This window comes from Paracoccus panacisoli (assembly GCF_042435015.1).
Lineage (GTDB): Bacteria > Pseudomonadota > Alphaproteobacteria > Rhodobacterales > Rhodobacteraceae > Paracoccus > Paracoccus panacisoli.
In genome coordinates, this window is record NZ_JBHMQU010000023.1 from 1 (window position 1) to 55,344 (window position 55,344).

Consider the following 55,344-nt stretch of genomic DNA (forward strand, 5'->3'; position numbering starts at 1 on the left):
CGGGGGACCGACCCGGCGCGGGGGCGACGGGGCGGCGGGCGGGGGCGAGAGGCGGGGTCATTCGATCCGAGGGCACGCGAGGGGAAGGGGTCAGGGTCAGCCGCGCGGCCGCGCCGGGGTGCCGGCCGCAGGCGCCGCGCCCATCGCCGTGGGCGCCACGGCGCTGGCGCGCGAGGCGGCGAGGGTCTGACGCAGCTCGGCCTCCATCTTCTGGAGGTCCATCTCGGCGGCGGCGCGGCGGGCCTTGCCCTCGTCGGCGATGCGCAGGCTGTCCTCGATGGTGGCGATCAGCTCGGCGTTGGCGGTGCGGACCGATTCGATGTCGAACACCCCCCGCTCCATCTCGGTGCGGATGCGGACGTTGGCCTCGCGCAGGTTTTTGGCGTTCGCGGTCAGCAACTCGTTGGTCAGGTCGGTCGCCTGCTTGACCGCACCCGCGGCCTGCGCGCCGCGCTGGATGGTGACCGCCTGGGCGAGCTGAGTCTCCCAAAGGGGCACGGTATTCACCAGCGTCGAGGAAATCTTCGTGACCAGCGACTTGTCGTTCTCCTGCACCAGCCGGATCGAGGGCAGCGACTGCATCGTGACCTGGCGGGTCAGCTTGAGGTCGTGGACCCGCCGCTCGAGATCGTCACGCAGCGCGCGCAGGTCGCGCAGTTGCTGGGCCGCGATCACGTCGCCGTCGGTGGCGTCGGCGGCGACCTTGCGCTCGGTCGCCGGGATGGTCTCGGCGTCGAGCTCGCGCAGCTTTTCCTCGCCCGCGGCGATGTAGAGGGCGAGCTCGTCGTAGAAGTCGAGCGTGCGCTCGTAGAGCACGTCCAGCGACTTGATGTCCTTCAACAGCCGGTGCTGGTGGGTGTCGAGGTCGGCGGTGATGCGGTCGATCTGGCCCTGCACCTGCTCGTAGTTGGCCACGAACTTGGCGAAGGGCGCGGCGCGGCCGGTCAGGCGTTCCCACCACGAGCGCTCGCGCCGGACGTCGAGTTCCGAGATCGAGAAGCCGCGGATGGTCGAGACGATGTCGCGCAGGCTGTCGCCGGCCGGGCCCACGTCCTTGTTCTTGACGTCGGCCAGCATGGACTGGCTGATTTCCTGCAGGCCCGACTGGGCACGGCTGCCGAAATGCACGATCGAGGTCGTGTCGGAAAGGTCGATCTCGGCCATGCGGCGGCGGATTTCCTCGGCCACCGGGGGGGCGGCTTCGGCCAGCGGGGCCACGGGCGGGGCGGGTTCGGGCAGGACCACGGCGGTCACGGCCTCGAGTTCGGGCAGCGCAGCCTCGGCGCGGGCTTGGGTCTGGGTGCTCATCGGGGGTCCCCTTGTGGCCGGTTCGAGGGCTGGGCGGCGGGCGAAGCTGCGGGCTGCCGCGGGCCGAAGTATCGCGCGATCAACAGGATATGGCCAGTAAAGTTCCGCGCCCTCGGCCCCGGCCGGCGGGGGGCGGGGGCGATCACGCGGTTGTGCGCGGTCGGGCGGCGGTGCCACCCGGCGGCTGGCGCGCGTTGCGCGGGCGGGGCGGCCTGTGTATGGAGCGTCGTTGCACGATTGGTGGAAGGAACATCATGCGCAGGGTCGTCGTCACCGGGCTGGGGATGGTCACGCCGCTGGCGTGCGGGGTCGAGGAAACATGGTCGCGGCTGCTCGAGGGCCAGTCGGGGGCGGGGCCGATCACCCGCTTCGACGCCGCGAACGTGGTCACGACCTACGCCTGCGAGATCCCGTTCGGCGACGGCGCGGACGGCAGCTTCAACCCCGACGACTGGATGGAGCCGAAGGACCGCCGCAAGGTGGACGATTTCATCCTCTACGGCATGGCCGCGGCGACGCAGGCGGTGGCCGACAGCGGCTGGACCCCTGACACCGACGAGGCGCGCGAGCGGACCGGGGTCATGATCGGCTCGGGCATCGGCGGGCTGACCTCGATCGCCGAGACCGCCGTGTTGATCAAGGAGCGCGGCCCCAAGCGGGTGTCGCCGTTCTTCATTCCGGGCGCGCTGATCAACCTTGTGAGCGGGCAGGTCTCGATCCGCTTCGGCTTCAAGGGGCCGAACCATGCGGTGGTGACGGCGTGCTCGACCGGCGCCCATGCCATCGGCGACGCGGCGCGGCTGATCGCGCTGGGGGATGCCGACGTGATGGTGGCGGGCGGCGCCGAGGCGCCGATCAGCGAGATCGGCATCGCCGGGTTCAACGCCTGCAAGGCGCTGTCCACCAAGCGCGCGGACGACCCCAAGGCGGCGAGCCGCCCGTGGGACGCCGACCGCGACGGGTTCGTCATGGGCGAGGGGGCGGGCGTCGTCGTGCTGGAGGAATATGAGCACGCCAAGGCCCGCGGCGCGAAGATCTATGCCGAGGTTCTGGGCTACGGGCTCTCGGGCGACGCCTATCACATCACCGCGCCGAGCGAGGACGGGGATGGCGGGTTCCGGTCGATGTCGGCGGCGCTGAAGCGTGCCGGGCTCGGGCCGGAGGCGCTCGACTACATCAACGCGCATGGGACGAGCACCATGGCCGACGTGATCGAGCTGGGCGCGGTCGAGCGGCTGCTCGGCGATCATGCGCGCAACGTCACCATGTCCTCGACGAAATCCTCGATCGGGCATCTGCTCGGTGCGGCGGGCGCGGTCGAGGCGATCTTCTGCATCCTCGCCATCCGCGACCAGATCGCGCCGCCGACGATCAACCTGGACGATCCGGTGCAGGAGACGCCGATCGACCTCGCCGCCAACGCCGCCGTGCGGCGCAGGATCGACGTGACGCTGTCCAACAGCTTCGGCTTCGGCGGCACCAACGCGAGCCTCGTCATCGGCAAGGTGCGCGACTGATGTGGCGGGCCATCGCCTCGAACGCGCTGACGCTGCTGGTCGTGCTGCTGGTCGGCGTCGCCGTGGCGGTGGCGTGGGGGCGCAACGCCTATGTCGCGCCGGGGCCGAGCGCGGCCGCGCAGTGCATCGAGATCCCGCAGGGCGCCAAGCTCGACGCGGTGAGCAAGCAGCTGGGGGCGCAGGGGGCGATCAGCTCGCCCTATATCCTGCGCACCGGGGCGGATTACGCGGGCAAGGCGGGGCAGCTGAAATACGGCAGTTACCTCGTGCCGCCGCACGCCAGCATGGCGGAGATCGTGGACACGATCACCGCCGGCGGCCCCTCGACCTGCGGGACCGAGGTGATCTTTCGGGTCGGCGTGCGCGAGAACGCGGTGGTGCTGCGCGACCTGAACCCCGCGAGCGGTCGCTATGAGGACCGGGTGAAATACGACCCGGCGAAGGAGCAGGCGCCCGAGGCCATCGTGCAGGCCGAGGCCAAGCCCGGCGCCCGCCTGCGGGTCGCGGTGGCCGAGGGCACCACGGTCTGGCAGGTGGTCGAGGGGCTGAAGCTCGCCGGTTTCCTCGACGGGGCGACGGGTCCGCTGCCGCCCGAGGGGGCGCTGGCGCCGGACACCTATGAGGTCAACCGCGGCGGCAACCGGCGCGAGCTGATCGACCGGATGCGCGCGGCGCAGCAGGCGATCCTGACCCGCGCGTGGGAGGCGCGGCCGTTCGGCCTGCCCTACAAGACCCCCGAGGAGGCGCTGACCATGGCCTCGATCGTGGAGAAGGAGACCGGGGTTCCCGACGAGCGGCGCACGGTCGCCGCGGTGTTCGTCAACCGGATGCGCGAGGGGATGCGGCTGCAGACCGACCCGACGGTGATCTATGGCGTCACCGGCGGCAAGGAGGTGCTCGACCGCGGGCTGCGGCGGTCCGAGCTGAACCGCAAGACGCCCTACAACACCTATCAGATCGACGGGCTGCCGCCGACGCCGATCGCCAACCCCGGACGGGCGGCGATCGAGGCGGCGCTGGCGCCTGACGAGTCGCCCTATCTGTATTTCGTCGCCGACGGCTCGGGCGGGCACGCCTTTGCCCGGACGCTGGCCGAGCACGAGGCGAACGTGGCCCGCTGGCGCGAGATCGAGCGGGCGCAGGGGGCGGATACGGAAAGCCCGGTGCAGACGGACTGACCTGCGTTCTGCGCTGGGCGGGGTGTCTGGGGCGAATCGTCGGGTTGGGGATTGGGGCCGGAAAGAGGGCCCGAGTCGGGGCGGGTTTGGCCCGCTGCGCGGCGGAAAGCGCAGGGTGTTGCGGCCGGGACGCTGGGGCGTTGCGTGCCGCAAGTGTCTGATTTGTAATATGGAAATCAAGAAGCTCGGCGCCCGGACCGGCGTTGCGGATTGACTTTGCGCACGGTCCCGGATACACATTCGACATGCTGGGAGAGATGGGCAAGCGGCCGGGGCGATGAGCCCGCGGGCCGCTTTTTCGTTTCTCGCTCGTGCGGACAGGCACCGAGGGGCAGGGCATCACCATATGGACATGAGGCACGACACCGGGCGCGAGCCGCCCGGCGCAGGACCGTTCGTCGCCGGGGGTGAGGGCGAGGGACTGGACGCACGGTTGAGCGGCGGGCCTCTGGCCCCCGAGGTGGCGATCGACGTGGCGGGGGACATCTTCCGCGAGGTCGCCGAGGAGCTGCACAAGCTGCGCATCGGCATCCGACGCGGCGAGGTGGAGCAGGCGGACAAGACGGGCAAGGCGGTGCGCGACCTCAGGGTGGCGACCGCGCTCGTGCTGGAGGAAAGGACGCGCGTTGACAAACTTCGCAAGGACATTGCCGGAGACGTCGGGCCGGGCACGCTCGACCTCGACGCCGCACGCGACGAGATCGGGCGCCGCCTGGCTTGCCTGCGCCGAGCCGGAGGAGGTTGATGCCTTCATCGCGGGGCTCTCGGACAACGCGCTGGCGAGCCTGCCATGGCTGTTCGAATTCTGGGCGCTGCCGCATCAGCTGCCGCCCGAAGGGGACTGGAAGTCCTGGGTGATCATGGGCGGGCGGGGCGCGGGCAAGACCCGCGCCGGGTCCGAGTGGGTGCGCGCGCAGGTCGAGGGTCCTGTGCCCGAGGCGCCGGGTCGGGCGCGCCGGGTGGCGCTGGTGGCCGAGACCTTCGATCAGGGGCGCGACGTGATGGTGATGGGGGACTCGGGCATCCTCGCCTGTTCGCCCCCCGACCGGCGGCCGGTGTGGGAGGCGGGGCGGCGTCGCCTCGTCTGGCCGAACGGGGCGACCGCGACGGTCTATTCGGCGCACGAGCCCGAGGCGCTGCGCGGGCCGCAGTTCGACGCGGCCTGGGTCGACGAGCTGGCCAAGTGGAAGAAGGCCGAGGACGCCTGGGACATGCTGCAGTTCGCGCTGCGGCTGGGCGAGAACCCGCAACAGGTGGTCACGACCACGCCGCGCAACGTCGGCGTGCTCAAGACGATCCTGCGCAACCCCTCGACGGTGGTGACGCACGCGCCGACGGACGCCAACCGGGCCTATCTGGCCGAGAGTTTCCTGACCGAGGTGCAGGCGCGCTATGCCGGCACGCGGCTCGGGCGGCAGGAGCTGGAGGGCGTGCTGCTCGACGATGTCGAGGGGGCGCTGTGGACGACGGCGATGCTCGAGGGCTGCCGGGTGGACGCGGCGCCGAAGCTCGACCGGATCGTGGTGGCGGTGGACCCGGCGGTGACGGGCGGCGCGGGCAGCGACGAGTGCGGGATCGTGGTCGCAGGTGTCCAGTGCGAGGGGCCGCCGCAGGACTGGCGGGCGGTCGTGCTTGAGGATGCGAGCGTGCGGGGCGGGCCGACGGACTGGGCGCGGGCCGCCATCGCCGCGATGGAACGGCACGGGGCCGAGCGGCTGGTGGCCGAGGTCAACCAGGGCGGCGATCTGGTCGAGAGCGTGATCCGGCAGGTCGATCCGCTGGTGCCGTTCCGCGGCCTCCGGGCCGGGCGCGGCAAGGGCCTGCGGGCCGAACCGGTGGCGGCGCTCTACGAGCAGGGGCGCATCAGGCACCTGCGGGGCGGGGGCCTCGGCGCGCTCGAGGACCAGATGTGCCGGATGACCGTCAGGGGCTTCGAGGGGCGCGGCTCGCCCGACCGGCTGGATGCGCTGGTCTGGGCGATCCACGCGCTGATGATCGAGCCGGCGCAGGCGTGGCGGCGGCCTCAGGTGCGGGGGCTGTGAGAGTGCGCTGAACCTCCCTCCTCGGGCTGGACATAAATATCCCGGGGGTCCGGGGGCAGCGCCCCCGGGCGGCACGTGCCGGCGAAACAAGCGAAACAGGGCCGCGGGAGCGCGGCGGGGCCGTCCCGGCGGGGGCGGCTTTTTTCATCGACAGGAGGCACGCATGGCGATGCGGTGGTTCGGGCGGCGCGGGCCGCAGGCTGAAGCGGCGGGGCTCTCGGACAGCGGCGGCGGCGGCGGTTCCGTCCGGGCCGAGGCCGTTCCGGTGGCGCCGGTGGGGGCGCTGGCGTCGCCGGGCGAGTGGAAGTCGAGCGCCGCGCCGTTGGGCGGCGTGGTGGCGCAGGGGCCGTGGCAGGGCGCGGTCGCCCGCGCCGTGGCCGGGATGCGGGACGGGGGCACGCTGACGCGGGCCGGGTTCATCGGCAACCCGGTGGGCTTCCGCGCCGTCAAGCTGATCGCCGAGGCGGCGGCGGCGGTGCCGCTCGTCTGCCAGGACGCGCGGCTGCGCTATGAGGTGCACCCGGTCATCGACCTGCTGCGCCGGCCCAATCCCGGGCAGGGGCGGGCCGAGCTCTTCGAGGCGCTGTTCGGGCAGTTGCTGCTGAGCGGCAACGCCTTCGTCGAGGCGGTGCCGGACGAGGCCGGCGGCGGCGTCTCCGGTCTGCCGGGCGAGCTGCACGTGCTGCGCTCGGACCGGGTGAGCGTGGTGCCGGGGCCGGATGGCTGGCCCATCGGCTACGACTACGCGGTGGGCGGGCGGCGGGTGCGGTTCGACATGACCGGCAGCCCCGACCCGATCTGCCACATCCGCAGCTTCCATCCGCTTGACGATCACTACGGCCTCTCGCCCCTGCAGGCGGCGGCGACGGCGATCGAGGTGCACAGCGCGGCGAGCCAGTGGTCGCGGGCGCTTCTGGAGAACGCGGCGCGGCCCTCGGGGGCGATCGTCTATCGCGGCGGCGACGGGCAGGGGGTGCTGGCGCCTGAGCAGTACGAGCGGCTGGTCGAGGAGATGGAGGCGCATCACCAGGGGGCGCGCAACGCCGGGCGGCCGATGCTGCTGGAAGGCGGGCTCGACTGGAAGCCGATGGGGTTCAGCCCGGCAGACATGGAGTTCCACGAGACCAAGCTGGCCGCGGCCCGCGAGGTGGCGATGGCCTTCGGGGTGCCGCCGATGCTGATCGGCATCCCCGGCGAGGCGACCTATGCCAACTATGCCGAGGCCAACCGGGCCTTCTACCGGCTGACGGTGCTGCCGCTGGCGACGCGGGTGGCGGCGAGCCTCGGGTGGTTCCTCAGCGAGCATCTGGGCGAGGAGGTCGATCTGAAGCCGGACCTCGACCAGATCCCGGCGCTGGCGGCCGAGCGCGACCAGCACTGGGCGCGGGTGGGGGCGGCGAGCTTCCTGACCGATGCCGAGAAGCGGGCGGCGCTGGGCCTGCCGCCGCTGGGGCTGACGGCGCGGGGGGAGGGTTGAGATGGAGGGGTCGAAGTTCATCGACCGGCCCTCGATCTGGCACGAGCAGAAACTCGAGGCGCAGGAGCGGATCATGGCCTTGCAGTTCGGACAGGTGGACCGGCGGCTCGAACGGATCGAGGCGCTGATCGAGGGGCTGGAGCGGCGGCTGTGGATGACGGTGTACGGCGTGGTCGCCGTGATCCTGACGCAGGCCGTGCAGTCGATCTTGCAGTTTGCGCCGAAGGGGGGCTGAGGGGATGCGGATGGACGATCTGGGGCTGGAGCTGAAGTTCGCGGGCGGCGCGCCGGTGCTGACCGAGACCGAGGCGGGCGGCCATGTCATCGAGGGCTATGCGAGCCTCTTCGGGGTTGCCGACCAGGGCGGCGACGTGGTGGCGCCGGGGGCCTATGCGGCGAGCCTCAAGCGGCTGGCGGACACGGGCGACAAGGTGCGGATGCTCTGGCAGCACGACCCGGGCCAGCCGATCGGCATCTGGGACGAGGTGCGCGAGGACGGCCGGGGCCTGTGGGTCAGGGGCCGGCTGCTGCCCGAGGTGGCGCGGGCCCGCGAGGCGTCGGCGCTGGTCGCGGCGGGGGCGATCGACGGGCTGTCGATCGGCTATCGCACCGTCCGGGCCGAGCGCGACGAGACCGGGCGGCGGGTGCTGGCCGAGGTCGAGCTGTGGGAGGTGTCGCTGGTGACCTTCCCGATGCTGCGCGAGGCCAAGGTGGCGGGCAAGTCCGACGACCCCGGCGCGACCGCGGACGAGGCGGCGCTGGTCGAGGCGCTGCGGGCCGCGACCGAGGCGCTGCGCGGGGCGCGGTAGGGCGCGGCCCCTCTTCACGCATGAGGCCCGGGCGGGCCGGGCGGCGGGACGGCGGGGCGGGGGCCCGCGCCGGGCCTGCGGCTGCGGCCCGCCCCCTGGGCAGATGGGTACGGCAGCGGGCGGGGCGCACCCGCGACGCCGGACGGCAGGCGGCCCCCCGACGCAATCGGGGGCCGCCTTTTTCGCGCGGCAACGACGACGAGGAGAGACGGCAATGACCGAGAGGACGGCCCGGGCGGCCGGGGTTCCCGGCGGCACGCCGGACGGCGTGAGCGGGGCGATGGCCGAGTTCGTCAACGAACTCAAAGGCTTTCGCGCTGACATCGAAGAGAAACTGCAAGCACAGGACAAACGCATGACCATGCTGGACCGCAAGACCGCGCTGCGCGGCCGTTCGCCGCTGTCGCACTCGGCCGAGACCGAGGCGCCGCACCAGAAAGCCTTTGCCGCCTATCTGCGGCGCGGCGACGACAGCGCGCTGCGCGGGCTCGCGCTCGAGGAAAAGGCGATGGCGGTGGCGACCGACGGCGGCTATCTGGCCGCGCCCACGATCTCGGACGGGGTGCAGGCGGCGCTGCGGGCGACCGGCTCGCTCAGGGCGCTGGCCAACGTGGTGCAGGTCGAGGGCGGCAGCTACGAGGTGCTGCTCGACAAGTCGGATATCGGCGGGGCCTGGGTCAGCGAGACCACGGCCACCGAGACCGACAGCCCGCAGGTGGACAAGATCGTGGTCCCGCTGCACGAGCTGGCGGCGATGCCGAAGGCCACGCAGCGCCTGCTGGACGACGCGTCGTTCGACCTCGAGGGGTGGCTGGCCGAGCGGATCGCCGAGAAGTTCGCCCGCGCCGAGGCGACCGCGTTCATCAACGGCAACGGGTCGGACAAGCCGCGCGGCATCATGACCGCGGCGATGGCCCCGAACGCCACCGCGACCGAGATGCAGGTGGGCATGATCAACACCGGCGTGGCGGGCGATTTCCCCGCCGCGGCGCCGGCGAACGTGCTGATCGACCTCGTCTATGCGCTGGCCGCGCCCTATCGCGCCAACGCCACCTTCCTGATGAACAGCCGGGTGGCCGGGCTGATCCGCAAGATGCGCGACGGCGACGGGCGCTATCTGTGGACCGACAGCCTGGCGGCGGGTGAGCCGGCGCGGCTGCTCGGCTATCCGGTGATGATCTCGGAGGACATGCCGCCGCTGGGCGGGGGGTCGAAGTCGGTGGCCTTCGGCGACTTCCGCCGCGCCTACACCATCGCCGAGCGCGCCGACCTGCGCATCCTGCGTGACCCGTTCTCGGCCAAGCCGCACGTGCTGTTCTATGCCACCAAGCGGGTGGGCGGGAACGTCGTCGATCCGCGTGCCTACAAGGTGCTGAACTTCTCTGCCTGACGGGCGGCGAAGGGGGTCGCGGTGGCGGTCGGCCGGACCGGCCAAGCCATCTGTCCGCGCGCGCTGCGGCCGATCAGCGGCCGCCGCGACCCCGCTTTTCATCAACGGCTGCTGCGGAGGCACGGAGGTTACGGAAATGTTGCTCGTCGAGGAAACGGCGCCGGCGCCGGAGGCGCTGCCGGTGGCGGCGCTCAGGCGCCATCTGCGCCTGGGATCGGGGTTCGAGCCGATCGAGGACGAGACCGAGGAGGCGGCGCTGGCGGGGTTCCTGCGCGCCGCCATCGCCACGGTCGAGGCGCGCACCGGCAAGGTGCTGCTGACGCGGGTGTTCCGGCTGCGGCTGGAGGACTGGCGCGACCCCGCGGGCCAGCCGCTGCCGCTGGCCCCGGCGCTGGCGGTGGTCGCGGTCGAGATGACGGATGCCGCGGGCGAGACCGTCGCGGTTCCGCCCGCGCGGTTCCGGCTGATCCCCGACAGCCAGCGGCCGATCCTCGCCCCGGTCGGGGCGGGTGAGTTGCCGATGGTGCCGATCGGCGGCCATGTCACGGTGCGGTTCCAGGCCGGCTTCGGCACGAGCTGGGACCGGGTGCCGGGCGATCTGGCGCAGGCGGTGATGATGCTCGCCGCCCGCTACTACGAGGACCGCGGCTTCGACGGGGGCCAGAACCTCGCGCTGCCGCACGGGGTCGGGGCGCTGATCGAGCGCTGGCGCGCGGTCCGCACGCTCGCCGGCCGGGGCGGGCGGGCATGAGCGCGCCGCGGCTGACGGTGCCGCTGGTGCTCGAGGCGCCCAGGCGGGTGGCGGACGGGATGGGCGGCTATCGCACGGACTGGACGCGGCTCGGCATCCTCTACGGGCGGATGCGGGCCGGGGCGGGGGCCGAGCGGCAGGCCGAGGTCGGGGCCGAGAGCGTGGTGGCCTGGCGGATCACCCTGCGCGCCGCCCGGCTGGGCGATCCGCGCCGGCCCCGGCCGGGGCAGCGGTTCCGCATGGGGGCCCGGGTCTTTCCGATCGAGGCGGTGGCCGAGGCGGATGGCGCGGGGCTGTGGCTCGACTGTGTTGCACGCGAGGAGAGGTTGTCATGAGCCTAGCGGCTTCGGCGGCATTGCAGGCCGCCGTCTATCAGGCGCTGCGCGCCGACCCGGGACTGGGGGCGCTGGTCGGCGACGCGGTCTTCGACGCCATGCCGGTGACGGCGCCGACGGGCACGCACGTGGCGCTCGGCCCGGAGGACGTGGCGGATGCGGGCGACATGACCGGCGGGGGGGCGCGGCATGATTTCGTCGTCTCGGTCCTGTCGGGGTCCGAGGACGGAGGCGGCTTCGGCCCGGTCAAGGCGGCCGCCGCGGCGGTCGTGGCGGCGCTCGAGGACGGCGCCCTGACGCTCGAGCACGGCCATCTGGCCGGCTTGTGGTTCGTCGCCGCACGGGCGCGGCGGTCCGACGGCGGGGCCGGGCGGCGCGTGGACATGACGTTCCGGGCCCGCATCGACCTGGGTCTCAACGCAGCTTGAAGGAGGGTCACAGCATGGCTGTGCAGAACGGACGCGATCTGTTGATCAAGATGGACATGACCGGCACCGGCAGTTTCGAGACCATCGCGGGGCTGCGCGCCACGCGGCTGGGCTTCAACGCCGAGACGATCGACGTGACCTCGACGGCGAGCCCCGGGGGCTGGCGCGAACTGCTGGGCGGGGCGGGCATCCGCTCGGCCTCGATCTCGGGCTCGGGCGTGTTCCGGGACGCCGCGACCGACGAGCGGGCGCGGCAACTGTTCTTCGACGGCGAGGTGCCGCGCTGCCAGGTCGTCGTGCCGGGGTTCGGCACGGTCGAGGGGCCGTTCCAGATCACCGGGCTGGAATATGCCGGCAGCTACAACGGCGAGGCGACCTATGAGCTGTCGCTCGCCTCGGCCGGGGCGCTGACCTTCGTGGCGGCGGTGTGATGGGCAACCCCCATCGCGGCGAGGTGACGGTGCTGCTGGACGGCGTGCCGCACACGGCGCGGCTGACGCTGGCGGCGCTGGCGGGTCTTGAGGCGGACCTGGGCGCGGACAGCCTGATCGGGCTGATCGAGCGGTTCGAGAGCGGCCGGTTCGCCAGCCGCGACGTGCTGGCCGTGCTGGTCGCGGGGCTGAGGGGCGGCGGCTGGCAGGGCGGGCCCGAGGCGCTGATGACGGTCGAGATCGGCGGCGGCCCGGTGGGGGCGGCGCGGGCCGCGGCTGAGCTGCTGGCGCGGGCGTTTCATGGCGCCGCGTGAGGGCGATGGCGCGGCGTCGTGCGGCGGGGCAGGCCGGGAAGCTGGCTTTGAGGCGGGCCGCCCCGCGGGGGGACTCGACTGGGCCGGGCTGATGCGGGCCGGGCTGACGCGGGCGAGCCTCGGCGGGCTGGGGCTCGCGCCGCGGGAGTTCTGGGATCTGACCCCGGCCGAGCTGGCGCTGATGCTGGGGATCGAGCCGGGGCGCGGCGGCGGCATGAACCGCGCCGGGCTGGAGGCGCTGATGGCGCGGTTCCCCGATGCGCCCGCGGGCGGGGGCTGACGCGCAAACGAGGAGAGGCAGATGGCGGACAAGGACGGGTTTGCGGCCGGAGGGCGCGACGGGTTCGAGCGGCTGGGCGAGCGGCTGGACCAGTCGGGGCGGATCACGGCCGCTTTCGAGACCGAACTGGGGCGGCTGTCGCAGGTGATGGCGCAGACCGGGCGCGAGGTGACGACGTTGACCTCGGGGTTCGGGGGCGGGCTGCGGCGGGCCTTCGAGGGGGTGGTGTTCGATGGGATGAAGCTGTCGGACGCGCTCAAGGGCATTGCGCGGAACATGGCCGACACGGTGTTCGCCGTGGCCATGCGGCCGGTGCAGCAGGCGGTGGCGGGCGCGCTCGCGCAGGGGGTCAGCGGGTTCGTCTCGGGCGCAATGCCCTTCGCGCAGGGCGGGGCGTTCACCCAAGGCCGGGTGATGCCGTTCGCGCGCGGCGGGATCGTGACGCAGCCCACGCATTTCCCGATGCGCGGCGCGACCGGGCTGATGGGCGAGGCCGGGCCCGAGGCGATCATGCCGCTGCGTCGCGGCGCCGACGGGCGGCTGGGCGTCGCCGCCGCCGGCGCGGGCGGGCGGCCGGTCAACGTGACCTTTAACGTCTCGACCCCTGACGTCGCCGGGTTCCGGCGCAGCCAGGGGCAGATCGCGGCCAGCCTCGGACGGGCGCTGGCGCGGGGTGAAAGGAACGCATGATGGCATTTCACGAGGTCCGGTTTCCGCCCAAGCTGTCCTTCGGGTCGCTGGGCGGGCCCGAGCGGCGCACCGAGATCGTCACACTGAGCAACGGCTTCGAGGAGCGGAACAGCCCTTGGGCGCATTCGCGCCGCCGCTATGACGCGGGGGTGGGGCTCCAGAGCCTCGACGACATGGCGGCGCTGATCGCGTTCTTCGAGGCGCGGGCGGGGCAGCTGCACGGGTTCCGCTGGAAGGACTGGGCGGATTACAGCTCGGCGCTGCCGAGCCGGGCGGTGAGCGCGGGCGATCAGCTGATCGGGCGCGGCGACGGGCGGACGGTGCGGTTCGCGCTGTCGAAGCTCTACCGCTCGGGTGAGGCGAGCTATCGCCGGCCGATCGCCAAGCCGGTGGCGGGGACGGTGAAGCTGGCGCTCGGCGACGTGGAGCTGGTCGAGGGCACCGATTTCACCGTCGATCTGACGACCGGCGAGGTGACGCTCGCCGTCGCGCCGATGATGGATGCGCCGGTCACCGCGGGGTTCGAGTTCGACGTGCCGGTGCGGTTCGACACCGACCGGATCGCGGTGTCGGTCGCCTCGTTCGAGGCGGGCGAGGTGCCGCAGGTGCCGGTGGTCGAGGTGCGGCAATGACCGAGGTGGTGACGACGCTCGCCCGCGCCTGGGCGGTGACGCGGGCCGACGGGATGGTGCTGGGGTTCACCGACCATGACACGGGGCTGAGCTTCGAGGGCATCGCCTTTCGTCCCGACGCGGGGTTGACGGCGCAGGCGCTGGTGCAGGGGCTCGGCCTCGCGGTGGACAACACCGAGGCGCAGGGGGTGCTGTCGGATGACGCGATCACCGCCGCGGACCTAAGCGCCGGCCGCTGGGATGGCGCGGAGGTGCGGCTGTGGGAGGTGGACTGGACCGCCCCCGCCAACCGCCGGCTGGTGTTCCGCGGCAGCCTTGGCGAGGTGACGCTGGCGCAGGGCGCCTATCGCGCCGAGCTGCGGGGTCTGGCCGAGGCGCTGAACCGGCCCCAGGGGCGCGTCTATCACGCCCGCTGCGCGGCCCGGCTGGGCGACGGCGCCTGCCGGTTCGACACCACGCGCGAGGGGTATCGGGCCGAGGGGCGCATCACCTCGCTGGCCGAGGGCGGGGCGCGGCTGGTGCTGGCCGAGGTGCCGGCGCATGAGGCCGGGTGGTTCGAGCATGGGCGGGTCGAGTTCCTCGACGGGCCGGCGCAGGGCCTCGAGGGCTGGGTCAAGATCGACGCGATGCCGGCCGCGGGGGTGCGGGCGGTCGAGCTGTGGACGGCGCCCGGCGCGGTGCCGGCGGTGGGCGACCGGGTGCGGCTGATCGCAGGCTGCGACAAGCGGGCCGAGACCTGCCGGATGAAGTTCCTCAACTTCCTCAACTTCCGCGGCTTTCCGCATCTGCCGCCCGAGGATTGGCTGATCTCGCCGCAGGCGCATGGGGGCGGGCGGTGAGCGGCGCGGGTGCGCGGGCGGTGGCGGCGGCGCGGCTGTGGCTGGGGACTCCCTATGTGCACCAGGCCTCGGCGCAGGGCGCGGGCAGCGACTGCCTGGGGCTGGTGCGGGGGGTGTGGCGGGCGCTCTATGGCGCCGAGCCGGAGCGGCCGCCGGCCTACAGCGCCGACTGGGGTGAGGTGGGGGACGCGGAGCTCTTGTGGCAGGCGGCGCTGCGGCACCTGATCCCCGTGGTCGAGCGGGCGCCGGCCGAGGTGGGCGAGGTGCTGCTGTTCCGGATGCGGGGCGGGGCGATTGCCAAGCATCTGGGCATCCGCACGGCCCTCGACGGTGCGCCGGGCGGGGCGCGGTTCATCCATGCCTATGAGCGGCACGGGGTGGTGGAAAGCCCGCTTTCGGCCCCGTGGGCGGCGCGGATCGCGGCGCGGTTCCGCTGGCCCGAGGCGGGCTGAGGCGCGCCGGGCCAGCCAAACGGGGCCGCAGGACGGGACGAGTTCAAGGAGGAAGGCGATGGCGACGATACTTCTCGCGGCGGCGGGCGCCTCGGTCGGGGCGGGCTTCGGCGGCACCATGCTGGGGCTGACCGGCGCGGTGATCGGCCGGGCCGTCGGCGCGACCATCGGCCGGGTCATCGACCAGCGGCTGATGGGCGCGGGCGCGAAGCCGGTCGAGACCGGCCGCGTCGACCGGCTGCGGCTGCAGACCGCGGGCGAGGGGACGCCGATCCCGCGCATCTGGGGGCAGATGCGGGTGCCGGGGCACGTCATCTGGGCCTCGCCCGTGACCGAGATCAGCCGCACCGAGGAGGTCGGCGGCAAGGGCGGCAGCGGGCCGAGCGTGACCGAGCTGACCTATCGCGTGAGCCTTGCCATTGCGCTGTGCGAGGGGCCGATCCTGTCGGTCGGCCGCATCTGGGCGGATGGCGAGGAGATCGCCGCGGGCGAGCTGAACCTGCGCGTCTATCCGGGCAGCGAGACGCAACTGCCCGACCCGGCGATCGCCGCGCATGAGGGCGAGGCCGCGCCGGCCTATCGCGGGATTGCCTATGTCGTGCTCGAGGAGCTGGCGCTGGAGCGGTGGGGGAACCGGGTGCCGCAGCTCTCGTTCGAGGTCACGCGCGGGGTGACGGGCGCGGCGTCGCTGGCCGAGAACGTGCAGGCCGTCGCGCTGATCCCCGGGACGGGGGAGTATGCGCTGGCGACCGAGGAGGTCTCGGTCGATCTGGGGCTGGGCGAGACGCGCATCCTCAACCGCAACACGCCGATGGGGGGGACGGATTTCGAGGTCTCGCTGGCCACGCTGGGGCGCGAGTTGCCGCGGGTAGGGTCGGTGTCGGTGGTGGTGTCGTGGTTCGGTGACGATCTGCGGGTGAACCACTGCACGGTGCGGCCGAAGGTCGAGCAGACCGAGCAGGACGGCGCCGGCATGGCCTGGCGCGCGGGCGGAATCGGGCGCGCGGCGGCGGGCGTGATCGCGCGCCGGGACGGGCGGTCGATCTATGGCGGCACGCCCGCGGACGCCTCGGTCGTGCAGGCGATCCGGGCGGTGCGCGCATCGGGGAAGGCCGCGGTGTTCTATCCGTTCATCCTGATGGAGCAACTGGCCAGCAACGGCCGCCCCGATCCGTGGAGCGGCGCGGCCGACCAGCCGGTGATGCCGTGGCGGGGGCGGATCACCAACTCGGTGGCCGCCGGCCGGGACGGCTCGCCCGACGGGACGGCGGCGGCGGACGCCGAGGTGGCGGCGTTCTTCGGCACCGCCGCGCCCGGGGATTTCCGGGTCGAGGGCGGGCGGGTCGTCTATGGCGGGCCCGACGAGTGGTCCTATCGCCGCTTCATCCTGCATTACGCGCATCTCTGTGCGCTGGCGGGCGGGATCGACGCGTTCCTGATCGGGTCGGAGATGATCGGGCTGACGCAGATCCGGGGGGCGGGGCACCGCTATCCGGCCGTCGCGGCGCTGCGGCAGTTGGCGGCGGACGTTCGCGGCATCCTCGGGCCCGGGGTGAAGCTCGGCTATGCCGCGGACTGGAGCGAGTATTTCGGCCATCACCCGGGCGGGGACGAGGCGGTGTTCCACCTCGACCCGCTGTGGGGGGATGCCAACATCGACTTCGTCGGCATCGACAACTACACGCCGCTGTCGGACTGGCGCGAGGGCGAGACGCATCTCGATGCCGGCTGGGGGGATGTCCACAACGTCGATTACCTGCGCGCCAACGTTTGCGGCGGCGAGGGGTATGACTGGCATTATGCCAGCGACGCCGACCGGGCCGCGCAGCGCCGCACCCCCATCACCGACGGGCAGGGGGAGCCGTGGATCTGGCGCTACAAGGACCTGCGCGGGTGGTGGTCGAACTGGCATTATGACCGGGGGCCGGGGGGTGGCCGCTCGGACGCGCCGACCGCCTGGATGCCGGGGTCGAAGCCGATCTGGTTCACCGAATACGGCTGCGCGGCGCTCGACAAGGCCACCAACCAGCCGAACAAGTTCCTGGATGCGATGAGCAGCGAGTCGATGCTGCCGTGGTATTCGGACGGGCGGCGCGACGATGCGATCCAGGCGGCCTATGTTGAGGCGGTGACCTCGTACTGGGGCGATCCGGGCAACAATCCGCTGCGCGCCGACGGCAAGGGGCGGATGGTCGAGCTGTCGCGCGCCCATGTGTGGGCGTGGGATGCGCGGCCCTATCCGGCGTTTCCGGGGCGCGACGATTTGTGGTCGGACGGCCCGGCGTGGGAGCGGGGGCACTGGCTGAACGGCCGTGCCACGGCGCTGCCGCTGGGCGACGTGGTGTCCGACATCTGCCGCCGCTCGGGGCTCGACGGCGTGGACGTGAGCGGCCTGTGGGGCGTCGTGCGCGGCTATGCGGTCAGCGGGACCGAGACCGCGCGGGCGGCGCTGCAGCCGCTGATGCTGACGCACGGGTTCGACGCGGTCGAGCGGGAGGGCGCGCTGCGCTTTGTCATGCGCGACGGGCGGCTGGACGAGACCGTGCCGCTCGAGGACCTGGCGGTGGTCGAGGAGGCGCCGGGGCTGGAGGTCACCCGGGCGCCGGCGGCCGAGCTGGTCGGCCGGGTGCGGCTGAGCCATGTCGAGACGGGGGCCGATCACGCGATCCGCACCGCCGAGGCGGTGCTGCCCGATGCGACGGCCATCGCGGTGTCGGACAGCGACGTGCCGATGGCCCTGACGCGGGGCGAGGGGCACGCGGTGGCGGCGCGCTGGCTGGCCGAGGCGCGGGTTGCGCAGGAGGTGGCGCGGTTCGCGCTGCCGCCCTCGCGCGCGCATCTCGGGCCGGGGGACGTGGTGGCGCTGGGCGAGGACGCCACACGCTGGCGGATCGACCGGGTCGAGCGGGCGGGGGCGACCCTCGTCGATGCGGTGCGGATCGAGCCGGGGGTCTATCGCCCGGCGCCGCAGCCGCTCGAGGGGCCTCGGGTGGCCCGGCACGTCCCCGCGGGGCCGGTCTGGCCGGTGTTCCTGGACCTGCCGCTGCTGCGCGGGACCGAGGCGCCGCACGCGCCGCATCTGGCGGCGACGGCGACCCCCTGGCCGGGGGCGGTGCGGGCCTGGTGCGCGGTCGATGAGGCGGGCGGCTACGCGCCGAACGTGATCCTCAGCCGCCGCTCGGTCATGGGGGTGACGCTGGCGCCGCTGGCGGCGGCGCGGCCGGGGGTGCTGGACCGGGGCGCGCCGCTCAGGGTGCGGGTGAAGGGCGGCAACCTGCGCTCGGTCACGCCCGAGGCGCTGCTGGCGGGGGCCAACGTCATGGCGATCGGCGACGGCTCGCCCGGCAACTGGGAGGTGATGCAGTTCACCACCGCGACGCTGGTCGCGCCGGGGGAGTGGGAGATCGCCGGCCGGCTGCGGGGGCAGGCCGGGACGGACGCGGTGGCGCCGGCGGTCTGGCCGGCGGGCAGCGTGGTCGTGCTGCTCGACGGGGCGGCGCGGCAGGTCGAGCTGCCGCCCGACGCGCGCGGCCAGTTGCGGCACTGGCGCATCGGGCCGGCGAGCCGGTCGCCGGACGATCCCGCCTATCGCCAGCGCGACGAGGCCTTTGCCGGGATCGGCCTCAGGCCGCTCTCGCCCTGTCATCTGCGCGTCCGCGACGGCCGGGCCGCGTGGGTGCGGCGCACCCGGATCGGCGGCGACGGATGGGACGGGTACGACGTGCCGCTGGGCGAGAGCGTCGAGCGCTATCTCGTGACTGCCACGCAGGGCGGGCGCGAAATCGCCCGTGACGTGGTGGGCGAGCCGTTCTGGGCGCTGAGCGGCGCCGTGCAACAGGCGGCGCTCGCCCCGGGCGGGGTCGAGATCGCGGTCGCGCAACTGTCTGATGTCTTCGGGCCGGGCCCGTCTGCAAGGAGCGTTTATCATGGCTGAACAGACCACCCTGCGTTGCGGCCTGCCGCTGCTGCAACCGGCGCAGGCGCAAAAGCACGTCACGGTCAACGAGGCGCTGATGCGGCTCGACGGGCTGGTGAACCTGGTGCTGCAGAGCGTGACGACCGCCGCCCCTCCGGCGACGGTCACGGACGGGCTGTGCTTTGCGGTGCCCTTTGCCGCGAGCGGCGCATGGGCGGGGCAGGACGGGCGGATCGCCGTCGGCAGCAACGGGGGGTGGGTGTTCGTCGCCCCCTCGCGCGGGCAGCAGGCGTTCGTGGCGGACCGCGGGGTGACGGCGATCTGGACCGGCAGCGCCTGGGCGGTGGGGGCGCTGACGATGGGCGCCTTTGGCGCGGGGCTGAGCGCAGGGCTGATCGAGGCCGACGTGGCGGTGGCCGCGGGGACCGGCTTTGCCTCGGGCGTGAAGGTGCCGGCGCACTCGCTGATCGTGGGCGTCACGGCGCGGGTGACGGAGGCGATCACCGGCACGCTGACGAGCTGGAGCCTCGGGACGGCCGCGGATGCGGGGCAGTTCGGCTCGGGTCTGGGGAAGGGCTTGAACTCGTGGGCGCAGGGGCTGTTGTCGGCGCCGATGGCCGTCTATGCGCCGCTCGAGCTGCGGCTGACCGCGGCGGGCGGCGCGTTTGCCGGCGGGCGGGTGCGGGTCGCCGTGCACACGCTGGCGCTGCGGCTGCCCGATCCGGTCGCCGCGTGACGCGAGGGCGCGCCGTGCGGTGCGCGGCGCGCGACCCGGCCGGTCTTTCGATCGGGGGCGATCTGGCGTATCTCTGGGGCACGACCGATGGAGAGACGCATGGACGAGCAGCGCGATCCGAGGGGCCCCGCCGCCCAGTCCCGCAATGCGCTGTGGGCGGCGATACGGTCCGAGGCGGCCGAGGCGGTGCGCACCGAACCACTGCTCGGGGCGCTGATCCACGCCGGGCTCTTGCACCACGCGACGTTCCAGGCGGCGCTCGCCTATCGCTTTTCGCTGAAGCTCGCCTCGGGCGAGATGAGCGAGCAGATTCTGCGCGAGATTGCCGACGACGCCCACGCCCGCGCGCCCGCGCTGGCCGAGGCCGCGCAGGCGGACCTCGAGGCAGTGTATGAGCGCGATCCGGCCTCGCACCGGCTGATGCAGCCGATGCTGTTCTTCAAGGGGTTCCAGGCGCTGCAGGCTTATCGGATCGGCCATTGGCTGTGGAACAACGGCCGCATCGACATGGCCTATTTCGTCCAGATGCGCTGTTCCGAGGTGTTCGGCGTGGACATCCACCCGGCGGCCCGGATCGGGACCGGGGTGATGATCGACCACGCCCATTCCATCGTGATCGGCGAGACGGCGGTGGTCGGAAACGACGTGTCGATGCTGCACTCGGTCACGCTGGGCGGCACCGGCAAGGAGGACGGCGACCGGCATCCGAAGATCGGTGACGGGGTGATGATCGGCGCCGGCGCCAAGGTGCTGGGGAACATCCGCGTCGGGCATTCGAGCCGGATCGCGGCGGGCTCGGTGGTGCTGGCGGATGTGCCGCCGTGCAAGACCGTGGCCGGCGTGCCCGCGCGGATCGTGGGCGATGCGGGCTGCGATCAGCCCTCGGACGCGATGAACCAGATCCTCGGGCTTGAGAGCCTGTTCTAGCGGGCCCAACGTTCCGGGTCGGCGCCGGTGACCTCGGCGAGGGTCTTGCCCTCGGCCGCGAGTCGGGCGTCGAGGCCGTGCGCGATCTCGGACGCGAGCGAAAATCCGTTGTAGATCAGGGCGCTGTAGAGCTGGAGGGCGGAGGCGCCGGCCTCGAGCTTGGCCCAGGCCTGCTCGACCGAGCCGATGCCGCCGACGCCGATGATCGGCAGTTTCCCGTCGGTCAGCAGCCGCAGGCGCGCGAGGATGCGGGTCGAGCGGGTGAAGAGGGGGGCGCCGGAGAGGCCGCCCGTCTCGGCCGCGTGGGGCGAGGTGAGGCCGCTGCGGTCGAGCGTGGTGTTGGTGGCGATGATGCCGGCGGCGCCCGAGTCGGTCAGCACGGCGGCGAGTTCGGCCAGCGCGGCGTCGTCGAGGTCGGGGGCGATCTTGACCAGCACCGGGGGGCGGGCGGCAGTCTCGTCGCGGGCGGCGAGGACGCCGGCGATCAGCGCGGCGAGCGCGCGGGCGCCTTGCAGGTCGCGGAGCTTTTCGGTGTTGGGGGAACTCACGTTGATGGTCAGGAAATCGACGTGCGGGGCGGCCATCCGGGCGACCTCGGCGAAGTCGGCGGCGCGGTCGGGGCTGTCCTTGTTGGCGCCGAGGTTCAGGCCGACCGGGACCGGCGAGGGGGCGCGGGCGGCGAGGCGGCCGGTGATCGCGGCCGCGCCCTCATTGTTGAAGCCGAAGCGGTTGATGATGGCGCGGTCGGCGGTGAGGCGGAAGAGCCGTGGCTTGGGGTTGCCGGGCTGCGGGCGGGGGGTGGCGGCGCCGACTTCGATAAAGCCGAAGCCGGCGCGGGTTAGCGGGCCGAGGGCGCGGGCGTTCTTGTCGTAGCCGGCGGCGAGGCCGACGGGGTTGGGCAGGGCGAGGCCCGCGACGGTTGTGGCGAGGCGCGGCGAGGTCACGGGCGGGCCGGGAAGCGGCACGACGCCTGCGGCCAGCGCCTTGAGGGAGAGGTCGTGGGCACGCTCGGGGTCGAGGCGGTGCAGCGCGGCGAGGCCGGCGCGTTCGATCAGGCGCATGGCAGGCCCTTCAGGTCGTGGCCCGCGGGCGTTAGCGGGATGGGGCGGGTGTGCTCCACATCCGCGAGACGCAGCGGGCGGTAGAGATGGGGGAAGAGGGCGCCGCCGCGCGACGGCTCCCACCGGAGGGCGGGGCCGAGGCGGGCAGTGGGGCAGGCGAGCAGCGTCAGGTCGGGCTCGGCCGCGAAGTGCTTGGCAAGGGTGCCGGGGAGTTGTGCGGCGGTCGAAAAGTGGACGTAGCCGTCGGCGAGGTCGACGGGGGCGCCGAGGGTTTCGCCTGCCGCTTGCAGCGCCGCCCATTCGGCGGGGCGCAGGACCTTGTAGACGGTCGCGGGGGGCAGCGCGGCGAGGACGCGGGCGGCGAGGCGGCGGTCGGCGGGCGCTTCGGGGCCGCGATGCCACGGGGCGAAGCGCAGGCGGAAGGCGGCGAGGCGGGTGTCGGGGTCGGCCTCGGGGTAGCCGATGCGGGTGAGGCCCGCGGCGAGGGGCTCGGGCGCGTCCGGCGCGTCCGCCGCGGGCGCGAGGGCGAGGCCCTGGCGGGCGAGGCGGGCCCAGTCGAAGCGGGGGCCGGGGTCGGATTTCCGGCCCGGCGCCATGTCGGAATGGGCGATGACGCGGTCGGGCGGCATGGACCAGCGGGTGAGGATCGCGGCGAGCAGCTCCTCGAGCGCGGCCATCTGCGGCTCGGGGAAGGGGCGGTCGCCGGGGTTCGCAAGCTCGATGCCGACGCTGTGTGAGTTGACGTCGTCGCGCCCCTGCCAGGCGCCTGCGCCGGCGTGCCACGCGCGGCGGTCCTCGGGGACCAGCGCCTCGGTGGTGCCGTCCTCGGCGATGAGCCAGTGGGCGGAGACCTCGGCCGCCGGGTCGCAGAGCCGGGCGCGGGCTGACGCCAGATCGGCCATGCCGGTGTAGTGGAGCACGACCAGATCGGGCTGGTTTGTGCCGCGGCGCGGGCCGTGGTTGGGCGAGGGGTGGGGGTCGGTCATTCCTGCCAGGCGCGGATCAGCGTGCCGTCGGCGGCGACGACCCGCGCGTGGGGGCGGTCCCAGTGCAGGGTCTGGCAGTCGTCGGGGTAGTGGACCGTGTCGCGGTCGGGGTTGGTGCCGGCGCATAGATAGCGTAGCGGCGCGGCTGTGTGGTTCCAGATGTGGTGGGCGTTGGCGGCGCCGGCGGGCCAGAGCGCCATGTCGCCGGGGGCGAGCTCGGTCGCGCCGTCATCCTCGATGACGGTGGCGCGGCCGTCGAGGATCAGCACGAACTCGTCCGAGCTGCTGTGCCAGTGGCGCATGGCGGAGCGCTGGCCGGGGGCGAGGGTGACGATGTTGACGCCCATCTGCGCCAGCCCGGCGGCGTCGCCGAACCGCTCTTCGATCCGCGGCGCCGAGCCGTTGACCTGCTGGGCCGGCACCGAGCCCCGGCGCAGGATCACAGCGGCTCGCCGCGGCTGGGGGTCCAGCCGCAGACGCGGCCGTCGCCGTCCGGGTCGAGGCCGAGCGGGTCGCGCTGCGGGCCGCCCTGCGCGAGGAAGGCGCGCTGCGCCGCCTCGGGCGAGGGCCAGGCGGCGCAGTTGCCGGGGCGCACCGAGCCGTCGCGGGCGTAGCGGCCTGCGGGGGTCACCACGACCGCTTGCGGTGTGGCGCCCACGACGACGGCGGCGGGTGCCGCGCGGCGGACGGGATAGACCACGGGCGGCGGCACGTCGAAGGCCGGCGCCCGGGCGCGGTCGGGCAGGCGGCGGTTCGAGGTGATGCCGACCGCACCGGCGGCGATCGTCGTCTCACGCTCGATGATCTGGACCGGGGTCGGACCGGCAAGCTCGGCCGCGGTGGGGGCCTTGGCCGGCAGCGCGATCGGGATGCCGCGCGGCGGCTCGGCAATCTTGCCGGTCAGCGCCGATTCGCGGGTACGGAGGTAGTCGCCGTAGGGCGTCGCCTCGGCGCGGTAGTTGGGATTCCAGCCCTGGTTCTCGCCGGAGCAGGCGGCGAGCGCGATGGTCAGCGCGATGGGCGGGATCAGGTTCAAGGCGCGCATCGCGGGGTCCTTTGCGTGTGTCGCCGCCAGCCTACCACCAGCGGGCGGGCTTGGCGACGAAGCCTGCGGCTTTTTCCAGCACCGCGCCGTGGTTGAGAAGGTTGCCCTCGTCCCACGGCCGGCCGATGAGCTGCAGCCCAAGCGGCAGTCCCTGGGCGTCGAGCCCCACGGGGACGGCGAGGCCGGGCAGGCCGGCGAGGTTCACGGTCACGGTGAAGACGTCGTTGAGATACATCTCGACCGGATCGGCGTCCTTCATCGACCCCAGCGCGAAGGCCGCCGAGGGCGTTGCCGGGGTCAGGATCGTGTCGATGCCCTGCGCAAACGCCTGGTCGAAGTCGCGCTTGATCAGCGCGCGGACCTTGCGGGCGCGGTTGTAGTAGGCGTCGTAGAACCCCGCCGAGAGGACGTAGGTGCCGACCATGACGCGGCGCTGCACCTCGGGGCCGAAGCCCTCGGCGCGGGTCTTTTCGTACATCTCGGTGATGCCGTCGCCCGCGGCCAGCTTGGCGCGGCGGCCGTAGCGGACCCCGTCGTAGCGGGCGAGGTTCGAGGACGCCTCGGCGGGCGCGATGACGTAATAGGCGGGCAGCGCGTATTTCGTGTGCGGCAGCGAGATGTCGACGATCTCGGCGCCCGCGTCGCGCAGCATCTCGGCGCCCTGCTGCCAGAGCGCGTCGATCTCGGCCGGCATCCCGTCCATGCGGTATTCGCGCGGAATGCCGATCTTCTTGCCGCGGATGTCGCCGGTCAGCGCGGCCTCGTAGTCGGGGACCGGGCGGTCGGCCGAGGTGGAATCCTTGGGATCGACCGAGGCCATCGCGCCCAGCATGATCGCCGCGTCGCGCACCGTCCGGGTCATCGGCCCGGCCTGGTCGAGCGACGAGGCGAACGCGATCGTCCCCCAGCGCGACACGCGGCCGTAGGTGGGCTTGAGCCCCACCGTGCCGGTGAAGGCCGCCGGCTGGCGGATCGAGCCCCCGGTGTCGGTGCCGGTCGCCGCGAGGCAGAGGTCGGCCGCCACCGCCGCCGCCGAGCCGCCCGACGAGCCGCCAGGGGTCAGGGGCGCGTCGATCTTCCACGGGTTCACCGCAGGGCCGTAGACGCTGGTCTCGTTGGACGAGCCCATGGCGAACTCGTCCATGTTGAGCTTGCCGAGCATCAGCGCGCCGGCGTCGAACAGGTTCTGCGTCACGGTCGATTCGTACTCGGGGCGGAAGCCGTCGAGGATGCGGCTGGCGGCCTGGCTGGGCACACCCTTGGTGCAGAACAGGTCCTTGATCCCGACCGGAATGCCGCACATCGCCGGGGCGTCGCCGGCCGCGAGCCTCGCATCAGCGGCCTCGGCCTGGGCGCGGGCGATCTCGGGCGTCTGGTGGACAAAGGCGTTGAGCGCGCCGGCGCCCTCGATGGCCGACAGGCAGGCGTCGGTCAGCTCGGCGGCCGAGATGTCGCGGGCGCGCAGGTGGTCGCGGGCCTCGGCGATGGTCAGGCTGTTCAAAGTCATTCCACCACCTTCGGCACGGCAAAGAACCCCTCGCGCGCGTCGGGCGCGTTGGCGAGCACGGCGGCCTGCTGGTCGCCGTCGGTCACGACATCCTCGCGGCGCTTGAGGCGCATCGGCTCGACCCCGGTCATCGGCTCGATGCCGTCCACGTCGACCTCGTTCAGCTGCTCCATGAAATGCAAGATGCCGTTCAGCTCGGCGGCCAGCGCCGGCAGGGCGTCGTCGGCCACCGCGATGCGCGCCAGATGCGCCACCTTGCGGGCCTCGGAAGGGTCAATCGACATCGGAATTCCTTTCGCTCGGGCCGGATTTACCGGGCGGGGCCGGGCTCGGCAAGGCGGGATGGGCAGGCGGCGGGGGGGCGTGGCGTCAAGCCTGCCGCTTCAGTGGCGCCTCAGCGGATCGTGTCGCCCGGCAGGAAGGTCGGGGCCAGCGCCACGATCCCGTCCTCGGGGCGGGGGTCCTTGCCGGCGACGATCCGCGCCGCCCGCCGGCCGATGTCGAGCCGCCGTGCGTCGGTCGTGGCCAGCCGCATCGGCAGCCCGTCCAGCAGATCGACCCCGTTGAACCCCGCGAGCCCGAGCTTGCCCGGAATGTCGATCCCCTGCTCGCGCGCCCAAATCAGCCCGCCCGCGCCGATCAGGTCGTTGGAATAGTAAAGGAAATCCAGCCCCGGCTCGCGCGCCAGGATGCGCTCGGTCAACTCGCGCCCCTTGGCCAGCGACGACCCGCCCTGGTAGTATTCGCGCGCCACCAGCGGCACGCCCGCCGCACCCAACGCCCGCTCGAACCCCGCCAGCCGCTTCCGCGCCCGGTGGTCCTCGGGCATGTGCGTGCCGATGAAGCCGATGCGCCGGTAGCCGGCCCCGAGGATATGGCCCGCCATCTCGGCCCCGGCCCGCTCGTGGCTGATGCCGACCGCGGTGTCGATCGGGTCGCCGTCCACGTCCATGATCTCGACGACCGGAATCCCCGCCGCCTCGAGCATGGCGCGCGACGCCCGCGAGTGCTCAAGCCCGGCGAGGATCACGCCCGAGGGCCGCCAGCTCAGCATGTCGTAGAGCACCGTCTCCTCGCGCGCCGGGCCGTAGTGCGTGACCCCGACGACAGGTTGCAGGCCGGTATCGTCCAGCTCGGCCGAGATCCCCCCCAGCACATCCGGAAACACGAGGTTCGACAGCGACGGGATCACCACGGCCACGAGGTTCACCCGCTGCGAGGCGAGCCCGCCGGCGATCTTGTTCGGGACATAACCCAGCGCCCGTGCCGCGGTCAGCACCTTCTCCCGCGTCGCTGGCGAGACGTCACCGCGGTTCCTGAGCACGCGGCTGACGGTCATCTCGCTGACCCCCGACGCCATCGAGACATCGCGCAACGTGAGCGGGCGGCGGGGACGGCTCGGGGTCATCGGCTCTCCGTTCCGGGACACCCCAGCGTTAGCGCACGCCATGGGCGCCCGCAACCGTGGCCCGCGCGCTTGCCATGCCGGGCCGGCCCGTGCGACAAGGCGGGCTGTGACCTCGTGGCTCAACTGGATAGAGCAGCCCCCTCCTAAGGGGCAGGTTGCAGGTTCAAGTCCTGCCGGGGTCACCATCCGACTAGTCAGGCGGCTTAAGAATGGCATTCGAAAAATGCCATTGAGCGCGCTAATCCTCTGCATCGTCGGCTCTTCAGTGGGCCAGTTCGATCCACGGATTTGACATGGCTCTGACCGAGCGAGACGCACGAGGGCACCGAGACATTGGTGAGTTGTCGCACTCTTCCGTTCGACGCCCGCCCCTGCCGCCCCCGCGTCGGGCTGGCGCCGCCCTCGGTTTCGCCGTAAGCGAGCCGCACCACCGCAAGAGGGGATGCGCCCGGATGTACACCGTCAGCCTCATGGCCGCGCCGGCGCGCGCCGACCTCGACGACGACACCATCGCCTCGCTGCAGCGCCGCTGGGGCGGGGGCAGCGCGCTCTGGCTCGACCAGGGCACCGCGGTCGAGTTCGCCATCCCCGCTTGGCCCGAGGATTTCGACGCCGCCTGGGCCGAGACCGACGCGCAGGGCTTCGACCTCGCCGTGCAGCCCACTGCCAACCGGCGCAAGGCGGTGCTGCTGGCCGACATGGACTCGACCATGATCGAGCAGGAGTGTCTGGACGAGCTGGCCGACATGGCCGGCGTCGGCCCCCGCGTCGCGGCGATCACGGCGCGGGCGATGAACGGCGAGCTGAACTTCCACGAGGCGCTGATCGAGCGCGTGGGTCTCCTCGCCGGGCTGCCCGTCTCGGTCATCGCGGAGGTGCTGGCCGAGCGCATCACCCTCGCCCCCGGCGGCCGCACGCTGGTCGCGACGATGAAGGCGAACGGCGCCTGGACGGCGCTCGTCTCGGGCGGCTTCACCGACTTCACCGGCCCGGTCGCCGACCAGCTCGGCTTCGACGAGCAGCGCGCCAACGTGCTGCTGGACGACGGGGCGGGACGGCTGAGCGGCCGCGTCGGCCTGCCGATCCTCGGCCGCGAGGCCAAGGTCGACGCGCTGGTCGAGATCACCGCCGCCCGCGGCCTGACCCCCGCCGACGCGATGGCGGTGGGCGACGGCGCCAACGACCTCGGGATGCTGCAACTGGCAGGCACCGGGGTGGCGATGCACGCCAAGCCCGTCGTCGCCGCGCAGGCCCGAGTGCGCGTGAACCACGGCGACCTGACCGCGCTGCTCTATCTGCAGGGCTACGGGCGGGACGAGTTCGTGGTGTGAGCCGGGTGGTGCGCGGGCGGGGCGATGGTGCGCGGCTGGGTTTGAGGGCGGGCGCTGGGAAACTGCCTTCTTAAGCCCGAGCGCGAGCGCGGGTTGAGGAGGAGGCGCAGCGGGCGCGCGGTTTTAAGCCACGCAAACGCACAAAATTCCGGCCAATCCGAAAAGCAGCGCCGGCATGGGCGCGGGTATGGGCGCAACAGCTGCGCGAGGTATCAATGCGCGCCAGTGCTCACGCCGCGATGCGTGTCCGAAGGGTCGGCACCGCTCAAGGCCCGGTGCTGATCACCTCCGGCAAATTGACCTCCCCACTCACTCTGCGAGGAGACCGGGCCGACGCTGACTCAGTTGGAGTCGGATACAGAGGATGGGAATATGACCCGTCACTTCGGCGTTGGGTTTCGCGGCCGGCCCGATCCCGCGAGCCGAGATCAGCTGCAGAACCCCCACCCCTCACGGCGCCAGCGCCGCCAACGTCTCCGCCGCCGACCGCACGACCGTGCGGGCGCAGCCGGTGCCCGCCCACTGGGCACCGTACCCCGTCTCTCCCGCCGCCAGCGCCGCGGCATTGAGCGCCTTGCCCGCGTCGTAGGTCATCGGATAGCCGGGCGTCGCGTCATCCGGGATCGCGGTAAACCGGTTCGCGCAGCACCGCGCCGGACGGCCCGAGATCGCCGCCGTCATCACCGTCTCGCCCCCGGCCAGCGCCGCGCGGTGGGCGGCGGGCGTGGCGGCCTCGGGCGCGGCGAGGAACGCCGTGCCGCACTGCACCGCGACGGCCCCTGCGGCCAGCGCCGCCCGGCTGTCCCGCCGGTCCATGATCCCGCCCGCGGCGATCACCGGCAGCCCCAGCGGCACCAGTGCCGCGACCAGATCGAGCGTGCCGAGCCGCGCATCCGGCCCTGACGGGTCGAAGATCCCGCGGTGGCCCCCGGCCTCCCACCCCTGCGCGATCACCGCGTCGAGCCCGGCCGCGCGGATCGCCTCTGCCTCGGCCGCCGACGTGGCCGTCGCCGCGAGCACCGCCCCGGTCGCCCTGAGCGCCGCGATCTGGTCGGGGCGGGGCAGGCCGAAGTGAAAGCTGACGAGCGCCGGCCCGGCGGCCACGACACCCGCGAGCATCGCGTCGTTCCGGGTGAAACTGGGATAGATGTCGCGCAGCGTCGCGGGCGGCGTGGCGCCGAACTGGTCAAAATGCGGCGCGAGCCGGGCAAGCCATGCGGCCTGGAGCGCGGGGTCGCTGGACTCCGGCCTGTGGCAGAACAGGTTGACGCCGAACGGCCGCGCGGTGAGGGCGCGCGTCTCGGCCATCGCGGCGGCCGCCTCCTCCGCCCGCATCGCGCCGAGCCCGAGGCAGCCAAGGCCCCCCGCCTCGGACACCGCGGCGGCGAGCGCCGGGGTCGAGGTCCCCGCCATCGGCGCCTGGATCACCGCAACCCGCATCCCGAGACGGTCGATCAGCGACATGGCAACGGTCCTCTCGAGCGGCGGCTTCGGCGAAGCTAAAGGCGGGGCAGCGAGCTGTCCATGCTGACTGCGGCGGGGCATTGGGGGCGGGGTCACCGGGCGCGACGAGCAGTTCGATCGCGCGTTCAAAGCCGGGTCGGCACTCGCAGCCGTGAAGCCGTTTCACCACAGCGGGCCGCCCATAATCGGCGCTCATCGACCGTCAGGTAACCCAAGTTTGCGGTCTTCAAGTCGGTCGATGCCCCGCAGACCTTTCCGGGCGCCGGCGGTCGAGCAGAAGTTTTCGAGCACCGTGAGACCTTAGTTGAAGTTCGAGATGATCGGATACGCGTCGTCCGTGGCGCTGACCACTTATGAGTAAAGCCACCGTGCCCACGCTTATGACTGGAGCCCCGCGTCCCACGCTCATAAGTGGAACGACAGCGCACCCCGCTGATGCGTGGAGCCCCGCGAGCCCCTACCAATGCCGCAGCCGCTCGACGACGTGTCGGCGCAGGTCGAGCTCTCATGCCGCGTCTGCCCGCCACGCCAAACCCCTGCGCCGTACCGGGCACGGACCGACGCCAGCGACCTGCCTAACCCGCCCAAGCTGTTTCCACCCCGCCAGCCCTACAACAACCCCGTCCCCCGAAAGCTCAACTCGCGGCTCTTGCCGACGATGATGTGGTCGTGGACGGTGATGCCCATCGTCTCGGCGGCGGCGACGATCTGGCGGGTCATGGTGATGTCGGACGCGCTGGGCGTCGGGTCGCCCGAGGGGTGGTTGTGGACGAGGATCATCGCGCTCGCGTTCAGCTCGAGCGCGCGACGGACGACCTCGCGCGGATAGACCGGGACGTGATCGACGGTGCCGCGGGCCTGCTCGTCGTCGGCGATCAGAACGTTCTTGCGGTCCAGATAGAGCACCCGGAACTGCTCGATCGGGGCGTGCGCCATCGCCGTGTGACAATAGTCGATCAGCGCCGCCCAGCTGGTCAGCACCGGCCGGTTCATCACCTTCGAGCGTGCCAGCCGCTGCGCCGAGGCCTCGACGATCTTCAGCTCGGCGATGATCGCCGGTCCGACGCCCTCGACCTGCCCGAGCTGGGCGGGCTCGGCCGAGATCACCCGGTTGAAGTCGCCGAACCGGTCCAGCAACCTGCGCGCCAGCGGTTTCATGTCCTGCCGCGGCACGGCGCGGAAGAGGATCAACTCGAGCAGCTCGTAATCCGGCATCGCCGCCGCGCCGCCCGCGAGAAAACGCTCGCGCAGCCGCGCGCGATGGTCGGCGAGATAGCTCGGCGGCCGTGCGACCGTGCGCGCGGCCATACGTCCCGCCGAGGCGGTGGGCAGGGCGATGCACTCATCCTCGGCACCGATCAGGCCGAAGAGCGGAGCGGGGGCTTCGTGAAAGGCGTGATTCGTGCTCATGCGCCGACGCTGGCACAGGACTCCTTAAGCCCGCGTTAACGCCGGCACGCCCCGCCTCGGGCTGGACGCAAATATCCTCGGGGGAAGCACGCGGCACGCGTGCGTGGGGGCAGACAGCCCCCACGACACCCGCGCCGCACGTCCGACGCTTCCGGTCAGGCCGACAGCCCGTCCCAGAAGCTCTTGATCTTCGAGAAGAAACTTTCGGTCTGCGGGTGGTTGTCGGCCGCGATCTCGTCGAACTCGCGCATCAGCTCGCGCTGCCGCGCCGTCAAGTCGACGGGAGTCTCGACGACCAGCTCGATCACCATGTCGCCGGGCTCGCCGCCCATGCCTGCACCGTGGCGAAGGGGAGGCATCCCCTTGCCGCGCAGCCGCATCTGCCGGCCGGTCTGGCTGCCCGCGGGCACCTTGACCCGGCTGCGGCCGCCGTCGATCGTCGGCACCTCGACCTCGCCGCCCAGCGCGGCCTTGGCCATCCCCACCGGCACCTGGCAGGCGAGCGTCCGGCCGTCGCGCACGAAGATCGGGTGCTCGCGCACCTCGACGAAGATATAGAGGTCGCCCGCCGGCCCGCCGCGCATCCCGGCCTCGCCCTCGCCGGCCAGCCGGATGCGGGTGCCGGTCTCGACCCCCGCGGGGATCGTCACCGACAGCGTCCGGTCCTCGGCCATGCGGCCGGCACCGGCGCAGGACTTGCACGGGTTCTTCACGATCTGGCCGTTGCCGTTGCAGGTCGGGCAGCTGCGCTCGACGGTGAAGAAGCCCTGGCTCGCGCGCACCTTGCCCATGCCGGCGCAGGTCGGGCAGGTCGCGGGCTCGACGGCGCCCTCGGCCCCGGTGCCGTTGCACGCCGAGCACGCCACCGCACCCGGCACGGTGATGGTCTTGTCGAGGCCGCGATACGCCTCTTCCAGAGTCACGCGCAGGTTGTAGCGCAGGTCCGCCCCGCGCGCCGCCCGCGCCCGCCCGCCGCCGCCCTGGCGGGCGTTGACGAACTCGCCAAACAGGTCCTCGAACACGTCCGCGAAGGCCGCGCCGAAGTCGCCCTGCGGGCCGCGCCCGCCGAAGCCGCCGAAACCGCCGCCGCCGTTCTCGAACGCGGCATGGCCGAAGCGGTCATAGGCCGCCTTGCGCTGCGGGTCCTTGAGGCAGTCGTAGGCCTCGTTCACGGCCTTGAAGTCGGCCTCGGAAACCTTGCAGTCGGGGTTCAGGTCCGGGTGCAGCGCCTTGGCCTTGTTGCGGTAGGCCCGCTTGATCTCGTCGCCGCTCGCGCTGCGCGAGACCCCCAGAACGTCGTAAAAGTCGCGCTTTGCCATCTCTGTCCGTGCCACTGCGGCCTGCCCGAGGCCGCCCCTTCACGAAAAGACCGGCCCGCGTGTGGTGCGCGGGCCGGTCCGGTCATCCCTCGCGCTTACTTGCGCTTGTTCTCGCCCAGATCCTCGAAGTCGGCGTCCACGATGTCGTCATCGACATCGCGCGGCCCGTCCTCGCGCTCGCCCGAGTCCTCGCTGGTCTGGCCGGCCTTGTAGATGGCCTCGCCCAGCTTCATCGACGCATCCATCAGGTTCTGGATGCCGCCCTTGATCTTGCCGGCATCCTCGGACTTCAGCGCCTCTTCCAGCGCGCCCGAGGCCAGCTCGATCGCCTCGACGGTCGAGCTGTCGACCTTGTCGCCATGCTCATCGAGCGACTTCTTGGTCGAGTGCAGCAGGCTTTCGGCCTGGTTGCGGGTCTCGACCAGCTCGCGGCGGCCCTTGTCGGCCTCGGCATTCGCCTCGGCGTCTTTGACCATCTTCTCGATGTCCTCGTCGGACAGGCCGCCCGACGCCTGGATGGTGATGTTCTGCGACTTGCCGGTGCCCTTGTCCTTGGCCGAGACCGAGACGATGCCGTTGGCGTCGATGTCGAAGGTCACCTCGATCTGCGGCATCCCGCGCGGGGCCGGCGGAATGTCCTCGAGGTTGAACTGGCCCAGCATCTTGTTGTCGGCCGCCATCTCGCGCTCGCCCTGGAAGACGCGGATGGTCACCGCGTTCTGGTTGTCCTCGGCGGTCGAGAAGGTCTGCGACTTCTTGGTCGGGATGGTGGTGTTGCGGTCGATCAGCCGGGTGAACACGCCGCCCAGCGTCTCGATCCCCAGCGACAGCGGGGTCACGTCCAAGAGCACCACGTCCTTGACGTCACCCTGCAGCACGCCGCCCTGGATCGCCGCGCCCAGCGCCACGACCTCGTCGGGGTTGACGCCCTTGTGGGGCTCTTTCCCGAAGAACGCGGTCACTTCCTCGACCACCTTCGGCATCCGGGTCTGGCCGCCGACGAGGATCACCTCGTCGATGTCGCCCTTCGAGAGGCCCGCATCCTTCAGCGCCGCCTTGCAGGGGTCCATGGTCTTCTTGATCAGGTCACCGACCAGGCTTTCCAGCTTGGCGCGGGTCAGCTTGACGACCATGTGCAGCGGCACGCCGCTCTGCTTGTCCATCGAGATGAACGGCTGGTTGATCTCGGTCTGGCTCGAGGAGCTGAGCTCGATCTTGGCCTTCTCGGCGGCTTCCTTGAGCCGCTGCAGCGCCATCTTGTCCTTGGTCAGGTCGACGCCGTGCTCTTTCTTGAACTCGTCGGCCAGGAACTGGACGATCCGCATGTCGAAGTCCTCGCCGCCGAGGAACGTGTCCCCGTTGGTCGATTTCACCTCGAACAGGCCGTCGTCGATTTCCAGGATGGTGATGTCGAAGGTGCCGCCGCCGAGGTCATAGACCGCGATCGTCTTGCTGTCCTTCTTGTCGAGGCCGTAGGCCAGCGCCGCCGCCGTCGGCTCATTGATGATGCGCAGCACGTCGAGGCCGGCGATCTTGCCGGCGTCCTTGGTCGCCTGCCGCTGGGCGTCGTTGAAGTAGGCCGGGACGGTGATGACCGCCTGCTCGACCTTCTCGCCGAGGTAGCTCTCGGCGGTTTCCTTCATCTTCTGCAGGATCATGGCGCTGATCTGCGCGGGCGAGTATTTCTCGCCGCGGGATTCAACCCACGCATCGCCGTTGCCGCCGTCGACGATCGAATAGGGGACCAGCTTGCGGTCCTTCTCGACGGCCGGGTCGTTCACGCGACGGCCGATCAGGCGCTTGACGGCGAAGATGGTATTTTCCGGGTTGGTGACGGCCTGGCGCTTGGCCGGCTGGCCGACGAGCCGCTCGCTCTCGGTGAAGGCGACGATGGACGGCGTGGTGCGCGCGCCCTCTGCGTTCTCGATGACGCGGGGCTGGCTGCCGTCCATGATGGCGACGCAGCTGTTGGTGGTCCCGAGGTCGATGCCGATGACTTTGGTCATGCGATATACCTTTCTTGCGGCGATGGTGCGGGATGCGGGTCCGTCCGCGGCCCCCGCGCCCCAATCCCGAGTGTCATGCTTGGCCGCGGGGCTGCCCCCGCAGGCTTCGCAACGCTATATAGGAGGCGGTTTCGGCCGTGCAAGCCGCGCAGCCCCCCGTTGCCGAGAGGATTTTACCCGTGAAATCCGCTGCTCCGCAGTCCCCTTCCGCCCCGGCCGCGCGCCCCGCGGCCTCGCTCGATCTGGGCGGGGTGGGGGTCTGGCCGGGGCGGCTCGACGCGGGTGAGCAGGCGGCGCTGATGGCCGAGGTCGCGGCGATCTGGGACGCGGCACCCCCGGTGCGGCCGATGACGCGCTGGGGCAAGCCGCTGAGCGTGGCGATGACCTCGGCCGGGGCACTCGGCTGGACCAGCGACCGGCGCGGCTACCGCTATGAGCCGCGCCAGCCGGACGGGCGGGCGTGGCCGCCGATCCCGGCGCGGCTGCTGGCGCTGTGGGCCGAGGTGACGGGGGCGGCGGTGGCGCCCGACTCGTGCCTCGTGAACCTCTACCGCGAAGGCGCGCGGATGGGGCTGCACCAGGACCGCGACGAGGCCGAGCTTGGCTGGCCGGTGGTCTCGGTCAGCCTCGGCGACGCGGCGCTGTTCCGCGTCGGCGGGGTCGAACGCGGCGGCCAGACGCAGAGCTTGTGGCTCAACTCGGGCGACGTGGTGGTTCTGGCCGGGGCAGGGCGGCTCGTCCACCACGGCATCGACCGCATCCGCGCGGGCAGCTCGGACCTCGTGCCGGGCGGCGGGCGGGTGAACCTCACGCTGCGGGTGGCGGGGCCGACCGGCGGCGCGTGAGGTTTCGCATGATCGTTCGCATGAACTGTGCACGAACGCTGCATGAACGGTGCGCGAACATCGGACGGTTCGTGCATCACCCCGCGCCGCCCAAAGGGGCCGCACTTAGCGCCCGGCCGACCAGCTCAACGAGACGGAATTGCGCGTCACGAATTCCGCCATCAATCCGATCATCAGCATCGCCAGCGTGAAATAGAACGGATATTCCAGATTGGAATTGCGCGGCACGTAATTGATGAAGACGAATCCGCGGGTCTGGTCGATGATATGGAACAGGGGATTCCAGTCGAACATCGACAACAGGAATGTCGGCATCGTGTTGGCCACAAACATCTTGCCCGAGGCGATCATGTTCACCCGCCGCGCCAGCTGGGTGATGATCTTCCCGGCGGTCGGGAACCAGGTGTTGATCGACAGGAAGATCAGCCCGAGGCTGCAACCCGAGAACCACGAAAAGATCAGCATCCCCAGCGTCGCCGGGATGTTTTCGATCGGCTCCGGGTTCATGAAGTTGTGGTAGAGCCAGTAGATCAGCGTGGCCGACAGCACGTTGGTGTAAAGCGCCGACAGCGCCGCCCCGCTCATGGCGATGGCGGTGTTCATCGGCCCGTGCTTGAGCATCGCGCTTTGCGAACTGCCGGCGCCTGCGACCTTCCCCATGGCCTGGTTGAAGGCCATGAACATGAAGATCCCCGACATGATGAACATCAGGAAATCGCCGCGGATCGGCGAGCGCCGGACGCCGAAGATCCAGTACATCGCCAGGAAGCCGACGATCATCACCAGCGATTGCAGCACCGTCATGGCGATGCTCATCAGCGCGTTGGAGTGACCCTGGCGCAGGTTGTGCACCGTCTGGTGATAGATCAGCGCGCCGGTGGTGAACACGGCCTCGAACAGGTTGCGGGTGCGGCGCTGGACGAACATGGCGGGCGGGTCTCGGGCTGGATGAAGGACGCCGGAACGGTCGGGGAATCGGGCCGGACGCGGGGGCGCGCTTGCTCATCGGCCCGGGGACGATCATATGTGAGGGCAGGGGATCATTCAATCTCGCCCACCCGGCCAAGGCCGCTCCGGGGGCGCTGCCGGCAGGGGATTATCCATGCAATTCGATACACTCGCCTCCGAGATGCGCCGTCTCGCGCTCGCCGCCGGGGCGCGGATCATGCAGGTCTATGACAGCCCCGAGTTCGAGGTCCGCGCCAAGTCCGACGCCTCGCCCGTGACCGAGGCCGACGAGGCCGCCGACGCGCTGATCTCGGAGGGGCTGCGCGCCGCGTTCCCGCACATCCCGCTGGTGACCGAGGAGCAGGCCGCGACCCACGCCCAGACCCACGCGAGCTTCCTGATCGTCGACCCGCTCGACGGCACCAAGGAGTTCGTGCAGCGCCGCGGCGATTTCACCGTGAACATCGCCTATGTGCAGGACGGCGTGCCGGTCCGCGGCGTGGTCTATGCGCCCGCCCGGGGGCGGCTCTTCTGCACCACCGCCGACGGCCGCTCGGTCGAGGAGACCGGCCCCTTCGGCCCCGAGATCGGCGCGATCCACGCGATCGGCGTCAACCCGATGCCCGACAACCGCGGGCTGATGGTCGTCGCCTCCAAGTCGCACCGCGACCAGGCGACCGACGACTACATCGGGCGCTACGGGGTGCGCGACATGACCTCGGCGGGCTCCTCGCTCAAGTTCTGCCTCGTGGCGACGGGCGAGGCCGACCTCTACCCCCGTCTCGGCCGGACGATGGAGTGGGACACGGCCGCCGGCGACGCGATCCTGCGCGGCGCGGGGGGCGAGGTGGTGCGCTTCGACGACCACACGCCGCTGATCTATGGCAAGCCGGGGTTCGAGAACCCGTTCTTCATCGCCTACGCCCCCGGCGTGCTGCTGCACCCGCAGGGTTGAGGCGATGTCGGTCGTCATCGTCATCCCGGCGCGGTTCGCCTCGACCCGCTACCCCGGCAAGCCGCTGGTCGAGCTGCGCGGCGCGGGCGGCGAGGCCCGCAGCCTGATCCGCCGCAGCTGGGACGCCGCCCGCGAGGTCGCCGGGGTCGAGCGCGTGATCGTTGCCACCGACGACGCCCGCATCGCCGACCATGCGGCGGGCTTCGGCGCCGAGGTCGCCATGACCAGCCCCGACTGCCGCAACGGCACCGAGCGCTGTGCCGAGGTGCTGGGCCAGCTTGCCGCGCGCCCCGAGATCGTCGTGAACCTGCAGGGCGACGCGCCGCTGACCCCCGCCTGGTTCGTGGAAGAACTGGTCGCGGGGCTGCGCGCCGCCCCGGGGGCCGAGGTCGCCACCCCGGTGCTGAACGCGACCGGCGCGATGCGCGCCGACCTGATCGCCGATCGCGCCGCGGGGCGGGTGGGTGGCACCACGGCGGTCTTCGGTGCCGACCGCTCGGCGCTCTACTTCTCGAAGGAAGTCATTCCCTACGTGGGGCACGAGCTGGCGCCCGACGCGCCGAGCCCGGTCTATCACCACGTCGGGGTCTATGCCTATCGCCCGGACGCGCTCGCCGCATATCCCGGCTGGCCCGAGGGGGTGCTGGAACGGCTCGAGGGGCTCGAGCAGCTGCGCTTCCTCGAGCAGGGGCGGCGGGTGCTCTGCGTCGAGGTCGAGGCCCGCGGCCGCGCCTTCTGGGAGCTGAACAACCCCTCGGACGTCTCCCGCATCGAATCGATGCTGGCCGGGATGGGGGTGGCCTGACCGCCACCGGTCTCCCGATCGAGGGACCGGACAAACGGTCGCGGCAGCGCGGCCCGCCCGTCTCAGCCGGATCGTTTTCGGGGCTGATCAGCGGTTTGCCTGCCGGCTGACCAAATTAATGCTGCTTTGCGGCATTTAATTGGCCCCCTCCGCTGCGTCCGCCTTGCCGGTGGGAACGGAGAGGCCGATAATGTGTTCACCGGCACGGCTCGCATGCGGAGGTTCGTTGATGCAGCGCAAGGTTACCAAGGCAATCTTTCCCGTGGCCGGTCTCGGAACCCGATTCCTGCCCGCCACCAAGTCCATTCCCAAGGAAATCATGACGCTCGTGGACCGTCCGTTGATCCAGTATGCGATCGACGAGGCGCGCGCGGCCGGGATCAAGGAATTCATCTTTGTCACCTCGCGCGGCAAGGGCGCGCTCGAGGATTACTTCGACCACGCGCATGAGCTGGAAAACACCCTGCGCAAGGCCGGCAAGGACGATCTGCTGGAACTGCTGCGGCAGACCAACATGGAATCGGGCGCCATCGCCTATATCCGCCAGCACAAGGCGATGGGCCTGGGCCACGCGGTGTGGTGTGCCCGCCGCCTGATCGGGGACGAGCCCTTCGCGGTGCTGCTGACCGACGACGTAATCGCCGGCGATCCGCCCTGCCTGCAGCAGATGATCGAGGCCCACCGCGAGACCGGCGGCAGCATGGTCGCCACGATGGAAGTCCCGCGCGAGAAGACCAAGTCCTACGGCGTCCTCGACGTGGCCGAGGACATGGGCGCCATCGTCCGCGCCCGGGGCATGGTCGAGAAGCCCAAGGACAACCCGCCGTCGAACCTCGCGGTGATCGGGCGCTACATCCTCGCGCCAACGGTCATGGACAACCTCAACAAGCTCAAGCAGGGCGCGGGCGGCGAGATCCAGCTGACCGACGCCATCGCCGACGAGATCGAGGAAGGCCGCCCCGTGTTCGGCCTGCGCTTCCGCGGCCAGCGCTACGACTGCGGCTCGAAGGCCGGGTTCCTGCAGGCGACGGTGGCCTTTGGCCTTGCCCGCGAAGAGCTGCGCGACGAGTTCGCCGACTACCTCGCCGACGTCATGGCGATGCGCAAGGCTGCCGAGTAAGGCATGGCCGACCGGGTTCTCGTGACCGGCGGCGCCGGGTACATCGGCTCGCACGCCTGCAAGGCGCTGGCGGCGGCGGGGTTCATCCCCGTCACCTACGACAACTTCTGCACCGGCTGGCGCGAGGCGGTGAAGTTCGGCCCCTGCGTCGAGGGCGACCTCGCCGACCGCGAGCGGCTGGATGCGGCGTTCCGCGAGCATTCGCCGGTGGCGGTGATGCATTTCGCCGCGCTGAGCCAGGTGGGCGAGGCGATGCGCGAGCCGGGCAAGTACTGGCGCGGCAACGTCGCGGCCTCGCTCACGCTGATCGAGGCGACGGTCGCCGCGGGCGTGCGGGACTTCGTCTTCAGCTCGACCTGCGCCACCTACGGCGACCACGACGGGGTGGTGCTGGACGAGGACACGCCGCAGCACCCGCTCAACGCCTATGGCGCGAGCAAGCGGGCGATCGAGGACATGCTCGCCGACTTCGGCGCCTCGGACGGGCTGCGTTCGGTGATCTTCCGCTATTTCAACGTGGCGGGCGCCGATCCCGACGCCGAGGTGGGCGAGTTCCACCAGCCCGAGACGCATCTCGTGCCGCTGATCCTCGACGCCATCGACGGCAAGCGCCCGGCGCTGACCATCCACGGCACCGACTATCCGACCCCGGACGGCACCTGCATCCGCGACTATGTCCACGTTGTCGATCTGGTGGCGGCGCATGTGCTGGGGCTCGACTGGCTGCGCCGCTCTGACGCCTTCCCGCAGGGCGGGACCGAGGTCTTCTGCCTCGGCACCGGCAACGGGTTTTCGGTGCGCGAGGTGGTGGACCAGTCGCGCTGCGTGACCAACCGCGAGGTGCCGATGGTGGACGGGCCGCGGCGCGCGGGCGATGCGGTCAAGCTCGTCTCGGGCAGCGAAAAGGCCGGGCGGGTGCTCGGCTGGCGGCCGGAACGCTCGACCCTGCCGCTGATGATCGCCGACGCGTGGCGCTGGCACCAGACGGGGCACTACGCGGCCTGAGATGGGGGCCGCGCCGTCCGCTCTGCCCACCGCTGATCCCGGCAGGCGTCGCCCCGGCGCGGCGCTGCGGCTTGACCTGCGGCGCCGGCGGATCCTGTGGGCGGCCTTTCGCAGCCGCCGCGACCTGACCCATGTGTCGGGCCCCGTGCCGCCGCCGCGCGGCGGGGTGCTCGCCGTCGCCGTGGTGCGCAACGAGATGGGGCGGCTGCCGCACTGGCTCGACCACCACCGCCGGCTGGGCATGCGGCATTTCCTGATCGTGGACAACGCGAGCGACGACGGCGGTGCGGCGTGGCTGGCGGCGCAGCCGGACGTGACGCTGTGGACGACCGCGGCCAGCTACCGCGCCTCGCGGTTCGGGCGCGACTGGACGAACTGGCTGCTCTCGCGCCATGGCGCGGGGCGGTGGTGCCTGACGCTCGACGCCGACGAGCTGTTCGGCTTTCCCCACGACGACCGGGCGACTCTCGACGACCTGAGCGCCGAGCTGGACCGGCGCCGGGTGGCCGCGCTGGGGGCGCTGATGGTCGAGCTGTTCCCGCAGGGGCCGCTCGATCCGGGCGGGCTGGGGTCCGAGGCGGCGCTCGCGCGGCTCGCGTGGTTCGACGCCGGCCCCTACCGCTGCCGGGTGCAGGCGCCGCTCGGCAACCGCTGGGTGCAGGGCGGGGTGCGCGACCGGGTGTTCTTCGCCGACCGCCCGCACCGGGCGCCGACGCTGAACAAGCTGCCGCTGGTGCGCTGGCGGCGCGGCTACGCCTATGTGAACTCGACCCACTCGATGCTGCCGGCGCGGCTGAATGCCTGCTGGGACGGGCCGGGCGATCCGCGCCTGTCGGGCGCGCTGTTGCACACCAAGTTCCTGCCCGAGATCGTCGCAAAATCCGCCATCGAGCGGACCCGCCGCCAGCATTTCCACGACCCCGACGCCTTCGACGACTACTACGCTGCGCTGAGCGCCAACCCCGACCTGTGGCACCCCGGCGCAGCCCGGTTGGCGGGCTGGCAGAGCCTTGTTGCCGCGGGGTTGATGGGAACGGGTGACTGGTGCCCGCCGTGGTAATCGGACGCACCGTCCGGCCTCTTCGTGCCCTCGAGAAAATCATTCGCTCTTCACCTGCCGTTATGGATAGGTGTGCTACAATGAGAATTGTCCTATTGGTTCGGGCAGGCCAACCAGCCTTGCCCGGTACTGTTTTCAAGTCGGGATTGTCGTTTTGAGTGGTTTGCTTGATCGGCTGGTTGGCCTGTTCCGCTTGCGCGTTGCCCGGCAGTATTACGTCGGGCGTGCGATGCGGCGTGGGCGGCGCCTGACGGCGGTGCGCGACCGGACCGGGCAGATCGGTCCCCATGCGATCCTCTGCTTCGTCACCCTCCGCAACGAGCGGGTGCGCCTTCCCTATTTTCTCGAGTATTACCGTGCGATCGGCGTCGAACACTTCCTGATCGTGGACAACGCCAGCACCGACGGCGGCGGCGTATATCTTGCCAGGCAACCGGATGTGTCGTTGTGGACGACCGCGGAAAGCTACAAGGGCGCGCGATTCGGGATGGACTGGATCAACCATCTCTTGCGCCGGTATGGCAGCGGCCACTGGTGCCTGACCGTCGATCCCGACGAGTTCCTCGTCTATCCCCACGCCAACACCCGCCCGCTCGGCGCGCTGACCGACTGGCTTGAGGCCTCGGGGCAACGGGCCTTTTCGGCGATGCTGCTCGACATGTATCCAAGGGGTTCGATCTCGGAGCAGCCTTACGTCGAGGGGCAGGACCCGTTCGAGATCGCCAGCTGGTTCGACCCCGCGAACTACGCGATCCGCAAGAACCGCCGATTCCGCAATCTCTGGATCCGAGGCGGCCCACGGGCGCGGGTGTTCTTCGCCGACAACCCCGAGGCGGCGCCGGCACTGAACAAGATCCCGCTCGTCAAATGGCAGCGGCGATTCGCCTATGTGAGCTCGACGCATATGCTGCTGCCGCGCTCGCTCAACGTCGTCTACGATGAGGACGGTGGAGAGATGGCCTCGGGGGCGCTGCTTCACGCCAAGTTCCTGTCCACGTTCGTGGAGAAATCGACTGAAGAACTCGACCGGCGGCAGCATTACGCCAACAGCCAGGAATATCGGGCATATCACCAAGGCTTGCAGGCGCAGGTGAACTTCTGGTGTCCGCAATCCCGCCGCTACCGTGACTGGCGGCAGCTCGAGGATCTCGGGCTGATCTCTCGGGGGAACTGGGTATGAGCGGGCCGGGTGGGAACCACGATTCCGACAATGGACCGCAGGCGGGCCTGCAGTCCGGACGGACCACGGATGCCGGGTCCGGAATGTCGCTTCCCCCGTGGAGGGTTGACGGTGCCGCAGACGCCGACGCGCGGCGGCTTGGAGAGCGGCCCATGTCCTCCGGCGCGGGCGTACCCGGACGGAAGGCGACGGTGATCCCGCTGCCCGGCGCCGAAGGTGCCCCGCAGCCCGTGCAACTGGGCGTGGTGATGCTGTGCCACGAACGGTTGCCGCTGGCCGCGCGGATGGCGCGCCTCTGGGTCGACGGCGGGGCCTGCGTGGCGATGCACGTCGATGCCAAGGCCTCCGAAGCCGAACTGGCCGGGATGCGGGCCGATCTGGCCGACCTGCCGATCATCGAGGCGCCGCGCCGGCCGTGCAGTTGGGGCACATTCAGTCTCGTCGCGGCCACGCAGGACGCCGCGGCCGCGCTGATCGCGGCTCACCCCCAGCTGACCCACGTGATCCTCGTCTCGGGTGCCTGCCTGCCGCTGCGCCCGATAGAGGAGCTGCGGCTGTTCCTCGCCCGCTCTCCCGACGCCGACTTCATCGAAAGCGTCGATGTGTCGGACGTGGACTGGACCATCGGAGGCTTGAGCGAAGAGCGGTTCACCCTGCATTTTCCGGTGCCGTTCCGCCGCAACCGCAAGCTCTTCGATCGGCTGGTGGACTGGCAGCGCCGGCTGGGCATCCAGCGTGCCCTGCCGCAGGGGATCAACCCGCACATCGGTTCTCAATGGTGGTGCCTTACCACCCGCACCCTCGGGGCGATTCTGTCCGACCCGCGGCGAGAGGAGTTCGATCAGTATTTCCGCCGGGTCTGGATCCCGGACGAAAGCTATTTCCAGACCCTCGCCCGCCGCCACTCGGTTCACATCGAAAGCCGGTCACTGACGCTGGCCAAGTTCGACCATGACGGCAAGCCCTACGTCTTCTACGACGATCATCGCGGGCTGCTGGCAAACTCGCGCATCTTCGTCGCGCGCAAGATCTGGCCGGGGGCGCGGGCGCTCTACGACGCTTTCCCCCAGCCCGGCGAGGGGGCCGCACGCCATGACGAGCCCGACACAGAGCGGATCGAGGCGCTGCTTGAGCGGGGGGCACAGCGCCGGCAGACGGGGCGACCGGGGCTTTACATGCAGAGCCGCTATCCGCGCAAGGACTCCGAGAACGGCAAGACCTCGCAGCCCTATACGGTGATCTATGGCCTCGGCGACGTTTATATCGGCCTGCGCGGTTGGCTGGCCGCCGCCACGCGGCGAGAGGTCCACGGGGCGATCCTCTCGGATGACGAGATCGAGTTCGCCTCGGGCGGCCCGACGGGGCCGGGGGCTCTGTCGGCCAATCCGGGCCTGCGTGATCTCGATCCGCAGGGATTTCTGACCTCGCTCGTCCGCTCGTCGAGCCAGATGCCGGCGTTTCACTGTTCGCCGCGGGATGACCAGTCGCTGAACTGGTTTCTCGCCACCGATCCGAACGCCCGGTTGTTCGTGCTGACCGGGGCATGGGTGGTGCCATTGCTGCAGTCCGACATGCCGTTCGACGACATCCGCCGCATTTCGGCGCGAATGCAGCGGGCCGAATTCGCGTTCCTCGGTATCCTCGAGTCGGTCTGGGTCAAGGCGCGGGTGCGGCGCTGGGCGCTGGCCGACGTGATTGCGGCCCCCGACGAGCCGCTGTCCGAGGTGTTCAGCACCCTCAGGCCCGAGTGGGGCGACCGGATGCCGCCCGCGCCGCCGCTACGCGACATGTCCGGGGTCGAGGCGATGCTGCGCCGCCTGCGGAACGCCGGTCTGAAGCCGCGCGGGATGGGCAATCCGCGGCTGCTGCGCGGGTTGGCCGCGGCGGCCGACCCGCCGACCGGTGACCAGATCGACGAGGCGCCGGAATGGCGGGGGCTGGCAAGCTGACCGAGCGGGCCGGGGATTGTTGGTGTCAGGGCTAAGGGCCCTGCGGGTCGGTGACGGACACGGTTGACCTTGCCCGCGCGGCGTCCGACCGTGCGCCCGCCCCCGCACCCGCCGCGGCACCAGACCGCCAGGACCGCCCCATGCCCCAGTTCACCAGCTTCGTCATCTTCGCCGGGATGCGGACCGGGTCGAACCTGCTCGAGGCGACGCTGAACGCCCACGACCTCGCCTGCTTCGGCGAGGCCTATAATCCCTATTTCATGGGCTGGCCGGACCAGGCGACGCTCTACGACATGACGCTCGCCGATCGTGAGGCCGATCCGCTCGCGCTCTGGCAGCACATGGCGCGGGCGCGCAAGGTCAAGGGCTTCCGCTATTTCCACGACCACGACCCGCGGGTGTTCGAGCCGGTGATGGACGACCCGGCCTGCGCCAAGATCGTGCTGACCCGCAACCCGGTGGACAGCTTCGTGTCGACCCAGCTCGCCTATGCGACCGACCAGTGGAAGCTGAACGAGACCGAGGTGCCGATCCCCGCCCGCATCGCCTTTGATGCGGCGGCGTTCCGCGATCATCTGGCCGCGACGCAGGGATTTCTCGAGCGCATCCAGCACGGGTTGCAGCGGCGCGGGCAGACGGCGTTCTGGCTCAGCTACGACGACCTGCGCGACGCGGGTGTGATGACCGGGCTCGCGCACTGGCTGGGGCGGACCGACCTCACCCATGTCGAGCCCGCCCAGGACCAGGTGCCGCAGAACCCGCGCGAGATGGCCGACAAGGTCGAGAACTTCGCCGCCTTGCAGGCCGAGATCGCCGCCGCCGACCCGTTCCTACTCTCCCGCATCCCGGGGTTTGAGCCGACGCGGGGACCGGCGGTGCCCTCGTTCCAGACGCTCGAGGCGGGGCAGGGGCTGCTGTTCATGCCGGTGCGCGGCGGGCCGTCGGCGCAGGTCGAGGCATGGCTGGGCACCCTCGGCCCGGTCGCGGGCGAGCTGACGCAGAACGCGCTGCGGCAGTGGAAACGCGCCCACCCCGGCCACCGCAGCGTGACGGTGCTGCGCCACCCGCTGCCGCGCGCGTGGGCGGCGTTTCACGCCATGCTCTCGGGCCGCAAGCCCGAGCTGCGGACGGTCTTGCGCGACGTGCACCGGGTGCCGCTGCCGCCCGACGACGCGCTGGGCGCGCTGGACGAGGCCGCGCTGGTGCCGCTGTTCGCGGCCTTCCTCGATTTCCTGCGCCGCAACCTGAACGGCCAGACCGGCATCCCGACCCATCCGGGCTGGGCGAGCCAGTCCGAGGTGCTGGCCGGGTTCGCCCGCTTCGGCGCCCCCGACCTCGTGGCGCGCGAGGCGCGGATGCAGGACGAGCTGGGGTTCCTCGCCCGCAGCGCCGGGATCGACCGCGACGGCCCGGGGCCCGAGCCGGTGCCGGCGATCCTCGACGATCCGGCGCTGCGCAAGGCGGCGCGTGCCGCCTATCTGCGCGACTACGTGGCCTTCGGCTTCGACGACAGGCCCTGATCGATCCGTTCGCCCAGCAGCGGCGCGGCGCGGTCCAGCGCCAGCGCGCTGCGCGAGAAGACCAGCGGCGAGCGCAGCCCGGCGATCCCCTCGGGCGCGATCTGCATCCCGCGGGCGACCACCTGCGGCTCGGCCAGCGCGTCGGCGACGGTGTTGATCGGGCCGACCGGGACGCCGGCGCCTTCGAGCGCGGCGATGACCTCGGCCCGGGTCCGCGCGCCGGTCGCCGCCGCGATGATCGGCGTCAGCGCGGCGCGGTGGGCCACCCGGGCGGGGTTCGTCGCATAGGCCGGATCGGTGTCGAGCGCCCCGAGCTCCAGCGCCCGGCACAGCCCGGCGAACTGCCGGTCGTTGCCGCAGGCGATGATGACGTGCCCGTCGGCCGCCGGAAACACCTGATAGGGCACGATGTTCGGATGCGCGTTCCCAAGCCGCGAGGGCGCCGTCCCGCTGTGGAGGTAGTTCATCGCCTGGTTGGCCAGCACCGCCACGCCAACGTCCAAGAGCGACAGGTCCACCCGCTGCCCGCGGCCGGAGCGTTCCCGCTCGGCCAGCGCCGCCTGGATGCCGATCACCCCGTAAAGCCCGGTGAAGATGTCGATCCAGGCCACCCCCACCTTCTGCGGTTCGCCCCCCGGCTCGCCGGTCAGGTCCATGATCCCGCACATCCCCTGGATCAGGAAATCATAGCCCGGCTGGCTCGCCCGCGGCCCGTCCTGGCCGAAGCCGGTGACCGAGGCATAGACCAGCCGCGGGTTCGCCGCCGCAAGGCTCTCGTAGTCGAGGCCGAAGCGCTTGAGCCCGCCCACCTTGAAGTTCTCGACCACCGCGTCGGCGGTGGCGATCAGCTCTTTCAGCCGGGCGAGGTCGTCCGGGTTGCCGAAGTCGCAGGTGATCGAGGTCTTGCCGCGGTTGGCGGCGTGGAAATAGGCCGCCACCCGCTCGGTTCCCCCGTCGGGGCGCGGCCGGTCGAGGAAGGGCGGGCCCCAGCGGCGGGTGTCGTCGCCCTCGGGCGCCTCGATCTTGATGACCTCGGCGCCCAGATCGGCCAGCGTCTGGCCGATCCACGGGCCGGCGAGGATGCGCGCCAACTCGACGACGCGCAGGCCTTTCAGCGGGCCGTCCCCCGCCACCGCGGCTGGCCCGTCGCTCACGCGAAGGCCTGCAGGCCGGTGATGGCGCGGCCGAGGATCAGCGCGTGGACGTCATGCGTGCCCTCGTAGGTGTTCACCGTCTCGAGGTTCGCCGCGTGGCGCATCACCTGGAACTCTTCGGCGATGCCGTTGCCGCCGTGCATGTCCCGGGCGACCCGCGCGATGTCCAGCGCCTTGCCGCAGTTGTTGCGCTTGACGATGGAAATCATTTCCGGCGCGGCCTGCGCCGCGTCCATCAGCCGCCCGACCTGCAGCGAGGCCTGCAGCCCCAGCGTGATCTCGGTCATCATGTTGGCGAGCTTGAGCTGGTAGAGCTGGGTGTTGGCCAGCGGCCGGCGGAACTGCTGCCGGTCAAGCCCGTACTGCCGCGCGGCGTGGAAGCAGAACTCGGCCGCGCCGAGCACCCCCCACGAGATCCCGTAGCGGGCGCGGTTGAGGCAGCCGAACGGCCCCTTCAGCCCCTCGACGTTGGGCAGCAGCGCGTCCTCGCCCACATCGACGTCCGACATCACGATCTCGCCGGTGATCGAGGCGCGCAAGCTCAGCTTGCCCTCGATCTTGGGCGCAGACAGACCCTTCATTCCCTTCTCGAGGACGAAGCCGCGGATCTTGCCGCCATGCGCCTCGGACTTGGCCCAGACCACGAACACGTCCGCGATGGGCGAGTTCGAGATCCACATCTTCGACCCGTTCAGCACATAGCCGTTCGCGGTCTTCTTCGCCGTGGTCTTCATGCCGCCGGGGTCCGAGCCCGCGTCCGGCTCGGTCAGGCCGAAGCAGCCGATCCACTCGCCCGAGGCGAGCTTGGGCAGGTATTTCTGCCGCTGCTCTTCCGAGCCGTAGGCGTAGATCGGATACATCACCAGCGACGACTGCACCGACATCATCGAGCGATAGCCCGAATCCACTCGCTCGACCTCGCGCGCGACCAGCCCGTAGCTGACGTAGGACGCGCCGAGCCCGCCGTATTCCTCGGGGATGGTCACGCCCAGAAGGCCCATCTCGCCCATCTCGGCGAAGATCGCGGGGTCGGTCTTTTCCTCGCGGTAGGCGGCGATGACGCGGGGGGCGAGTTTTTCCTGCGCATAGGCGCGGGCCGAATCGCGCATCATCCGCTCGTCCTCGGACAGTTGCCCGTCGAGGCGGAAGGGGTCCTGCCAGTCAAAGGCGGTGAGGTCCGGGGCGTCCTTGGGTTTCAGCGTGGCCATGCGACTCTCCTGATCGGGTGAGGGGAACCGGGGCGCGCGTGCGCCGCCCGGTTGCGACATTGGGCTTGTCATAGCCCACCGTCCCCTCGCAAAACAGCGCCATCTGATCGCCGGTTGTTGAGTTTTCCGCATGAACCGTGCCCGCCACACCCCGACCGTCGCCGAGCTGTCGGCGCTCGTCGCCTGCGCCCGGCTGGGGACGGCGGCGGCGGCGGCCGAGACGCTGGGGCTGACGCCGAGCGCGGTCAGCCGCTCGATCCGCGGGCTCGAGGACCGGCTGGGGGTGGCGCTCTTCGCGCGGCGCCGGCAGCGGCTGGTGCTGTCGGACGCGGGCCGCGCGCTGGTCCGCGATGCCGAGGCGATCCTGGGCCAGATCGACGCCTCGGCGCGGATGGTGATGGCCTTCGGCGGCTCGGGCGCGGTGCTGCGGCTGGCGGTGCTGCCGACCTTCGCCGCCGCCTGGCTGATCCCGCGGCTGGCCGATTTCGCCCGCATCGCGCCCGAGGTCTCGCTGGACCTGACGGCCGAGCTCGGGCCGGTGGATTTCGACGCAGGCCCCTTCGACGCGGCGATCCAGCGCGCCGACCTCGCCCGGCCGGGGACGGTGGTGACGCCCTTGGCCGCCGAGCGGCTGGTGGTCGTGGCGGCGCCTGCGCTGGCCGGGGCGGGGCTTCTGGACCCCGCGGCCGTGGCGCGCCTGCCGCTGATCCAGCAATCCACCCGGCCGCGGCTCTGGGCCGACTGGTTCGCGGCCGCGGGCGCGGGGCCGGAACCCGCGCACCCGCGCGGGCCGCGCTTTGCCCAGTTCGGCATGATCCTCGCCGCCGCGCGGGCCGGGATGGGGGCGGCGATCCTGCCCGACATCTTCGTGGCCGAGGCGCTGGCCGACGGTAGCCTTGCCCTTTTGTCGCAGACGGCGCTGCCCGGCCCCTCGCCCTATGCGCTGATCCGCCCCGACCGCGAGCCCGGCCCGGCGCTGGCGCGGCTGGCCGCCTGGCTCGAGACCGGCGCGCCGGGCTGAGGCCCCGGCCTTGCGGGCGGCGGCGAAGGCGCAGAGACTGCCCGCAGCCATCCGAAACCGGAGCGCCATGCCGTGACCGACCTCTCCCCCCCACGCCCGACCCGCCTCGACGCCGCACCCAATCCGGCGCCCGATCCCGAGAGCGCCCCCGAGGACACGCTCGCCGACGAGCGCCGCGACACGATCCTGAGCGCGATCACGGTCGCGGGGATGGCGCTGGCGGCGCTCGCCACCTGGGTGGTGCCGCAGCCGGCGCTGGCGTGGACGGGGATCGTGCTCGTCTATCTCGCCGGGGGCATCCCGCCCGCGGTGGAGTCGCTGACCCGGCTGGTCCGCGAACGCGAGATCGACATCGACCTGCTCATGGTCATCGCGGCGCTGGCCGCGGCGGCGGTGGGCGGCGCGCTGGAAGGCGGGGTGCTGCTCACGCTCTTCAGCATCTCGGGCACGCTCGAGACCCGGGCGATGGGCAAGGCCCGCCGCGCCGTCGAGGCGCTGATGGCGCTGCGCCCGGACACCGCGCTGCGGCTCGGCCCGGGCGGCGAGGTCACCGAGGTCGCGGTCGGCACGCTGGTGGCAGGCGACCGCGTGGTGCTGCGCCCCGGCGCGCGGGTACCGGTCGACGGCGTGCTGCGCGAAGGCACGGCGAGCGTCGACGAATCCACCATCACCGGCGAATCGATGCCGGTCGCCAAGGAGCCCGGCGCGCGGATGCACGAGGCGACGGTGAACCTCGACGGGGTGCTGACGGTCGAGGTGCTGCGGCCGCTCTCGGAAAGCACGGTCGCGCGGATGATCCAGATGGTGACCGAGGCGCAGGCGGCCAAGGCCCCGGCCGAACGCTTCTCGGCCTGGTTCGGGCAGCGCTACACCATCGCCGTGCTGCTGGGCGCGGTGGTGGCGCTGCTGGCGTTCCGGGCGCTCGGCCACGGCTGGGACAGCGCGCTTTACCGCGCGGCGACGCTGCTGGTCGCGGCGAGCCCCTGCGCGGTGGTGATCTCGGTTCCCGCGGCGATCCTGTCGGCGCTGTCGGCGGCGGCGCATGGCGGGGTGCTGTTCAAGGGCGGGGCGCCGCTCGAGGCGCTGGCCAAGGTCGAAAGCTTCGCCTTCGACAAGACCGGCACGCTGACCACGGGACGGGCCGACCTGACCGGCCTCTGGGCCGCGGACGGGGACGAGGACGCGCTGCTGTCCCGCCTCGCCGGGATCGAGGCACAATCCGAGCACCCGATCGCCGCCGCGATCCGCCGCGCCGCCGCCGCCCGCGGCCTGACCCCGCCCGCGGTCAGCGACCTGAAGAACAGCGCCAGCGAGGGGATCGAGGGGCAGGACGCCCAAGGCCCGCTCTGGGCCGGCAACCTGCGGATGGTGGCGCGGCACGGCGCGGTGCTGCCGCCCGCAGCCGAGGCCTTTGCTGCGGGCGATGCGACGACGGTCTATCTCGGCCGCGGCGACCGGCTGCTCGGGGCCGCGACGGTGGCGGACCGGCCGCGGGAGACCTCGGCCCCGGCGCTCGCGCAGCTGCGCGCGCAGGGGGCGGGGCTGGCGCTGATGACCGGCGACCGCCGCGCGGTGGCGCTGCGGGTCGGCCGGGCGCTCGGGTTCCGCGACGACGAGATCCACGCCGACCTTCTGCCCGAGGACAAGGTCGAGCTGGTGGCGGCGCTTGCGTCACGCGGCCCGGTGGCCTTCGTCGGCGACGGGGTGAACGATGCGGCGGCGCTGGCGCGGGCCGATGTGGGCATCGCCATGGGGGCTGCGGGGTCCGACATCGCGCTCGCCACCGCGGACGTGGCGCTGCTGGCCGAGGACATGACCCGGCTGGTCGCGGCCCGGTCGCTCGCCCGGCGCACCGACCGGATCATCCGCCAGAACCTGACCTTCGCGCTCGGCGCGATGGTGGTGCTGGTGCTCGCGGGCGCGTTCCTCGCCCTGCCGCTGCCGCTCGCCGTGATCGGGCACGAGGGCGGCACGCTGCTGGTGGTGCTGAACGGGATGCGGCTGCTCGCCGACCCGATCCGGCGGCCGGGCAGGGCGGCCGCGGTGTCCGGCGCGCCCCGCCCGGGCGGGACGCCGGCCGCGGCTCAGCCCGCGCGACGATAGAGGCGATAGTCGCGGCTGCGCAGCGGCAGCGTCTCGCGCAGCGCCCAGCCCGCGCCCGGCGGCTTGGCGCCCGGCACGATCAGCGTGCCCTCCGGGTGCGCCGCCCCCCATGCGGCCGCCGCCGCCGCGTCGGGCAGCAGCGCCACCGGCGCGGTGAGGCGGGCGGCGAAGTTGAACTCTCCGGCATAGTCGGCGGCCATGAGCGCGAGGCCGTCGCCCTCGCGCCCCGCCAGATGCGCCGCGATGGGCGCCGTGTCATAGCGCGCGAACAGCACCGGGGCGGCGGCGAAATGCAGCCCCAGCACCGCGCCGAGCGCCAGCGCCGGCACCCCCGTCGCGGGCGGCAGGCGCCAGAGCCCCAGCACCCCGGCCATGAGGCTGACCCCGGCCAGCGCCAGCGCCGCGGGCGGCAGCGGCGGCAGCGCCCCCAGCCGCCCCACCGCCGCCGCGACCGGCAGCGCCACGACTCCGATGAGCGGCAGCACCAGCAGCGCCCTCCGCCACGGCGAGAGCGCCCGCGCCGGCACCGTCGCCGCCAGCAGCGCGAGCGCCGGCAGCTCGGGCAGCAGGTAGTGCATCTGCTTGCCGCTGATGAGCGAGAACGCCGCCAGCGCCGCCGCCATCCACAGCCCGAGCATCCGCCCCGCCGCGCGCCCCGGCTGGGGTCGCCCCGGAAGCCAGCCGAAGGGCCAGACCATCAGCGGCAGCAGCGCGAGGTAGAACCACACCGGCCGCCCGTGGTCGAAGGCCGAAACGACGCGCCCGGCGCTCTGCCGCCACAGCACCTCGACCCCGTAGGCCTCGCCGCCCGTAAGCAGCGCCGGGACCAGCCACAGCGCCGCGATCCCGGCCCCGAGCGCCAGCCCGCGCGCCGCCATCCCGGCGGTCGCGCGCCAGCCGGTCCCGCGCCACCACGGCTGCGCCAGCAGCACCGGCAGGACGTGGATCAGCACCACCGGCCCCTTGGCGAGCGCCCCGAGCCCGAGGCCGAGGCCCACGAGCCGCCAGTCGCCGCGCAGCACCCCGATCAGCGCGGTCAGCACCGTCGCGGTCAGAAGCGCGTCGAACATCGTGGCCGAGCCGAAGGTCAGGAACAGCGGCAGGGTGGCGAGGATCAGCATCGCCCGCGGCGCCCGCGCCGGCTCGCCGGGCCAGAGCTGCCGCGCCAGCACCCCGGTCAGCGCCACGCTGAGCACTGCGGCCGCCGGGCCGACCAGCCGGGCCGCGAACCCGCTGACCCCGGTCACCGCCCACACCGCATCCATCAGCCAGAACAGCAGCGGCGGCTTGTGGCCATAGACCGCGCCGTTCAGATGCGGGACGAGGTGCTCGCCGCGGGTCACCATCTCCCACGCGACGGCGAGGTAGCGGGTCTCGTCCACCGGCGTCGCCGGGCGCAGCAGGATCAGCGTCAGGGCGGACAGGGCGAAGAGGGCGACCGGCAGGGCCAGCGCCGCGCGGCGGCTGAGGGGCATCGGGGGTTCTCGCAACGGACTGGCGCCCCTGCTGGCAGCGGATGCTGACAGCCAGCTTTCAGCCGAGCGCACAGGCGAGGGCGAACCACGCGGCGGTCTCGGCCAGCACCTGGGTGGCGCCCAGCACGTCCCCGGTCTGCCCGCCCAGCCGCCGCTGCGCCAGAACCCCGGTCCAGAGCGCGGCGGTGGCCGCAGCGGCGAGCATCGCGGCCCCGGCGAGGCCGCCGAACACCAGCACCGCCGGCGCCAGCGCGCCCAGCACGGCGCGGGCCGCCCGGCTGCGCCCGGCGGCGAGGCGGCCGAGCCCGTCGGGGCGGGCGGGGGGCAGCGCCTCCTGCACCGCGACGATGCCGGCGCGGCTCAGCGCGCCGGCGGCGACAAAGCCCCACGGTCCGGCGAGGGGGCCTGCGGCGGCCAGCGCCGAAAGCCACAGCGCCATGGTGAGGATCAGCGTTAGCGCGCCGTAACTGCCGATGCGGCTGTCGCGCATGATCCGCAGGCGGTCCTCGGGGGTGCGGCCGCCGCCGATGCCGTCGGCCATGTCGGCCAGCCCGTCGAAATGCAGCCCCCCCGTCGCCAGCGCCATTGCGCCTAGGCTGGCACCCGCGGCCATCGCCGGGGTCGCGCCCAGCGCCAGCGCCGCGGCGAAACCCGCCCAGCCGATCAGCCCCACGCAGGCGCCGACCAGCGGAAACGCCCAGCGGGCGGCGCCGAGCGTCGGCGCGGGGTCGAGCCGCCCCATCGGCAGCCGCGTCAGCAGCATCGTCGCAAGCCGCAGCTCGGCCAGGCGGGCGCCGCGCGCGCTCACCCCGCCGCGACCCCGGCCTCGGCAAAGGTCGCCATGCCGTCGTGACACTCGAGCGCCGCGCGCAGCACACCGAGCGCCAGTGCCGCGCCCGAGCCCTCGCCCAGGGCCATGTCGAGCGCCAGCACCGGCGCTTGTCCCATCGCCGCGATGAGGCGGGCGTGGCCCGGCTCGCGGCTGACATGGCCGATCAGGCAGTGATCGAGCCAGCGCGGATCGGCGGCGAACAGCGGCGCGGTCGCGGCGGTGCAGATGAAGCCGTCGAGGATCACCGGCAGGCGCTGCTGGCGCGCCTGCACCACCGCGCCGCAGATCGCCGCCAGCTCGCGTCCGCCGAGCGCGGCCAGCAGCCCGAGGCCGCGCGTGTCCCGGTGCCGCGCGACCGCCGCCCGCACCGCGGCGATCTTGCGGGCCATGATGTCGCCCTCGGCCCCCGTGCCGCGGCCGACCCAGTCCTCGGCCGCCCCGCCGAAGGCGGCCGCGGCCAGCGCGGCGGCCACCGTCGAGTTGCCGATGCCCATCTCGCCCAGGATCAGCACGTCGGCATCGGGCGCCACTGCAGCCGCCCCGCGGCGCATCGCGTCGAGCGTCTCGGCCTCGGTCATCGCGGGCCCCTGAGTGATGTCGCCGGTCGGCCGGTCGAGGTCGAGCGCCACCACCGCCAGATCCGCCCCCGCCACCCGGCAGAGCTGGTTGATCGCCGCGCCGCCGGCCTGAAAGTTCGCCACCATCTGCGCCGTCACCGCCTGCGGAAACGGGTTCACCCCCTGCGCGCAGACCCCGTGATTGCCGGCAAAGACCAGCGCCTGCGCCCGCCCGATCCGCGGCCGGGCGCGCCCCTGCCAGCCGGCCATGAACAGCGCCAGCCCCTCGAGCCGTCCGAGCGAGCCCGGGGGCTTGGTCAGCACCGCCTGCCGGGCCGCGGCGTCGGCGACGGCGGCCTCGTCCGGGCGGGGCAGGGTGGGGGCGAGCGCCTCGACGGCGGCGAGCGAGGGGGTGTCAGAGAGCATGGTCATTCGGCTTGATCCTCAGCGGGTGGCCCGCGACGCAGAGCCACAGCTCGTCGCAGGCATGGGCGATGGTCTGGTTGAGCCAGCCGGCGTGGTCGCGGAAGGCCCGGGCGAGCGCGTTGTCGGGCACGATCCCGGCCCCCACCTCGTTGGTGACGAGGATCACCGGCGCCTCTGCGCGGGCCAGCGCCGCGGCCAGCGCCGCGCCCTCGGCCCGCGTGTCGCGGCCCTCGAGCATCAGGTTCGAGACCCAGAGCGTCAGGCAATCGACCAGCCGCGGCGGGCCGCCCGCGCCCTGGTCGGTGGCGTCGAGCGCGCCGGCGAGGTCGAGGGGGGCGTGAACGCTCTCCCACTCCGGCCCGCGGCGGGCGCGGTGGGCGGCGATGCGGTCGGCCATCTCGGCGTCGCCGGGGTCGAGGCGGGCGGTGGCGATGTGGATCGCCCGCCCCGTGGGGCGCAGCGCAAGCCGTTCGGCCAGCGAGGATTTTCCCGAGCGCGCGCCGCCGGTCATGAGGAGGGTTCGTGCCATGACGGGGGGAAACCACGTTCGGCGGGCGGGGGGAAGGGGGGCGACGGCTGCGACGGGTGCGGCCGAGGGCGACAGCGCTGCGAGCAGCCTCTTAAGGCTGCCGGGCGAACGGGCCGCGGCCGGTGCTGGATCGCGGCCCGGTCCGTGCGCTGCGTCCGAATGGTGGACTTTCGCGGCGAAGCCAGCGCCGTCCCCACCCTCCTTGAGACCGGCGGTTCTCGCCCGCCGCGCCTCAGTGCTTGCTCAGATACGGCGCGTAGCGCTCCTTGATCCCGGCGATGTCCGCGGCGGTCAGGGTTTCCGTGTGGCCGCCCCATTGCTGGCGCATGTAGTTCACCAGATCGGCCATCTGCGCGTCGGTCAGCCAGTCGCGGTAGGCGGGCATCTTCTGCATCCGCAGGCCCTCGGCGAGCGGACGCTCGACGATCCCCTGGTCGATGACCCGCACGAGGTTGATCGGGTCGGCGAACATCGCGGTGGTGTTGCTGTCCAGCCGGACGGACGAGGCCGGCTGCCCCTCGCCCTGCGCGCCGTGACACCCGGCGCAGAGGCCGAGATAGAGCGTCCGCCCCGCGGCCGGCGGATCGACCTGCCGCGGCCGCGGACCGGGGCCCTGACCCGCCGCGCCCTGCATCAGATAGGCGCTGATGACTGCCAGCTCCT

53 protein-coding genes, 1 tRNA gene and 1 pseudogene (1 of these 55 only partly in view) are annotated in these 55,344 nt (G+C 72.2%); 34 read left to right on the forward strand and 21 right to left on the reverse strand.

Features of this window, described 5'->3' with window-relative positions:
- Positions 1-96: 96 nt before the first annotated feature.
- Positions 97-1,308, reverse strand: a complete 1,212-nt coding sequence (locus ACFHYO_RS05800) for a toxic anion resistance protein (RefSeq protein ID WP_394318999.1) — start codon at positions 1,306-1,308, stop codon at positions 97-99.
- Positions 1,309-1,562: 254 nt separating this feature from the next.
- Here ACFHYO_RS05800 and fabF point away from each other — a divergent pair, with 254 nt between their 5' ends.
- The 21 genes from fabF (at position 1,563) to cysE (ending at position 20,452) form a co-directional block, all read left to right on the forward strand.
- A complete protein-coding gene (fabF, locus tag ACFHYO_RS05805) occupies positions 1,563-2,825 on the forward strand; it encodes a beta-ketoacyl-ACP synthase II (RefSeq protein WP_036711797.1) in 1,263 nt (420 codons plus the stop codon).
- Positions 2,825-4,003, forward strand: a complete 1,179-nt coding sequence (mltG, locus tag ACFHYO_RS05810; RefSeq protein WP_036703912.1) for an endolytic transglycosylase MltG — start codon at positions 2,825-2,827, stop codon at positions 4,001-4,003. Before fabF ends, mltG begins: the two co-directional genes overlap by 1 nt.
- 346 nt (positions 4,004-4,349) lie before the next feature.
- Positions 4,350-4,748, forward strand: coding sequence for a hypothetical protein (locus ACFHYO_RS05815; RefSeq protein ID WP_052171956.1), 399 nt, complete (start codon positions 4,350-4,352; stop codon positions 4,746-4,748).
- Positions 4,651-6,045 carry a DNA-packaging protein gene (locus ACFHYO_RS05820; protein WP_394319002.1) on the forward strand — a complete coding sequence of 465 codons (1,395 nt, stop codon included), beginning with the start codon at positions 4,651-4,653 and terminating at the stop codon, positions 6,043-6,045. Before ACFHYO_RS05815 ends, ACFHYO_RS05820 begins: the two co-directional genes overlap by 98 nt.
- Before the next feature lie 163 nt (positions 6,046-6,208).
- Positions 6,209-7,522: a phage portal protein gene (locus ACFHYO_RS05825; RefSeq protein WP_394319004.1), complete on the forward strand. Its 1,314-nt coding sequence runs from the start codon at positions 6,209-6,211 to the stop codon at positions 7,520-7,522.
- A 1-nt stretch (position 7,523) separates the two neighbouring features.
- Complete coding sequence (locus ACFHYO_RS05830) at positions 7,524-7,757, forward strand: GTA head formation protein, RCAP_rcc01685 family (protein WP_036703910.1); 234 nt, start codon at positions 7,524-7,526, stop codon at positions 7,755-7,757.
- Between the two features lie 4 nt (positions 7,758-7,761).
- Entirely contained in the window at positions 7,762-8,331 is a 570-nt protein-coding gene (locus ACFHYO_RS05835; protein WP_394319006.1) for an HK97 family phage prohead protease, read from the forward strand.
- A 214-nt stretch (positions 8,332-8,545) separates the two neighbouring features.
- The gene (locus ACFHYO_RS05840) at positions 8,546-9,721 is read left to right on the forward strand and encodes a phage major capsid protein (RefSeq protein ID WP_036711800.1); all 1,176 of its coding nucleotides are present in this window, start codon (positions 8,546-8,548) and stop codon (positions 9,719-9,721) included.
- A gap of 136 nt (positions 9,722-9,857) precedes the next feature.
- A complete protein-coding gene (locus ACFHYO_RS05845) occupies positions 9,858-10,472 on the forward strand; it encodes a head-tail connector protein (protein WP_036703904.1) in 615 nt (204 codons plus the stop codon).
- Positions 10,469-10,807 (forward strand): head-tail adaptor protein, encoded by a 339-nt coding sequence (locus ACFHYO_RS05850; protein WP_394319008.1) that lies wholly within the window; start codon positions 10,469-10,471, stop codon positions 10,805-10,807. The genes ACFHYO_RS05845 and ACFHYO_RS05850 overlap by 4 nt, the downstream gene beginning before the upstream one ends.
- Positions 10,804-11,235, forward strand: coding sequence for a DUF3168 domain-containing protein (locus ACFHYO_RS05855; protein WP_036711801.1), 432 nt, complete (start codon positions 10,804-10,806; stop codon positions 11,233-11,235). The genes ACFHYO_RS05850 and ACFHYO_RS05855 overlap by 4 nt, the downstream gene beginning before the upstream one ends.
- A gap of 14 nt (positions 11,236-11,249) precedes the next feature.
- Positions 11,250-11,666 (forward strand): phage major tail protein, TP901-1 family, encoded by a 417-nt coding sequence (locus tag ACFHYO_RS05860; protein WP_036703899.1) that lies wholly within the window; start codon positions 11,250-11,252, stop codon positions 11,664-11,666.
- Complete coding sequence (locus ACFHYO_RS05865) at positions 11,666-11,980, forward strand: gene transfer agent family protein (protein ID WP_394319010.1); 315 nt, start codon at positions 11,666-11,668, stop codon at positions 11,978-11,980. The genes ACFHYO_RS05860 and ACFHYO_RS05865 overlap by 1 nt, the downstream gene beginning before the upstream one ends.
- Positions 11,967-12,260: a phage tail assembly chaperone gene (locus ACFHYO_RS05870; protein WP_394319012.1), complete on the forward strand. Its 294-nt coding sequence runs from the start codon at positions 11,967-11,969 to the stop codon at positions 12,258-12,260. The genes ACFHYO_RS05865 and ACFHYO_RS05870 overlap by 14 nt, the downstream gene beginning before the upstream one ends.
- 21 nt (positions 12,261-12,281) lie before the next feature.
- Positions 12,282-12,950: an RcGTA-type gene transfer agent tail tape measure protein gene (locus tag ACFHYO_RS05875; protein WP_168782518.1), complete on the forward strand. Its 669-nt coding sequence runs from the start codon at positions 12,282-12,284 to the stop codon at positions 12,948-12,950.
- Positions 12,950-13,582 carry a DUF2460 domain-containing protein gene (locus tag ACFHYO_RS05880; protein WP_168783813.1) on the forward strand — a complete coding sequence of 211 codons (633 nt, stop codon included), beginning with the start codon at positions 12,950-12,952 and terminating at the stop codon, positions 13,580-13,582. Before ACFHYO_RS05875 ends, ACFHYO_RS05880 begins: the two co-directional genes overlap by 1 nt.
- Positions 13,579-14,421, forward strand: a complete 843-nt coding sequence (locus tag ACFHYO_RS05885) for a phage/gene transfer agent baseplate hub protein (RefSeq protein ID WP_394319013.1) — start codon at positions 13,579-13,581, stop codon at positions 14,419-14,421. The genes ACFHYO_RS05880 and ACFHYO_RS05885 overlap by 4 nt, the downstream gene beginning before the upstream one ends.
- Positions 14,418-14,873 (forward strand): NlpC/P60 family protein, encoded by a 456-nt coding sequence (locus ACFHYO_RS05890; RefSeq protein ID WP_394319015.1) that lies wholly within the window; start codon positions 14,418-14,420, stop codon positions 14,871-14,873. The genes ACFHYO_RS05885 and ACFHYO_RS05890 overlap by 4 nt, the downstream gene beginning before the upstream one ends.
- 58 nt (positions 14,874-14,931) lie before the next feature.
- Positions 14,932-18,807 (forward strand): baseplate multidomain protein megatron, encoded by a 3,876-nt coding sequence (locus ACFHYO_RS05895; protein WP_394319016.1) that lies wholly within the window; start codon positions 14,932-14,934, stop codon positions 18,805-18,807.
- Positions 18,800-19,525, forward strand: coding sequence for a DUF2793 domain-containing protein (locus tag ACFHYO_RS05900; protein ID WP_394319018.1), 726 nt, complete (start codon positions 18,800-18,802; stop codon positions 19,523-19,525). The genes ACFHYO_RS05895 and ACFHYO_RS05900 overlap by 8 nt, the downstream gene beginning before the upstream one ends.
- A 99-nt stretch (positions 19,526-19,624) precedes the next feature.
- The gene (gene cysE / locus ACFHYO_RS05905) at positions 19,625-20,452 is read left to right on the forward strand and encodes a serine O-acetyltransferase (RefSeq protein WP_036705055.1); all 828 of its coding nucleotides are present in this window, start codon (positions 19,625-19,627) and stop codon (positions 20,450-20,452) included.
- Here cysE and ACFHYO_RS05910 read toward each other — a convergent pair.
- The 8 genes and pseudogenes from ACFHYO_RS05910 to ACFHYO_RS05940 form a co-directional block, all read right to left on the reverse strand.
- A complete protein-coding gene (locus tag ACFHYO_RS05910; protein ID WP_394319020.1) occupies positions 20,449-21,513 on the reverse strand; it encodes a quinone-dependent dihydroorotate dehydrogenase in 1,065 nt (354 codons plus the stop codon). The genes cysE and ACFHYO_RS05910 overlap by 4 nt on opposite strands.
- Complete coding sequence (locus ACFHYO_RS16175; RefSeq protein ID WP_512700647.1) at positions 21,504-21,854, reverse strand: DUF952 domain-containing protein; 351 nt, start codon at positions 21,852-21,854, stop codon at positions 21,504-21,506. Before ACFHYO_RS16175 ends, ACFHYO_RS05910 begins: the two co-directional genes overlap by 10 nt.
- Positions 21,849-22,499 (reverse strand): annotated as a pseudogene (locus ACFHYO_RS05915) (N-acetylmuramoyl-L-alanine amidase); the annotation flags it as partial. The gene ACFHYO_RS16175 and the pseudogene ACFHYO_RS05915, both read right to left, overlap by 6 nt.
- The gene (locus ACFHYO_RS05920; RefSeq protein WP_394319023.1) at positions 22,496-22,942 is read right to left on the reverse strand and encodes a cupin domain-containing protein; all 447 of its coding nucleotides are present in this window, start codon (positions 22,940-22,942) and stop codon (positions 22,496-22,498) included. The pseudogene ACFHYO_RS05915 and the gene ACFHYO_RS05920, both read right to left, overlap by 4 nt.
- Positions 22,939-23,544 (reverse strand): hypothetical protein, encoded by a 606-nt coding sequence (locus tag ACFHYO_RS05925; RefSeq protein WP_394319025.1) that lies wholly within the window; start codon positions 23,542-23,544, stop codon positions 22,939-22,941. The genes ACFHYO_RS05920 and ACFHYO_RS05925 overlap by 4 nt, the downstream gene beginning before the upstream one ends.
- A 31-nt stretch (positions 23,545-23,575) precedes the next feature.
- Positions 23,576-25,051, reverse strand: coding sequence for an Asp-tRNA(Asn)/Glu-tRNA(Gln) amidotransferase subunit GatA (gene gatA / locus ACFHYO_RS05930; protein WP_394319027.1), 1,476 nt, complete (start codon positions 25,049-25,051; stop codon positions 23,576-23,578).
- Positions 25,048-25,335 carry an Asp-tRNA(Asn)/Glu-tRNA(Gln) amidotransferase subunit GatC gene (gatC, locus tag ACFHYO_RS05935; RefSeq protein WP_036704735.1) on the reverse strand — a complete coding sequence of 96 codons (288 nt, stop codon included), beginning with the start codon at positions 25,333-25,335 and terminating at the stop codon, positions 25,048-25,050. The genes gatA and gatC overlap by 4 nt, the downstream gene beginning before the upstream one ends.
- 110 nt (positions 25,336-25,445) lie before the next feature.
- Positions 25,446-26,459 carry a LacI family DNA-binding transcriptional regulator gene (locus tag ACFHYO_RS05940; protein WP_036707592.1) on the reverse strand — a complete coding sequence of 338 codons (1,014 nt, stop codon included), beginning with the start codon at positions 26,457-26,459 and terminating at the stop codon, positions 25,446-25,448.
- Between the two features lie 108 nt (positions 26,460-26,567).
- Here ACFHYO_RS05940 and ACFHYO_RS05945 point away from each other — a divergent pair.
- Positions 26,568-26,644: transfer RNA gene (locus ACFHYO_RS05945), tRNA-Arg, on the forward strand.
- Positions 26,645-26,911: 267 nt separating this feature from the next.
- Complete coding sequence (serB, locus tag ACFHYO_RS05950; protein ID WP_394319029.1) at positions 26,912-27,790, forward strand: phosphoserine phosphatase SerB; 879 nt, start codon at positions 26,912-26,914, stop codon at positions 27,788-27,790.
- A gap of 450 nt (positions 27,791-28,240) precedes the next feature.
- Here serB and ACFHYO_RS05955 read toward each other — a convergent pair whose 3' ends face one another.
- The 4 genes from ACFHYO_RS05955 to dnaK all read right to left on the reverse strand — a co-directional run bounded on the left by ACFHYO_RS05955 (position 28,241) and on the right by dnaK (position 33,989).
- Positions 28,241-29,254 (reverse strand): NAD(P)H-dependent flavin oxidoreductase, encoded by a 1,014-nt coding sequence (locus tag ACFHYO_RS05955; protein ID WP_394319031.1) that lies wholly within the window; start codon positions 29,252-29,254, stop codon positions 28,241-28,243.
- Positions 29,255-29,863: 609 nt separating this feature from the next.
- Positions 29,864-30,664 carry a RadC family protein gene (gene radC / locus ACFHYO_RS05960; protein ID WP_394319033.1) on the reverse strand — a complete coding sequence of 267 codons (801 nt, stop codon included), beginning with the start codon at positions 30,662-30,664 and terminating at the stop codon, positions 29,864-29,866.
- A 155-nt stretch (positions 30,665-30,819) separates the two neighbouring features.
- Positions 30,820-31,983, reverse strand: coding sequence for a molecular chaperone DnaJ (gene dnaJ, locus ACFHYO_RS05965; RefSeq protein WP_394319035.1), 1,164 nt, complete (start codon positions 31,981-31,983; stop codon positions 30,820-30,822).
- A gap of 95 nt (positions 31,984-32,078) precedes the next feature.
- Positions 32,079-33,989 carry a molecular chaperone DnaK gene (dnaK, locus tag ACFHYO_RS05970; protein ID WP_036730829.1) on the reverse strand — a complete coding sequence of 637 codons (1,911 nt, stop codon included), beginning with the start codon at positions 33,987-33,989 and terminating at the stop codon, positions 32,079-32,081.
- A 179-nt stretch (positions 33,990-34,168) separates the two neighbouring features.
- Here dnaK and ACFHYO_RS05975 point away from each other — a divergent pair, with 179 nt between their 5' ends.
- Positions 34,169-34,834, forward strand: coding sequence for an alpha-ketoglutarate-dependent dioxygenase AlkB family protein (locus ACFHYO_RS05975; protein ID WP_394319037.1), 666 nt, complete (start codon positions 34,169-34,171; stop codon positions 34,832-34,834).
- 105 nt (positions 34,835-34,939) lie between these two features.
- On the opposite strand, the gene ACFHYO_RS05980 is transcribed toward ACFHYO_RS05975, so the two are convergent.
- Positions 34,940-35,761 (reverse strand): ABC transporter permease, encoded by an 822-nt coding sequence (locus tag ACFHYO_RS05980; protein WP_394319039.1) that lies wholly within the window; start codon positions 35,759-35,761, stop codon positions 34,940-34,942.
- A gap of 175 nt (positions 35,762-35,936) precedes the next feature.
- On the opposite strand from ACFHYO_RS05980, the gene cysQ reads away from it, so the two are divergent.
- The 8 genes from cysQ to ACFHYO_RS06020 all read left to right on the forward strand — a co-directional run bounded on the left by cysQ (position 35,937) and on the right by ACFHYO_RS06020 (position 45,376).
- Positions 35,937-36,737 carry a 3'(2'),5'-bisphosphate nucleotidase CysQ gene (gene cysQ, locus ACFHYO_RS05985; RefSeq protein WP_394319041.1) on the forward strand — a complete coding sequence of 267 codons (801 nt, stop codon included), beginning with the start codon at positions 35,937-35,939 and terminating at the stop codon, positions 36,735-36,737.
- Positions 36,738-36,741: 4 nt separating this feature from the next.
- Complete coding sequence (locus tag ACFHYO_RS05990; protein WP_394319043.1) at positions 36,742-37,542, forward strand: 3-deoxy-manno-octulosonate cytidylyltransferase family protein; 801 nt, start codon at positions 36,742-36,744, stop codon at positions 37,540-37,542.
- A 229-nt stretch (positions 37,543-37,771) separates the two neighbouring features.
- A complete protein-coding gene (locus ACFHYO_RS05995; protein WP_036701039.1) occupies positions 37,772-38,662 on the forward strand; it encodes a UTP--glucose-1-phosphate uridylyltransferase in 891 nt (296 codons plus the stop codon).
- 3 nt (positions 38,663-38,665) lie between these two features.
- Positions 38,666-39,667 (forward strand): UDP-glucose 4-epimerase GalE, encoded by a 1,002-nt coding sequence (gene galE, locus ACFHYO_RS06000; RefSeq protein WP_394319045.1) that lies wholly within the window; start codon positions 38,666-38,668, stop codon positions 39,665-39,667.
- Position 39,668: 1 nt separating this feature from the next.
- Positions 39,669-40,727 (forward strand): glycosyltransferase family 2 protein, encoded by a 1,059-nt coding sequence (locus ACFHYO_RS06005; protein ID WP_394319047.1) that lies wholly within the window; start codon positions 39,669-39,671, stop codon positions 40,725-40,727.
- Between the two features lie 229 nt (positions 40,728-40,956).
- Positions 40,957-41,907, forward strand: a complete 951-nt coding sequence (locus tag ACFHYO_RS06010) for a glycosyltransferase family 2 protein (RefSeq protein WP_394319163.1) — start codon at positions 40,957-40,959, stop codon at positions 41,905-41,907.
- Between the two features lie 191 nt (positions 41,908-42,098).
- Positions 42,099-43,856, forward strand: coding sequence for a DUF5927 domain-containing protein (locus ACFHYO_RS06015; protein ID WP_394319049.1), 1,758 nt, complete (start codon positions 42,099-42,101; stop codon positions 43,854-43,856).
- Between the two features lie 140 nt (positions 43,857-43,996).
- Positions 43,997-45,376: a hypothetical protein gene (locus tag ACFHYO_RS06020; protein ID WP_394319051.1), complete on the forward strand. Its 1,380-nt coding sequence runs from the start codon at positions 43,997-43,999 to the stop codon at positions 45,374-45,376.
- Here ACFHYO_RS06020 and ACFHYO_RS06025 read toward each other — a convergent pair.
- Positions 45,343-46,509 carry a CaiB/BaiF CoA transferase family protein gene (locus tag ACFHYO_RS06025; protein ID WP_394319165.1) on the reverse strand — a complete coding sequence of 389 codons (1,167 nt, stop codon included), beginning with the start codon at positions 46,507-46,509 and terminating at the stop codon, positions 45,343-45,345. The two genes, ACFHYO_RS06020 and ACFHYO_RS06025, sit on opposite strands and share 34 nt — an antisense overlap.
- A gap of 17 nt (positions 46,510-46,526) precedes the next feature.
- Positions 46,527-47,738: an acyl-CoA dehydrogenase gene (locus ACFHYO_RS06030; RefSeq protein WP_394319053.1), complete on the reverse strand. Its 1,212-nt coding sequence runs from the start codon at positions 47,736-47,738 to the stop codon at positions 46,527-46,529.
- Between the two features lie 130 nt (positions 47,739-47,868).
- Between ACFHYO_RS06030 and ACFHYO_RS06035 the strand changes: the two genes are divergently transcribed.
- Positions 47,869-48,759, forward strand: coding sequence for a LysR substrate-binding domain-containing protein (locus ACFHYO_RS06035; RefSeq protein WP_394319055.1), 891 nt, complete (start codon positions 47,869-47,871; stop codon positions 48,757-48,759).
- A 210-nt stretch (positions 48,760-48,969) separates the two neighbouring features.
- Entirely contained in the window at positions 48,970-50,862 is a 1,893-nt protein-coding gene (locus tag ACFHYO_RS06040; protein WP_394319167.1) for a heavy metal translocating P-type ATPase, read from the forward strand.
- Here the strand turns inward: ACFHYO_RS06040 and ACFHYO_RS06045 are convergent.
- From ACFHYO_RS06045 to ACFHYO_RS06065, 5 genes are all read right to left on the reverse strand, one after another.
- The gene (locus tag ACFHYO_RS06045; protein ID WP_394319057.1) at positions 50,844-52,337 is read right to left on the reverse strand and encodes an ArnT family glycosyltransferase; all 1,494 of its coding nucleotides are present in this window, start codon (positions 52,335-52,337) and stop codon (positions 50,844-50,846) included. The genes ACFHYO_RS06040 and ACFHYO_RS06045 overlap by 19 nt on opposite strands.
- A gap of 58 nt (positions 52,338-52,395) precedes the next feature.
- Entirely contained in the window at positions 52,396-53,145 is a 750-nt protein-coding gene (locus ACFHYO_RS06050) for an adenosylcobinamide-GDP ribazoletransferase (protein ID WP_394319059.1), read from the reverse strand.
- Positions 53,142-54,158 carry a nicotinate-nucleotide--dimethylbenzimidazole phosphoribosyltransferase gene (cobT, locus tag ACFHYO_RS06055; RefSeq protein ID WP_394319061.1) on the reverse strand — a complete coding sequence of 339 codons (1,017 nt, stop codon included), beginning with the start codon at positions 54,156-54,158 and terminating at the stop codon, positions 53,142-53,144. The genes ACFHYO_RS06050 and cobT overlap by 4 nt, the downstream gene beginning before the upstream one ends.
- Positions 54,142-54,681, reverse strand: a complete 540-nt coding sequence (gene cobU, locus ACFHYO_RS06060) for a bifunctional adenosylcobinamide kinase/adenosylcobinamide-phosphate guanylyltransferase (protein ID WP_394319063.1) — start codon at positions 54,679-54,681, stop codon at positions 54,142-54,144. Before cobU ends, cobT begins: the two co-directional genes overlap by 17 nt.
- A gap of 232 nt (positions 54,682-54,913) precedes the next feature.
- On the reverse strand, positions 54,914-55,344 hold the 3' end of the coding sequence (locus ACFHYO_RS06065; protein ID WP_394319065.1) for a c-type cytochrome. 865 nt of this gene lie beyond the right edge of the window; only the last 431 of its 1,296 coding nucleotides appear in the window; its start codon lies off the right edge, out of view — the gene reads right to left on this strand; it ends in the stop codon at positions 54,914-54,916.

Coding starts and splice junctions, on each gene's coding strand:
- ACFHYO_RS05800 (WP_394318999.1), bottom strand. CDS start 1,308: ATGAGCACCCAGACCCAAGCCCGCGCCGAGGCTGCGCTGCCCGAACTC.
- ACFHYO_RS06035 (WP_394319055.1), top strand. CDS start 47,869: ATGAACCGTGCCCGCCACACCCCGACCGTCGCCGAGCTGTCGGCGCTC.
- ACFHYO_RS05875 (WP_168782518.1), top strand. CDS start 12,282: ATGGCGGACAAGGACGGGTTTGCGGCCGGAGGGCGCGACGGGTTCGAG.
- fabF (WP_036711797.1), top strand. CDS start 1,563: ATGCGCAGGGTCGTCGTCACCGGGCTGGGGATGGTCACGCCGCTGGCG.
- mltG (WP_036703912.1), top strand. CDS start 2,825: ATGTGGCGGGCCATCGCCTCGAACGCGCTGACGCTGCTGGTCGTGCTG.
- ACFHYO_RS05830 (WP_036703910.1), top strand. CDS start 7,524: ATGGAGGGGTCGAAGTTCATCGACCGGCCCTCGATCTGGCACGAGCAG.
- ACFHYO_RS06020 (WP_394319051.1), top strand. CDS start 43,997: ATGCCCCAGTTCACCAGCTTCGTCATCTTCGCCGGGATGCGGACCGGG.
- ACFHYO_RS05860 (WP_036703899.1), top strand. CDS start 11,250: ATGGCTGTGCAGAACGGACGCGATCTGTTGATCAAGATGGACATGACC.
- cobT (WP_394319061.1), bottom strand. CDS start 54,158: ATGACCATGCTCTCTGACACCCCCTCGCTCGCCGCCGTCGAGGCGCTC.
- dnaK (WP_036730829.1), bottom strand. CDS start 33,989: ATGACCAAAGTCATCGGCATCGACCTCGGGACCACCAACAGCTGCGTC.
- ACFHYO_RS05855 (WP_036711801.1), top strand. CDS start 10,804: ATGAGCCTAGCGGCTTCGGCGGCATTGCAGGCCGCCGTCTATCAGGCG.
- serB (WP_394319029.1), top strand. CDS start 26,912: ATGTACACCGTCAGCCTCATGGCCGCGCCGGCGCGCGCCGACCTCGAC.
- radC (WP_394319033.1), bottom strand. CDS start 30,664: ATGAGCACGAATCACGCCTTTCACGAAGCCCCCGCTCCGCTCTTCGGC.
- ACFHYO_RS06005 (WP_394319047.1), top strand. CDS start 39,669: ATGGGGGCCGCGCCGTCCGCTCTGCCCACCGCTGATCCCGGCAGGCGT.
- ACFHYO_RS05925 (WP_394319025.1), bottom strand. CDS start 23,544: ATGCGCGCCTTGAACCTGATCCCGCCCATCGCGCTGACCATCGCGCTC.
- ACFHYO_RS05895 (WP_394319016.1), top strand. CDS start 14,932: ATGGCGACGATACTTCTCGCGGCGGCGGGCGCCTCGGTCGGGGCGGGC.
- ACFHYO_RS05910 (WP_394319020.1), bottom strand. CDS start 21,513: ATGCGCCTGATCGAACGCGCCGGCCTCGCCGCGCTGCACCGCCTCGAC.
- ACFHYO_RS06010 (WP_394319163.1), top strand. CDS start 40,957: ATGCGGCGTGGGCGGCGCCTGACGGCGGTGCGCGACCGGACCGGGCAG.
- ACFHYO_RS05880 (WP_168783813.1), top strand. CDS start 12,950: ATGGCATTTCACGAGGTCCGGTTTCCGCCCAAGCTGTCCTTCGGGTCG.
- ACFHYO_RS06045 (WP_394319057.1), bottom strand. CDS start 52,337: ATGCCCCTCAGCCGCCGCGCGGCGCTGGCCCTGCCGGTCGCCCTCTTC.
- ACFHYO_RS05865 (WP_394319010.1), top strand. CDS start 11,666: ATGGGCAACCCCCATCGCGGCGAGGTGACGGTGCTGCTGGACGGCGTG.
- galE (WP_394319045.1), top strand. CDS start 38,666: ATGGCCGACCGGGTTCTCGTGACCGGCGGCGCCGGGTACATCGGCTCG.
- ACFHYO_RS05900 (WP_394319018.1), top strand. CDS start 18,800: ATGGCTGAACAGACCACCCTGCGTTGCGGCCTGCCGCTGCTGCAACCG.
- cysQ (WP_394319041.1), top strand. CDS start 35,937: ATGCAATTCGATACACTCGCCTCCGAGATGCGCCGTCTCGCGCTCGCC.
- cysE (WP_036705055.1), top strand. CDS start 19,625: ATGGACGAGCAGCGCGATCCGAGGGGCCCCGCCGCCCAGTCCCGCAAT.
- ACFHYO_RS05995 (WP_036701039.1), top strand. CDS start 37,772: ATGCAGCGCAAGGTTACCAAGGCAATCTTTCCCGTGGCCGGTCTCGGA.
- ACFHYO_RS05835 (WP_394319006.1), top strand. CDS start 7,762: ATGCGGATGGACGATCTGGGGCTGGAGCTGAAGTTCGCGGGCGGCGCG.
- ACFHYO_RS05815 (WP_052171956.1), top strand. CDS start 4,350: ATGGACATGAGGCACGACACCGGGCGCGAGCCGCCCGGCGCAGGACCG.
- ACFHYO_RS05940 (WP_036707592.1), bottom strand. CDS start 26,459: ATGACCCCGAGCCGTCCCCGCCGCCCGCTCACGTTGCGCGATGTCTCG.
- ACFHYO_RS06040 (WP_394319167.1), top strand. CDS start 48,970: ATGGCGCTGGCGGCGCTCGCCACCTGGGTGGTGCCGCAGCCGGCGCTG.
- dnaJ (WP_394319035.1), bottom strand. CDS start 31,983: ATGGCAAAGCGCGACTTTTACGACGTTCTGGGGGTCTCGCGCAGCGCG.
- cobU (WP_394319063.1), bottom strand. CDS start 54,681: ATGGCACGAACCCTCCTCATGACCGGCGGCGCGCGCTCGGGAAAATCC.
- ACFHYO_RS06030 (WP_394319053.1), bottom strand. CDS start 47,738: ATGGCCACGCTGAAACCCAAGGACGCCCCGGACCTCACCGCCTTTGAC.
- ACFHYO_RS05990 (WP_394319043.1), top strand. CDS start 36,742: ATGTCGGTCGTCATCGTCATCCCGGCGCGGTTCGCCTCGACCCGCTAC.
- ACFHYO_RS05980 (WP_394319039.1), bottom strand. CDS start 35,761: ATGTTCGTCCAGCGCCGCACCCGCAACCTGTTCGAGGCCGTGTTCACC.
- ACFHYO_RS05840 (WP_036711800.1), top strand. CDS start 8,546: ATGACCGAGAGGACGGCCCGGGCGGCCGGGGTTCCCGGCGGCACGCCG.
- ACFHYO_RS05885 (WP_394319013.1), top strand. CDS start 13,579: ATGACCGAGGTGGTGACGACGCTCGCCCGCGCCTGGGCGGTGACGCGG.
- ACFHYO_RS05955 (WP_394319031.1), bottom strand. CDS start 29,254: ATGTCGCTGATCGACCGTCTCGGGATGCGGGTTGCGGTGATCCAGGCG.
- gatC (WP_036704735.1), bottom strand. CDS start 25,335: ATGTCGATTGACCCTTCCGAGGCCCGCAAGGTGGCGCATCTGGCGCGC.
- ACFHYO_RS05825 (WP_394319004.1), top strand. CDS start 6,209: ATGGCGATGCGGTGGTTCGGGCGGCGCGGGCCGCAGGCTGAAGCGGCG.
- ACFHYO_RS05845 (WP_036703904.1), top strand. CDS start 9,858: ATGTTGCTCGTCGAGGAAACGGCGCCGGCGCCGGAGGCGCTGCCGGTG.
- ACFHYO_RS05850 (WP_394319008.1), top strand. CDS start 10,469: ATGAGCGCGCCGCGGCTGACGGTGCCGCTGGTGCTCGAGGCGCCCAGG.
- gatA (WP_394319027.1), bottom strand. CDS start 25,051: ATGACTTTGAACAGCCTGACCATCGCCGAGGCCCGCGACCACCTGCGC.
- ACFHYO_RS05870 (WP_394319012.1), top strand. CDS start 11,967: ATGGCGCCGCGTGAGGGCGATGGCGCGGCGTCGTGCGGCGGGGCAGGC.